This is a genomic window from Mycetocola sp. Y444, assembly GCF_059445295.1.
In genome coordinates, this window is the sequence record NZ_JCAIUB010000002.1 from 953,531 (window position 1) to 1,010,784 (window position 57,254).

54 protein-coding genes (1 of these 54 cut by a window edge) are annotated in these 57,254 nt (G+C 63.9%); 38 read left to right on the forward strand and 16 right to left on the reverse strand.

Annotated features, from left to right (window positions below; translation table 11 throughout):
- The 10 genes from AC1C2M_RS11120 to dapF form a co-directional block, all read left to right on the forward strand.
- On the forward strand, positions 1-586 hold the 3' portion of the coding sequence (locus AC1C2M_RS11120) for an FtsK/SpoIIIE family DNA translocase (RefSeq protein WP_495436428.1). Its footprint begins 2,279 nt before the window's first position; 586 of the gene's 2,865 nt are visible here — the last part of the coding sequence; its start codon lies off the left edge, out of view; it ends in the stop codon at positions 584-586.
- A 3-nt stretch (positions 587-589) separates the two neighbouring features.
- Positions 590-1,195, forward strand: a complete 606-nt coding sequence (gene pgsA / locus AC1C2M_RS11125) for a CDP-diacylglycerol--glycerol-3-phosphate 3-phosphatidyltransferase (RefSeq protein WP_483405816.1) — start codon at positions 590-592, stop codon at positions 1,193-1,195.
- On the forward strand, positions 1,192-1,722 hold the full coding sequence (locus AC1C2M_RS11130; protein WP_495436429.1) for a CinA family protein: 531 nt from the start codon (positions 1,192-1,194) through the stop codon (positions 1,720-1,722). Before pgsA ends, AC1C2M_RS11130 begins: the two co-directional genes overlap by 4 nt.
- A 187-nt stretch (positions 1,723-1,909) precedes the next feature.
- Positions 1,910-2,218 (forward strand): helix-turn-helix domain-containing protein, encoded by a 309-nt coding sequence (locus AC1C2M_RS11135; protein WP_108390619.1) that lies wholly within the window; start codon positions 1,910-1,912, stop codon positions 2,216-2,218.
- 105 nt (positions 2,219-2,323) lie between these two features.
- Complete coding sequence (locus tag AC1C2M_RS11140) at positions 2,324-2,548, forward strand: DUF3046 domain-containing protein (RefSeq protein WP_483405818.1); 225 nt, start codon at positions 2,324-2,326, stop codon at positions 2,546-2,548.
- A gap of 240 nt (positions 2,549-2,788) precedes the next feature.
- Entirely contained in the window at positions 2,789-3,874 is a 1,086-nt protein-coding gene (gene recA, locus AC1C2M_RS11145; protein ID WP_483405819.1) for a recombinase RecA, read from the forward strand.
- A 9-nt stretch (positions 3,875-3,883) separates the two neighbouring features.
- Entirely contained in the window at positions 3,884-4,762 is an 879-nt protein-coding gene (locus tag AC1C2M_RS11150; protein ID WP_483405820.1) for a regulatory protein RecX, read from the forward strand.
- 152 nt (positions 4,763-4,914) lie between these two features.
- Positions 4,915-6,564 carry a tRNA (N6-isopentenyl adenosine(37)-C2)-methylthiotransferase MiaB gene (gene miaB / locus AC1C2M_RS11155; RefSeq protein ID WP_495433026.1) on the forward strand — a complete coding sequence of 550 codons (1,650 nt, stop codon included), beginning with the start codon at positions 4,915-4,917 and terminating at the stop codon, positions 6,562-6,564.
- The gene (gene miaA, locus AC1C2M_RS11160; RefSeq protein ID WP_495436514.1) at positions 6,561-7,514 is read left to right on the forward strand and encodes a tRNA (adenosine(37)-N6)-dimethylallyltransferase MiaA; all 954 of its coding nucleotides are present in this window, start codon (positions 6,561-6,563) and stop codon (positions 7,512-7,514) included. The genes miaB and miaA overlap by 4 nt, the downstream gene beginning before the upstream one ends.
- Positions 7,515-7,530: 16 nt before the next feature.
- Entirely contained in the window at positions 7,531-8,412 is an 882-nt protein-coding gene (gene dapF / locus AC1C2M_RS11165; protein WP_495433027.1) for a diaminopimelate epimerase, read from the forward strand.
- Between the two features lie 22 nt (positions 8,413-8,434).
- On the opposite strand, the gene AC1C2M_RS11170 is transcribed toward dapF, so the two are convergent.
- A complete protein-coding gene (locus AC1C2M_RS11170) occupies positions 8,435-9,052 on the reverse strand; it encodes a class I SAM-dependent methyltransferase (RefSeq protein ID WP_495433028.1) in 618 nt (205 codons plus the stop codon).
- Between the two features lie 36 nt (positions 9,053-9,088).
- On the opposite strand from AC1C2M_RS11170, the gene hflX reads away from it, so the two are divergent.
- Complete coding sequence (gene hflX, locus AC1C2M_RS11175) at positions 9,089-10,639, forward strand: GTPase HflX (RefSeq protein ID WP_483405824.1); 1,551 nt, start codon at positions 9,089-9,091, stop codon at positions 10,637-10,639.
- Positions 10,640-10,748: 109 nt separating this feature from the next.
- Here the strand turns inward: hflX and lexA are convergent, their stop codons facing one another.
- Positions 10,749-11,552 (reverse strand): transcriptional repressor LexA, encoded by an 804-nt coding sequence (lexA, locus tag AC1C2M_RS11180; RefSeq protein WP_495436431.1) that lies wholly within the window; start codon positions 11,550-11,552, stop codon positions 10,749-10,751.
- 234 nt (positions 11,553-11,786) lie between these two features.
- Here lexA and AC1C2M_RS11185 point away from each other — a divergent pair, with 234 nt between their 5' ends.
- From AC1C2M_RS11185 to AC1C2M_RS11210, 6 genes are read left to right on the forward strand one after another with little or no spacing between them, the layout of a single operon-like run.
- Positions 11,787-12,233, forward strand: a complete 447-nt coding sequence (locus AC1C2M_RS11185) for a LysM peptidoglycan-binding domain-containing protein (protein ID WP_495436433.1) — start codon at positions 11,787-11,789, stop codon at positions 12,231-12,233.
- A 40-nt stretch (positions 12,234-12,273) separates the two neighbouring features.
- Positions 12,274-13,356 carry a histidinol-phosphate transaminase gene (locus AC1C2M_RS11190; RefSeq protein WP_495436435.1) on the forward strand — a complete coding sequence of 361 codons (1,083 nt, stop codon included), beginning with the start codon at positions 12,274-12,276 and terminating at the stop codon, positions 13,354-13,356.
- Positions 13,353-13,961 (forward strand): imidazoleglycerol-phosphate dehydratase HisB, encoded by a 609-nt coding sequence (hisB, locus tag AC1C2M_RS11195; RefSeq protein ID WP_495436437.1) that lies wholly within the window; start codon positions 13,353-13,355, stop codon positions 13,959-13,961. The genes AC1C2M_RS11190 and hisB overlap by 4 nt, the downstream gene beginning before the upstream one ends.
- Positions 13,958-14,608, forward strand: coding sequence for an imidazole glycerol phosphate synthase subunit HisH (gene hisH, locus AC1C2M_RS11200; RefSeq protein ID WP_483405829.1), 651 nt, complete (start codon positions 13,958-13,960; stop codon positions 14,606-14,608). Before hisB ends, hisH begins: the two co-directional genes overlap by 4 nt.
- A gap of 58 nt (positions 14,609-14,666) precedes the next feature.
- A complete protein-coding gene (gene priA / locus AC1C2M_RS11205) occupies positions 14,667-15,413 on the forward strand; it encodes a bifunctional 1-(5-phosphoribosyl)-5-((5-phosphoribosylamino)methylideneamino)imidazole-4-carboxamide isomerase/phosphoribosylanthranilate isomerase PriA (RefSeq protein ID WP_483405830.1) in 747 nt (248 codons plus the stop codon).
- Positions 15,397-16,164 (forward strand): SseB family protein, encoded by a 768-nt coding sequence (locus AC1C2M_RS11210; RefSeq protein ID WP_495436439.1) that lies wholly within the window; start codon positions 15,397-15,399, stop codon positions 16,162-16,164. Before priA ends, AC1C2M_RS11210 begins: the two co-directional genes overlap by 17 nt.
- Positions 16,165-16,430: 266 nt before the next feature.
- On the opposite strand, the gene AC1C2M_RS11215 is transcribed toward AC1C2M_RS11210, so the two are convergent.
- Positions 16,431-16,796, reverse strand: coding sequence for a DUF1844 domain-containing protein (locus tag AC1C2M_RS11215; RefSeq protein ID WP_198410458.1), 366 nt, complete (start codon positions 16,794-16,796; stop codon positions 16,431-16,433).
- A gap of 269 nt (positions 16,797-17,065) precedes the next feature.
- Here AC1C2M_RS11215 and infC point away from each other — a divergent pair, with 269 nt between their 5' ends.
- The 10 genes from infC (at position 17,066) to pheT (ending at position 26,298) form a co-directional block, all read left to right on the forward strand.
- On the forward strand, positions 17,066-17,650 hold the full coding sequence (gene infC / locus AC1C2M_RS11220) for a translation initiation factor IF-3 (RefSeq protein ID WP_108390633.1): 585 nt from the start codon (positions 17,066-17,068) through the stop codon (positions 17,648-17,650).
- Positions 17,643-17,837, forward strand: a complete 195-nt coding sequence (gene rpmI / locus AC1C2M_RS11225) for a 50S ribosomal protein L35 (protein ID WP_108390634.1) — start codon at positions 17,643-17,645, stop codon at positions 17,835-17,837. The genes infC and rpmI overlap by 8 nt, the downstream gene beginning before the upstream one ends.
- Positions 17,838-17,865: 28 nt before the next feature.
- A complete protein-coding gene (gene rplT / locus AC1C2M_RS11230; protein ID WP_108390635.1) occupies positions 17,866-18,258 on the forward strand; it encodes a 50S ribosomal protein L20 in 393 nt (130 codons plus the stop codon).
- A gap of 102 nt (positions 18,259-18,360) precedes the next feature.
- Positions 18,361-19,170 (forward strand): TrmH family RNA methyltransferase, encoded by an 810-nt coding sequence (locus AC1C2M_RS11235; RefSeq protein WP_483405832.1) that lies wholly within the window; start codon positions 18,361-18,363, stop codon positions 19,168-19,170.
- Between the two features lie 140 nt (positions 19,171-19,310).
- The gene (locus tag AC1C2M_RS11240; protein ID WP_495436516.1) at positions 19,311-20,066 is read left to right on the forward strand and encodes an amino acid ABC transporter ATP-binding protein; all 756 of its coding nucleotides are present in this window, start codon (positions 19,311-19,313) and stop codon (positions 20,064-20,066) included.
- An 89-nt stretch (positions 20,067-20,155) separates the two neighbouring features.
- On the forward strand, positions 20,156-21,019 hold the full coding sequence (locus AC1C2M_RS11245; protein ID WP_483405833.1) for a glutamate ABC transporter substrate-binding protein: 864 nt from the start codon (positions 20,156-20,158) through the stop codon (positions 21,017-21,019).
- 79 nt (positions 21,020-21,098) lie between these two features.
- Positions 21,099-21,746, forward strand: a complete 648-nt coding sequence (locus AC1C2M_RS11250; protein ID WP_483405834.1) for an amino acid ABC transporter permease — start codon at positions 21,099-21,101, stop codon at positions 21,744-21,746.
- Complete coding sequence (locus tag AC1C2M_RS11255; RefSeq protein ID WP_495436440.1) at positions 21,743-22,684, forward strand: amino acid ABC transporter permease; 942 nt, start codon at positions 21,743-21,745, stop codon at positions 22,682-22,684. The genes AC1C2M_RS11250 and AC1C2M_RS11255 overlap by 4 nt, the downstream gene beginning before the upstream one ends.
- A gap of 46 nt (positions 22,685-22,730) precedes the next feature.
- On the forward strand, positions 22,731-23,771 hold the full coding sequence (gene pheS / locus AC1C2M_RS11260; protein WP_483405836.1) for a phenylalanine--tRNA ligase subunit alpha: 1,041 nt from the start codon (positions 22,731-22,733) through the stop codon (positions 23,769-23,771).
- Position 23,772: 1 nt separating this feature from the next.
- Positions 23,773-26,298, forward strand: coding sequence for a phenylalanine--tRNA ligase subunit beta (pheT, locus tag AC1C2M_RS11265; protein WP_495436442.1), 2,526 nt, complete (start codon positions 23,773-23,775; stop codon positions 26,296-26,298).
- 100 nt (positions 26,299-26,398) lie between these two features.
- On the opposite strand, the gene AC1C2M_RS11270 is transcribed toward pheT, so the two are convergent.
- Positions 26,399-27,733 (reverse strand): MFS transporter, encoded by a 1,335-nt coding sequence (locus tag AC1C2M_RS11270; protein WP_483405841.1) that lies wholly within the window; start codon positions 27,731-27,733, stop codon positions 26,399-26,401.
- A 160-nt stretch (positions 27,734-27,893) separates the two neighbouring features.
- Between AC1C2M_RS11270 and AC1C2M_RS11275 the strand changes: the two genes are divergently transcribed.
- The 4 genes from AC1C2M_RS11275 (at position 27,894) to AC1C2M_RS11290 (ending at position 34,892) form a co-directional block, all read left to right on the forward strand.
- Positions 27,894-30,110, forward strand: a complete 2,217-nt coding sequence (locus AC1C2M_RS11275) for a glycoside hydrolase family 3 C-terminal domain-containing protein (protein WP_495436444.1) — start codon at positions 27,894-27,896, stop codon at positions 30,108-30,110.
- A gap of 174 nt (positions 30,111-30,284) precedes the next feature.
- Positions 30,285-33,272 carry an LAVTG motif-containing sortase-dependent surface protein gene (locus tag AC1C2M_RS11280; RefSeq protein ID WP_495436445.1) on the forward strand — a complete coding sequence of 996 codons (2,988 nt, stop codon included), beginning with the start codon at positions 30,285-30,287 and terminating at the stop codon, positions 33,270-33,272.
- Between the two features lie 112 nt (positions 33,273-33,384).
- Positions 33,385-34,230 (forward strand): alpha/beta fold hydrolase, encoded by an 846-nt coding sequence (locus AC1C2M_RS11285; protein WP_495436446.1) that lies wholly within the window; start codon positions 33,385-33,387, stop codon positions 34,228-34,230.
- A 101-nt stretch (positions 34,231-34,331) separates the two neighbouring features.
- Positions 34,332-34,892: a dihydrofolate reductase family protein gene (locus AC1C2M_RS11290; RefSeq protein ID WP_495436448.1), complete on the forward strand. Its 561-nt coding sequence runs from the start codon at positions 34,332-34,334 to the stop codon at positions 34,890-34,892.
- A 12-nt stretch (positions 34,893-34,904) separates the two neighbouring features.
- On the opposite strand, the gene AC1C2M_RS11295 is transcribed toward AC1C2M_RS11290, so the two are convergent.
- From AC1C2M_RS11295 to AC1C2M_RS11320, 6 genes are all read right to left on the reverse strand, one after another.
- On the reverse strand, positions 34,905-35,231 hold the full coding sequence (locus AC1C2M_RS11295) for a transcriptional regulator (RefSeq protein ID WP_483405846.1): 327 nt from the start codon (positions 35,229-35,231) through the stop codon (positions 34,905-34,907).
- The gene (locus tag AC1C2M_RS11300; protein ID WP_495436449.1) at positions 35,228-35,731 is read right to left on the reverse strand and encodes a hypothetical protein; all 504 of its coding nucleotides are present in this window, start codon (positions 35,729-35,731) and stop codon (positions 35,228-35,230) included. Before AC1C2M_RS11300 ends, AC1C2M_RS11295 begins: the two co-directional genes overlap by 4 nt.
- 195 nt (positions 35,732-35,926) lie before the next feature.
- The gene (locus AC1C2M_RS11305; RefSeq protein WP_495436451.1) at positions 35,927-36,337 is read right to left on the reverse strand and encodes a hypothetical protein; all 411 of its coding nucleotides are present in this window, start codon (positions 36,335-36,337) and stop codon (positions 35,927-35,929) included.
- 101 nt (positions 36,338-36,438) lie between these two features.
- Positions 36,439-37,200, reverse strand: a complete 762-nt coding sequence (locus AC1C2M_RS11310) for an SDR family oxidoreductase (RefSeq protein WP_495436453.1) — start codon at positions 37,198-37,200, stop codon at positions 36,439-36,441.
- 418 nt (positions 37,201-37,618) lie between these two features.
- On the reverse strand, positions 37,619-38,425 hold the full coding sequence (locus tag AC1C2M_RS11315; protein WP_495436454.1) for an alpha/beta fold hydrolase: 807 nt from the start codon (positions 38,423-38,425) through the stop codon (positions 37,619-37,621).
- Between the two features lie 95 nt (positions 38,426-38,520).
- The gene (locus AC1C2M_RS11320; RefSeq protein WP_495436455.1) at positions 38,521-39,015 is read right to left on the reverse strand and encodes a WapI family immunity protein; all 495 of its coding nucleotides are present in this window, start codon (positions 39,013-39,015) and stop codon (positions 38,521-38,523) included.
- 368 nt (positions 39,016-39,383) lie between these two features.
- On the opposite strand from AC1C2M_RS11320, the gene gad reads away from it, so the two are divergent.
- From gad to AC1C2M_RS11335, 3 genes are all read left to right on the forward strand, one after another.
- Positions 39,384-40,760 (forward strand): glutamate decarboxylase, encoded by a 1,377-nt coding sequence (gene gad, locus AC1C2M_RS11325; RefSeq protein ID WP_483405853.1) that lies wholly within the window; start codon positions 39,384-39,386, stop codon positions 40,758-40,760.
- A 9-nt stretch (positions 40,761-40,769) separates the two neighbouring features.
- Complete coding sequence (gene gadC, locus AC1C2M_RS11330) at positions 40,770-42,305, forward strand: glutamate/gamma-aminobutyrate antiporter GadC (protein WP_483405854.1); 1,536 nt, start codon at positions 40,770-40,772, stop codon at positions 42,303-42,305.
- A 434-nt stretch (positions 42,306-42,739) separates the two neighbouring features.
- On the forward strand, positions 42,740-43,246 hold the full coding sequence (locus tag AC1C2M_RS11335; protein WP_495433047.1) for a GNAT family N-acetyltransferase: 507 nt from the start codon (positions 42,740-42,742) through the stop codon (positions 43,244-43,246).
- Between the two features lie 354 nt (positions 43,247-43,600).
- Here the strand turns inward: AC1C2M_RS11335 and AC1C2M_RS11340 are convergent, their stop codons facing one another.
- Complete coding sequence (locus tag AC1C2M_RS11340; RefSeq protein WP_483405856.1) at positions 43,601-44,089, reverse strand: GNAT family N-acetyltransferase; 489 nt, start codon at positions 44,087-44,089, stop codon at positions 43,601-43,603.
- A 238-nt stretch (positions 44,090-44,327) separates the two neighbouring features.
- Between AC1C2M_RS11340 and AC1C2M_RS11345 the strand changes: the two genes are divergently transcribed.
- Complete coding sequence (locus tag AC1C2M_RS11345; RefSeq protein WP_495436456.1) at positions 44,328-44,762, forward strand: hypothetical protein; 435 nt, start codon at positions 44,328-44,330, stop codon at positions 44,760-44,762.
- Positions 44,763-46,130: 1,368 nt separating this feature from the next.
- Here the strand turns inward: AC1C2M_RS11345 and zapE are convergent.
- The 4 genes from zapE to AC1C2M_RS11365 form a co-directional block, all read right to left on the reverse strand.
- The gene (gene zapE, locus AC1C2M_RS11350) at positions 46,131-47,168 is read right to left on the reverse strand and encodes a cell division protein ZapE (RefSeq protein WP_495433050.1); all 1,038 of its coding nucleotides are present in this window, start codon (positions 47,166-47,168) and stop codon (positions 46,131-46,133) included.
- 101 nt (positions 47,169-47,269) lie between these two features.
- Positions 47,270-47,656 (reverse strand): tautomerase family protein, encoded by a 387-nt coding sequence (locus AC1C2M_RS11355; protein ID WP_483405860.1) that lies wholly within the window; start codon positions 47,654-47,656, stop codon positions 47,270-47,272.
- Between the two features lie 295 nt (positions 47,657-47,951).
- Positions 47,952-48,515 (reverse strand): GNAT family N-acetyltransferase, encoded by a 564-nt coding sequence (locus AC1C2M_RS11360; RefSeq protein ID WP_495436457.1) that lies wholly within the window; start codon positions 48,513-48,515, stop codon positions 47,952-47,954.
- Between the two features lie 511 nt (positions 48,516-49,026).
- Positions 49,027-49,599 (reverse strand): hypothetical protein, encoded by a 573-nt coding sequence (locus AC1C2M_RS11365; protein ID WP_495436459.1) that lies wholly within the window; start codon positions 49,597-49,599, stop codon positions 49,027-49,029.
- Between the two features lie 526 nt (positions 49,600-50,125).
- On the opposite strand from AC1C2M_RS11365, the gene AC1C2M_RS11370 reads away from it, so the two are divergent.
- Entirely contained in the window at positions 50,126-51,415 is a 1,290-nt protein-coding gene (locus AC1C2M_RS11370) for a GAF domain-containing protein (RefSeq protein WP_495436460.1), read from the forward strand.
- Between the two features lie 655 nt (positions 51,416-52,070).
- Here AC1C2M_RS11370 and AC1C2M_RS11375 read toward each other — a convergent pair.
- A complete protein-coding gene (locus tag AC1C2M_RS11375) occupies positions 52,071-53,585 on the reverse strand; it encodes an SDR family NAD(P)-dependent oxidoreductase (protein ID WP_495436462.1) in 1,515 nt (504 codons plus the stop codon).
- Between the two features lie 63 nt (positions 53,586-53,648).
- Between AC1C2M_RS11375 and pnuC the strand changes: the two genes are divergently transcribed.
- Both pnuC and AC1C2M_RS11385 read left to right on the forward strand, forming a co-directional pair.
- Entirely contained in the window at positions 53,649-54,338 is a 690-nt protein-coding gene (gene pnuC, locus AC1C2M_RS11380; protein WP_483405863.1) for a nicotinamide riboside transporter PnuC, read from the forward strand.
- A gap of 214 nt (positions 54,339-54,552) precedes the next feature.
- Complete coding sequence (locus AC1C2M_RS11385; RefSeq protein WP_495436463.1) at positions 54,553-57,075, forward strand: DEAD/DEAH box helicase; 2,523 nt, start codon at positions 54,553-54,555, stop codon at positions 57,073-57,075.
- Positions 57,076-57,254 lie beyond the last annotated feature (179 nt).

Sequence of the window (57,254 nt, forward strand, 5' to 3'; positions counted from 1 at the left end):
TCTCGACCAGCCGGGTGCAGACAAGCTCATCGGGCAGGGAGACGGGCTGTTCCTGCCGATGGGCACGAACAAGGCGATCCGTGTGCAGGGCGCATGGGTGTCGGAAGACGAGATCGAGAAGGTCGTCAAACACGTCACCCAGCAGGCACGACCCGAGTACCGCAAGGATGTCGCTGCCGTCGTCGAAAAGAAAGAAGTCGACGCCGATATCGGCGACGACCTCGATCTGCTCCTCGCTGCGGCCGAGCTGGTCGTCGGTACCCAGTTCGGGTCGACGTCGATGCTGCAGCGCAAACTCCGTGTCGGCTTCGCCAAGGCCGGCCGCCTGATGGACCTGATGGAATCGCGTGAGATCGTCGGGCCCTCCGAGGGCTCCAAGGCACGCGACGTCCTCGTGACGGCCGAGCAACTGCCCGGTCTGCTCGCCAAACTCCGTGGGGAGGACGCCCCGATGCCGGCTGCGTCGCCGTCGCTGGCCGACAGCGACCAGTACCAGGGCGACCCGGTCGAGAAGCAGTTCGATGGGTACGATGTGGTTGACGGCGATTCCGATGAAGACGCCTGGGGACTCACAGGCAAGGAGTAGTACATGGCCATTCCGGCCACACCACCGAACGGATCAGCGAGGCCCGCCCGATCGGCGAATCTCAACGTTCCGAACGCAATCACCATCGTCCGGATCCTGGCCGCTCCGGTCTTCATCTGGATGCTGCTTGCCGACGACGGGCAGGACGGCGGCCTCCGCTGGGCCGCAGCGATCCTGTTCATCGTCGCGATCGCCACCGACTGGGTCGACGGCGCCATTGCACGAAAGCACGGTCTGATCACCGACCTCGGTAAGCTCCTTGACCCCATCGCCGACAAGGTCCTCACCGGAGGTGCCCTCGTCGCTCTCTCAATCCTCGGCGAACTGCCCTGGTGGGTCACCATCCTCGTGCTCGTCCGTGAGGTCGGCATCACGGTCCACCGGATGATCGTGGCGACGGACCACGTCGTCGCCGCGGCGTGGATGGGAAAGCTCAAGACCGTCGCGCAGTCCATCGCGATTTCGTTTGCTCTGGTTCCCCTCAACACGGTCGTCGGTGACTGGATCTTCTGGGTGAACGGCGTGCTCATGACCATCGCCGTCCTGCTCACTGTCGCGAGCGGTATCGACTACGTGATCACCGAGTTCAAGGCTCGGCGGGCGCGATGACATCCGAGGCTCCGGCTCCGGCTGACGCGACCGCGGCGCTCATCGCGCGGCTCGCTGAGCGCGGCCTCACGGTGGCCGTTGCCGAGTCGCTGACCGGTGGACTCCTCGTCGCCGAACTCATCAGGCCACCCGGCGCGTCTGCCGTCGTGTTCGGCGGTGTTGTCGCATACGCCACTGAGCTGAAGCGCACCGTCCTCGGAGTGGATGGCGAACTGCTCGCCCAGTTCGGGCCGGTGGATCCGGAGGTTGCCCGCCAGATGGCATCCGGTGTGCGCACCGCGCTCGCGGTCGACGGACGCGTCGCCGACATCGGAATTTCCACCACGGGTGTGGCCGGTCCTGACCCCCAAAGCGGAAAGGCACCCGGAACGGTATACGTGGGGCTGTCGACGAGCGACGGTGCGCGGGCGCTCGAACTGCAGCTCGACGGCGACAGGACCACGATCCGAAGTGCGACGGTTGCTGCCGCGATCGCACTGATCGCGGATTCAGAGAAGAGTACAACGTCACCTGTCGCCGACCTTTGAGAAACTCGCGCGTCGTCGCCCGGGTTTCCGCGGGAATACGTGGTGTTACAACCCAGTTACACACTAGGTATTCACAAGAAAAAATCAGTGAGCGACAGTAAGGTTTTTCAGACGGATGGGTGTAGTAATGTTATCCAACCACGGGCTTACCAGTGGTCAGGCTGATCGGCAGAGAAGGAGGGGTCCCATGATTCTCGTACGTCAGGAAATCGGTGACGTGTTGCGCGACTTCCGGCTGCAAAAGGGGCGGACTCTTCGCCAGGTTGCAAGCAAGGCAAGTGTTGCACTCGGTTATCTCAGTGAGGTTGAGCGCGGCCAGAAGGAAGCATCGAGCGAGATCCTCGCCTCGGTCGCAGACGCACTGGACACCCCGATCTCAGTCATCATGCGCGAAGTCGGTGACCGGCTCGCCGTCATCGAGGGGATCGCGCCCATTCCAGACACGGTTCCCGACGAGTTCGTTGCAGAACTCGACGCGGACCTGGTTGCCCGCTGACGCTGGCACACATAATTTCCGGATGCCCCGGCCCGCGACAGCGAGCCGGGGCATTCCTCGTCCGCTCGCGACCGCGAGCCCTCTATCTACAGTGAGCCGAGACAAGTGAAACTCAGCGAGTTCAGACTGGCCGTCACCACCGAGTTCGGTGGCGCATACGGGCGTGTCCTCACCAGCGACCTGGTGCTGCGCGAACTCGGTGGGCGCACGGCGGATGAAGCGCTGGCAGCGGGGGAGTCTCCGCGTAACGTCTGGATGGCGCTCTGCAAGGAATCAGACGTTCCCCGCGACCGCTGGCACGGCGTCGGGGTTCGGCCGCCTGTCCAGTAGCACCCGGATCTTCCTTCGACACGCCGAAGAATATTTCTCGAACACTCGTTCGGTCTGCGATAGGCTCCTACACAAGGGCCCCTCTGGGGCAGTACGTCCACTGTTTTCCTCCCTCTGACTCAATGTCAGAGGTGCCTCATACAGTCGACACTGTTCACGAAAACGCTCCCAGCCTTGTTGAAGCCGAGTTCCGGCCCGACAGCCTATAGGCGCACCGCTATCGCACAGGAAGAGGCAGACATGCCATCAGTAGCAGACCGCGAGAAGTCCCTTGAAACGGCACTCGCCCAGATCGACCGTCAATTCGGCAAGGGTTCAGTCATGCGCCTCGGCAGCGATGAGCGGGCTCCAGTAGCAGTCATCCCCACCGGCTCAATCGCGCTTGACGTCGCGCTCGGCGTTGGCGGCCTTCCGCGTGGCCGCATCGTTGAGATCTACGGTCCTGAGTCATCGGGTAAGACCACACTCACGCTCCACGCGATTGCGAATGCGCAAAAGGCGGGCGGCATCGCGGCATTCATCGACGCGGAGCACGCACTCGACCCCGAGTACGCCAAGAAGCTCGGTGTCGACATCGACGCCTTGCTCGTCTCCCAGCCAGACACCGGTGAGCAGGCGCTCGAGATCGCCGACATGCTCGTGCGCTCGGGCTCCATCGACCTGATCGTGATCGACTCCGTTGCGGCACTGGTGCCGCGCGCCGAGATCGAGGGCGAGATGGGTGACTCCCACGTGGGTCTCCAGGCCCGACTGATGTCACAGGCGCTCCGCAAGCTCACCGGTGGACTCAGCCAGACCAACACCACAATGATCTTCATCAACCAGCTGCGCGAGAAGATCGGTGTCTTCTTCGGAAGCCCCGAGACCACCGCCGGCGGTAAGGCGCTCAAGTTCTACGCGTCGGTTCGACTCGACATCCGCCGGATTGAGACCCTCAAAGACGGAACGGATGCCGTCGGAAACCGTACGCGTGTGAAGGTCGTCAAGAACAAGATGGCGCCGCCGTTCAAGCAGGCCGAGTTCGACATTCTCTACGGCACAGGGATCTCCCGAGAGGGCAGCCTGATCGACTTCGGTGTCGAGCACCTGATCGTCAAAAAGTCGGGTTCCTGGTACACCTACGACGGTGAGCAGCTGGGTCAGGGTAAGGAAAACTCGCGTAACTTCCTGCTGACGAACCCCGACATCGCCAACGAGATCGAGTCGAAGATCAAGGCCAAGCTCGGAGTCGGTGTTGCCAAGGTCGAGGCGGAGGCACCAGCCGCTGCCACAGGTGCCAAGGTCAAGACCACGGCCGACCAGCTCGCTGCCAAGCGCGGCGCCTAGGCCTCCGTTATGGTTTCGTTTCGCGACCCGGGTCGGCCGGACACCCCGGCCGACCCGGCAGGCGGGAACCCCGCCGACAAGCCCGGCGAGAAGATCGCGCCGGTGACCTACCTGCGCGGTGCCGGGCACACGCCCGAGCCTGCACGCACGGGTACCAGGTCCGACGCCGATTCCTGGTTCGGGTCTGATCCCGAGCCGGCTGCGGAACGAACGACGTCCGGGGCGGGTTCGGAGTCCGAACGCGCTCCCGGAACGCGCTCCTCACCGCGCAAGCGGTCCGGCGGTTCAGCGGCCGGGCACCTTCGGGCGGTCGGTCGCGACGGTGCTGTCAGGGGCGGTGCTGCCATGGACAGTGGCGCCGAGCACGACGAGGACGAACCCGTCGAGCAGGTTGCCGACCCCGAAGCCGTCGAGTCGCTTCTCGTACGGAAGCTCGCCCGGAGGTCGCTCAGTGAGGCTGAGGTCCTCGCGTTTGCCGTTCAGGAGGGGCTGACCGCCGCACAGGCGAACACGATCCTCGACCGGCTTCGTGACCTGGGCTATGTCGATGACCGCGCCCTCGCCGAGCAGCTCAAGCACTCGCTGTCCGAACGCAAAGGACAGAGCAAGGCCGTCGTCGCTCGCGCCATGTCCGGTCGCTCGATCGACCGCGACATCATCACCGAGGTGCTCGATGACATCGAGCAGGATGATGAGCTCGGCGTCGCGACCGAACTCGCCCGCAAGCGCGCCTCGCAGATGTCAGGACTCGACAAGCAGACGCTGGAACGCAGGCTGACCGGTTTCCTCGCGCGACGCGGTTACCCCGGCAACATTGTGCGAGAGGCTATCGCGCCAGTGCTGACCGGCCGCTCGTCGTCACCGAGCTCGACGGTACGGTTCCGGTAGTTCGTTCGCCGTCGGTTGGCGCCCGTCCAGCTCGGGCGTGCGCCGACTGGCGCTCCTGCTGGCAACAACCTGCTCGCCGCTGGCACCGTGGGCATCAGGCAGCCAACGCGCCGCCACCACGCAGCCGCGTGCGAACGTAGACTGGGACAACCATGAGTAGCCTGCTTGAAACGCCCACAGTCATCACGCCGTCGACAGCGGCAATCGACGCGACCGGGCGTGCTCGCACGTATGAAGTGCGCACCTACGGCTGCCAGATGAACGTGCACGACTCCGAGCGGTTGAGCGGCTCGCTCGACGCCGCCGGCTACGTTCCCGCCGAGAGCGGGGCCGAGGCGGATGTTGTGGTCATCAACACCTGCGCCGTTCGCGAGAACGCCGACAACAAGCTCTATGGCAACCTCGGTTACCTCGCGAGCGTCAAGCGCCGCCATGAGGGCATGCAGATCGCCGTTGGCGGCTGTCTCGCGCAGAAAGACAAGAACGTCATCCTCGAGAAGGCGCCGTGGGTCGACGTTGTCTTCGGGACGCACAACATGGGCGCACTGCCGAACCTCCTCGAGCGCGCCCGCCACAACGAAGAGGCGCAGATCGAGATCCTCGAAGCGCTCGAGACCTTCCCATCCACGCTGCCGACCAAGCGGGAATCCAGCTACAGCGGCTGGGTGTCCATCTCCGTCGGATGCAACAACACCTGCACCTTCTGCATCGTCCCGTCCCTGCGCGGAAAAGAGAAAGACCGGCGGCCGGGTGAGATCCTCGCGGAGATCCAGGCGCTCGTCGATGACGGTGCTATCGAGGTGACGCTGCTCGGCCAGAACGTGAACTCCTACGGCGTCGAGTTCGGCGACCGCCAGGCGTTCAGCAAGCTGCTGCGCGCCGCCGGGGCCATTGACGGGCTCGAGAGGATTCGTTTCACGAGCCCCCACCCCGCGGCGTTCACCGACGACGTCATCGACGCGATGGCCGAGACGCCGAGCGTCATGCCTCAGCTGCACATGCCGCTGCAGTCCGGTTCCGACCGGATCCTCAAGGCGATGCGCCGGTCGTATCGCAGCGAAAAGTTCCTCGGCATCCTCGACAGGGTCCGGGCCCGAATGCCGCACGCGGCGATTTCGACAGACATCATCGTTGGCTTCCCCGGCGAAACCGAGGAGGACTTCCTCGAGACCCTCCGTGTGGTGGAGGCGGCGAGGTTCGCTACGGCATTCACCTTCCAGTACTCGATCCGTGAGGGGACCCCGGCCGCGACAATGCCGGACCAGGTTCCGAAGGAGGTCGTCCAGGAGCGCTTTGAGCGGTTGACCGCCCTTCAGGACCGCATCTGCCTCGAGGAGAACCAGAAGGTCGTCGGCCGCGAGATCGAGATCCTCGTCGCGGTCGGCGAAGGTCGCAAGGATTCCGCCAGCCACCGGTTGTCCGGCAGGGCCGAGGACTCCCGCCTCGTGCACTTCGAGGTGCCCGAAGGCTCGGCGATCCCGCGCCCGGGAGACATCGTCACCGCCACAGTGACCCAGGCCGCGCCCTTTTACCTCATCGCTGATGCTCCCGCCGGAAGCGAACTCGTGGTGCGAAGGACCTCCGCCGGCGACGCATGGGACCGCGCGCAGGCAGAGTCGTGCGGCGTTCCCGCGCCCGGCGCCTCACCGAGCAGCCCTGGCCGCGTTTCACTGGGACTGCCAACCCTGCGCGTCGGTCCGCCCACGCCCGTCCACGACGCACCGGTTCGTGCCCACGACGCGCCAGCTCAGGTCCAGGGCGGAATGACACCGATTTACGACGCACTGGACGGCGAACGCTGAACCCGCACAGCGACCCGCAGCTCATCGCGGTAGTTGGTCCGACCGGTACCGGAAAGAGCGAGCTCTCGCTCAATATCGCAGAGGCCCTCGCGCGCACGGGCAGTGGCGCTGAGATCGTCAACGCGGATGCCATGCAGCTGTACCGCGGGATGGACATCGGCACGGCCAAGCTGCCTGAAAACGAGCGCAGGGGCATCCCGCACCACATGCTCGACATCCTCGATGTCGACGAAGAAGCTACTGTCGCCAGGTACCAGCCTCTCGCCAGGGCTGCGGTCACCGACATCCTCTCGCGGGGGAAATCCGCGATCCTCGTCGGTGGGTCCGGCCTGTATGTCTCGAGCGTCCTCTACGACTTCCAGTTCCCCGGCTCTGACCCCGCGATTCGGGCTCGACTCGAGCAGGAAGCAGCCACGCTTGGTCCCGGCATCCTGTACCAGCGACTGGCCGCGCTCGACGCGGGCGTTGCGTCGCGGATCGGGCCGCACAACACGCGGCGAATCGTGCGCGCCCTTGAGGTGGCCGAGATCACCGGTTCTCCCGTGGCGGGGATGCTGCCGGACGAGCCGGTGTACTGGCGCGAGTCGCGCATCATCGGGCTGTCGGCGCCGAGGCCGGAACTGACCGCACGCCTCGACCAGCGGGTGCACGGGATGTGGGCTGCCGGGCTGCTGGACGAGGTGGCGGCGCTGCGGGCGGCGGGGCTCGAGGGCGGTGTTACCGCGTCGCGGGCGATCGGATACGCGCAGGCGCTGAAGCAACTCGCGGGCGCGGCCACCGAGACGGAAGCCATTGAAGAAACGCAGCAGCTGACCCGGCGGTACGCCAGGCGGCAGATGAGCTGGTTCAAGCGCTATGCAGACATCGTCTGGCTGGATTACGACGCGCCTGACCTGGTCGAGAAGGCCATGGCATCCGTCACCGGCGCGACGCCCCAGGTTCCGCGCTGACCCTAGACTTGGGCGCATGGGATTCACTCTGCAGTTCACCAAGGGCCACGGCACTGGCAACGATTTCGTGCTCTACACGGACCCTGAGGGCGACCACCCACTGACCACCGCGCAGATTGTCGCGGTGTGCGACCGGCACTTCGGTGTCGGCGCCGACGGCGTCATCCGCGCGGTCAGGTCGCGCAACATCGACGAGGGCGCGGCAGCCCTGGCCGAAGACGACGGCGCAGAGTGGTTCATGGACTACCACAATGCCGACGGATCCATCGCGGAAATGTGCGGCAACGGCATCCGTGTCTACGCACGGTACCTTATCGAGCAGGGTCTTGTTGAGCTGGAGTCGGGTGACACCCTCGCAATCGGAACCCGCGCCGGCGTCCGTGACGTCCAGCGCGCCACGAACGGTTTCCAGGTCGACCTCGGGCGCTGGAAGCTCGAGGGTGGCGAGCCGCTCGTGCGGGCCAAGGAGCTCAAGGTGGCGCGGCCGGGGCTCGGCATCAACGTCGGAAACCCGCACGTCGTCGTCGCTCTCGCAGACGAGGCAGAGCTTGAGTCGGCTGACCTTCACTACATTCCGCTGATCGAACCGGAACCCATCGATGGGGCCAACGTGGAATTCGTTGTGCCCTATGACCCGCTCATCAAGGACGGCGTTGCCCGCATCTCGATGAGGGTTCACGAGCGGGGGAGCGGTGAGACTCTGTCGTGCGGCACCGGCGTCGCAGCCGCGGCTCTCGCGACGCGGCACTGGGCCGGGTCGGCGGCACCGAACGCGTGGCGCGTCGACGTTCCAGGAGGAACGCTCGGTGTGCGGATGTTCGCGACGCAGGACGGCGAGCACGTCGGACTGTCTGGCCCGGCCGACCTCGTCTACACGGGCACTCTCGAGCTCGGCTAGCGTCCGTCCGTCAGTTCATCCGTCAGTTCGCTTCAGCGCGCAGTGCCCGCAGCACGCGGTACCCCTTGCTGATCGTCTCTTTGGTGAACTCGAAATCGTCGCCCATGCTCTCCTGCAGCCAGCGGTGCAGGCTGTCTGAGCCGAGGTTGCGCTGCACGACGAGCCAGGCGTCTGAACCCGGTTCCAGACGCGGTAGCCAGCGCTCAAGCATGGCGTGAAGCTCGGTCTTGCCGACCCGGATGGGCGGGTTCGACCAGATGGTCTGGAACCGGACGTCGTCGGGAACCTGATCGGGCTGCACTGCAGTGATATTGGTGAGCCCGAGCTTCTCCGCGTTCATCCGCAGCAGGTCGAGCGCGCGCTCGTTGACATCGACCGCCCAGACATGAGCGCCTGGCGCCTCGAGGGCGAGTGTCAGGGAGATCGGTCCCCAGCCGCAGCCCAGGTCGAGAAGGTTGCCGGTTTGGGGCGGAGTCGGGGCGTTCGCTAAGAGCACCTGCGTCCCCGGGTCGATCCGGTCAGGGCTGAAAATCCCGTTCGAGGTGGTGAGTTCGTAGTCCTGGCCTGAGAGCCGAACGGAAACCGTGCGGAGCTTGAGTTCGGTTCCGGGTACGCCCGTAAAATAATGATCGCTGGCCATAGGGGAACGTTACCGCAAAGCAACTAGGCTTAACTGATGAGCAAGTCCACCGAATCAACCCCAGAGAACACCGAAACACCCATCGACGACGATGCAGTATCGCGGGTGTTGCGCAACGCTGAGTCCCGCGCGGGCGGCTATTCGCTCTTCGGTTCGAGTCAGGCCGACGCCCTGCAGGACAGGTCCACGACCGGTGAGTCCGGGCACGATGGATTCGACGGCGAGCAGCAGGATCGGGAAGACCGTCAGGCGCTCCGCCGCGTGGCCAACCTGTCGACAGAGCTCGAGGACGTCACCGAGGTCGAGTACCGACAGCTGCGCATCGAGAACGTCGTTCTCATCGGCGTGTACCCGCAGGGCGCGCAGGAGGATGCAGAGAACTCGATCCGCGAGCTCGCTGCCCTCGCTGAAACCGCCGGCGCTGTCGTCCTCGACGGCATGCTGCAGCGCCGCCCGAATCCCGACCCGAGCACCTACCTCGGCAAGGGAAAGGCCGAGGAATTGCGCGGCATCGTCGCCGCGCTCGGCGCGGACACCGTGATCGCCGACACCGAACTCGCGCCAAGCCAGCGGCGTGCGCTCGAGGACGTCGTGAAGGTCAAGGTCATCGACCGTACCGCCGTCATCCTCGACATCTTCAGCCAGCACGCCAAGAGCCGCGAGGGCAAGGCCCAGGTCGAGCTCGCCCAGCTTGAGTACCTCCTGCCGCGACTCCGCGGTTGGGGTGACTCGATGTCCCGCCAGGCCGGTGGCCAGGTGGGTGGTGCCGGCGCCGGAATGGGTTCACGTGGTCCTGGTGAAACCAAGATCGAACTCGACCGACGCCGCATCCACACCCGGATGGCGAAGCTGCGCAAGCAGATCAAGGGCTTCGGGCCGGCCCGCGAGGCCAAGCGGGCCAACCGTAACCGCTTCGAGGTACCAAGCGTCGCTATTGCCGGGTACACCAACGCCGGCAAGTCGAGTCTGCTCAACCGGATCACGAAGGCCGGCGTGCTGGTCGAGAACGCACTCTTTGCAACGCTCGACGCGACGGTTCGGAAGACCCAGACCGAGGACGGCCGGCTCTACACGCTCTCCGACACCGTCGGATTCGTCCGAAACCTCCCGCACCAGCTCGTCGAGGCGTTCCGCTCCACCCTGGAAGAGGTGGCGGAGTCGGATGTCATCGTGCACGTGGTCGACGCATCGCATCCGGACCCTGCATCCCAGATCAGCACTGTCCGCGACGTGATCGGTGATGTCGGCGCCCGCGATATTCCAGAGATCGTGGTCTTCAACAAGAGCGATCTCGTCAGCGAGGACGACCGGCTCGTGCTCCGCGGACTGGAACCCAAGGCGATCTTCGCTTCGGCGCGCACCGGTGAGGGGATCGACGAGATCCTGGCCCGTATCGCGGAGCTGCTGCCGAGTCCGACAGTCCCGCTTCACCTGCTCGTCCCGTACGACCGGGGAGACATCATTTCGATGCTCCACCGCCGCGGAAAGGTCGAGAAGCTGGACTACGAGGAAGACGGCACCGAGGTGCGCGCACTCGCGTCGGAGGAACTCGCCGCACAGGTGTCCGAGTTCGCGATCGCCGAGTAAACGCGAAGCGGCGACGTCACACGTCTGGTCTGTTAACGAACGGATGCCCCGGGTCTGTACCCGGGGCATCCGACCGTTAAGCGGGCGTCAGGCGCCCCACCGTGAGTGGCTACACCGCGCGGAGGACCGCAACGATCTTGCCGAGCACGTCGGCTTCGTCGCCGAGGATCGGTTCGAAGTTCGTATTGCGGGGGAGCAGCCAGGTGTGGCCATCGCGCTGGCGAAACACCTTGACCGTGGCTTCGCCATCGAGCATGGCAGCGACGATGTCGCCGTTCTCGGCGGTCGGCTGCTGACGGACGACAACCCAGTCGCCGTCGCAGATCGCTGCGTCGATCATCGACTCACCCGAGACCTTGAGCATGAACAGCTCGCCCTTGCCCACGAGCTGACGCGGCAGGGGGAAGACCTCTTCGACCTGCTGGTCAGCGGTAATCGGCACCCCGGCAGCGATGCGTCCGACCAGGGGCACCATCGCGGCGTCGCCGACCGGTGTTGAGCTTTCGAAGTCGGCAACGTTCGAGGGGGAGGGCAGGTCGATCAGGATCTCGAGTGCACGGGGCCGATTGGGGTCCCTGCGCAGGTAACCGCTCAGCTCGAGCTGGTTGAGCTGGTGCGTCACGCTTGAGAGTGACGCGAGTCCGACCGCGTCGCCGATTTCGCGCATGCTCGGCGGGTAGCCGCGGCTCTGCACGGAGCGCTGGATCACGTCGAGGATCGCCAGCTGCTTCTCGCTCAGGCTCTTGCGGCGGCGCGTGGTCGGCTTCTCTGCCGGCACGCGCTTGGCCTTCCGTGCCTTTGGAGCGGCAGATGAAACAGCGGCATCCGGCTCGTTCTCAGCCGTGATATTCGCGTCGTCGAGCGTCATGTCACTCCCGTCTGGCGGGCAGCCCCGGCCAATGTCAGTGGTCACTGGTTGAGTCTCAACCATCAATCGAAACTCTATCCGTCCCGAGGGGCCCCAGCAAAGATTTGTTCGAGTGTGTCGGGCAAATTCTGCAAAAAAGTCCGAAGAAGGACTTGAATCTTCGAACAATCGAATATAGATTCGGAATACAGGTTCGTATTCGGCCCTCCCGGCCGAGGGCCGGATACGAATTCTTCGAATCGCCACACAACAGTTCACAGCACGAACCGGAGGCGCACCATGAGCACCGCAGTCATCACCCCCATTCACTCTCTCTCGCGTCCAGCCGCCCGGCGCCCCGAGGCGCCGCGCCCATCGAACCCGCGTACACAGGCCGCCGGAGGCGACGCGTCAGCGATGATCGCACGCCCCACCGGGCGCATCCGACTCACCCGGCGCGGTCGCGTTGTCCTGACCTCGCTCGCCGCTGCTCCGTTCATCGCTCTCGCGGCCTGGCTCGGACTCAACGCCGGCGCCGCAGCGGCGTCGTCGTCCCCGAGCTCGGCCTCGTTCGAGTACGTCACTGTCGAACACGGTGACTCCCTGTGGTCCCTCGCGGGCACGCTGGCTCCCGAGGCCGACCCTCGTGATGTGATCGCCGACGTGATGGCCCTCAACCAGCTCGAAACGTCCACGGTCGTTCCCGGGCAGAACATCGCCATTCCCGAGCGATACACGGCTCCGTAACGCACACCGAAGCGCAAGGCGCGGCGGGTAAACTTCCGGGGTGAGTTCCCTCGATGCCCTGCCCATCCGCGATGATCTTCGTGGCAAGTCCCCGTACGGCGCACCCCAGAAGGTCGTGCCCGTCGCCCTGAACGTCAACGAGAACACGCATCCGATTCCCGAAGACGTGGCCCACGACATCGTGACCGCCCTCGCCCGCGCTGTGCTCGGCGTGAACCGATACCCCGACCGCGAGTTCACCGAACTACGGATCAGCCTCGCCGGTTACCTCGGGCACGGTCTCACTGCCGATCACATCTGGGCCGCGAACGGCTCGAACGAGGTTCTGCAGCAGGTTCTCCAGGCTTTCGGCGGACCTGGCCGCTCGGTGCTCGGGTTCAGCCCGACCTATTCCATGTACCCGCTGCTGGCCGCAGGCACCGGAACCCGGTGGATTGCCGCCGAGCGTGACGCCGACTACGAGATCTCGCCCGAGACCGCCAGCGCCGCCGTTCGCCGCGAACGCCCCGACGTCGTGATTCTCTGTTCTCCGAACAACCCCACCGGGACCCCGCTTGGGCTCGACACCATCGAGGCCGTCTATGACGCGACCGATGGCATCGTGGTCGTGGACGAGGCGTACTTCGAGTTCGCCCCAGAGGGGACTCCCAGCGCGCTGTCCCTTCTCGACGGGCGCGACCGGTTGCTCGTGTCACGAACCATGAGCAAAGCCTTCGCATTTGCCGGCGCACGGGTGGGCTACCTCGCTGCGGCGCCGGCGGTCACGGACGCGCTTCGCCTGGTGCGTCTTCCGTACCACCTCTCCGCACTCACGCAAGCCGCGGCGATTGCTGCCCTTGCACACAGCGGCGAAATGCTCGCCATGGTCGATGACATCAAGAACCAGCGCGACCGCATCAGCGCTGGCCTCGCCGACCTCGGCTACCGCCCGTACCGGAGCCACAGCAACTTCGTGCTGTTCGGAGGCGTTGACGATCCGGCAGCACTGTTCGAGTCACTGCTCGAGCGCGGAGTGCTCATCCGGGATATCGGCCTCGCCAATCAGATGCGGGTTTCGGCGGGTACCGAGGCGGAGACGACCGCGTTCCTCGAAGCCATTGCGGCGGTAAGCTCGAAGTCATGAGCCAGCCGCAGCGCACCGCCCGGATCCAGCGCGAGACGAGCGAATCGAGCATTGACCTCACGATCAACCTCGATGGGACCGGTGTCAGCGATATTCACACCACCGTGCCCTTTTACGATCACCTCCTGACGGCGTTCGCCAAGCACGCACTGGTCGACCTTACGGTCAGGGCCACCGGCGACATCGAGATCGATGTGCACCACACGGTGGAAGACATTGGCATCGCACTCGGGCAGGCCATCAAGCAGGCGCTCGGCACCAAGGAGGGCATTTCGCGCTTTGGCGACGCTCTCGTTCCCCTCGACGAGGCACTCGTCCAGGCCGTCGTCGACATTTCCGGTCGGCCGTACCTCGTGCACTCCGGCGAGCCCGCGGGGTTCGAGTTCCACCTCATCGGTGGTCACTTCACCGGGTCGATGGTGAGGCACGTGTTCGAAGCCATTGCGTTCAACGCCGCACTCACCGTTCACGTCACCGTGCTCGGCGGGCGCGACCCGCACCACATCGCCGAGGCCGAGTTCAAGGCATTCGCGCGGGCGTTCCGGCAGGCGAAGGCTCTCGATCCTCTCGTGACCGGCATCCCATCGACGAAGGGCGCACTGTGACGGGATCGTCACGGCCAAGCGTTGTTGTTCTCGACTACGGGAGCGGCAACGTCCACTCCGCGGTCAAGGCACTTGAAGCGGCGGGCGCCGACGTCGAGCTGACCGGTGACCGACGCAAGGCACTCGAGGCCGACGGTCTTCTCGTGCCCGGTGTTGGAGCGTTCAGCGCGGTCATGGAACAGCTCTCCACCTCGCGCGGGGGTGAAGTGATCGATCGCCGGCTGGCCGGTGGTCGCAAGGTCATGGGCATCTGTGTCGGGATGCAGATTCTGTTCGAGCGCGGTGTTGAACGCGGCGTCGACACAGAGGGCCTCGGAGAGTGGCCGGGCGTCGTGACGGAACTCGACGCGCCCGTTCTCCCGCACATCGGCTGGAACACGGTCGACGCGCCCGAAGACTCCGTCCTCTTCCGCGGCATCCGCGACGAACGCTTCTATTTCGTGCACTCGTACGCCGCGCAGGACTGGAAGCTCGAGGTGATGCCGCCGTTCCACGAGCCGGCACTGACGTGGGCCGAACACGGAACCCGGTTCCTCGCCGCCGTCGAAAACGGACCGCTGAGCGCGACGCAGTTCCACCCGGAGAAGTCCGGCGATGCCGGCATCCGCTTGCTGGCCAACTGGGTCGGCTCTCTCACATCGGACTGACCCTCCGCATTCTTTCGAATGGCACGCTCGTGCCGCACCACACAACCAAGGACAATTCATGAGTGAGTTCAACACGACCCCGAAGCTTGTGCTGCTTCCGGCCGTCGACGTCGCCGGCGGCAAAGCCGTCCGTCTGACCCAGGGGGAGGCGGGCACGGAGACCAGCTACGGCGATCCGGTCGACGCCGCCGCTGACTGGGCGCGCCAGGGCGCCGAGTGGATCCACCTGGTGGACCTCGATGCCGCATTCGGCCGTGGGAACAACGCGGGCGTGATCCGCAAGGTGATCAAGCAGGTCCGCGGTGTGAACGTCGAACTCTCCGGTGGCATCCGCGACGACGCGTCACTCAAGGCAGCTCTCGCGACCGGAGCCAAGCGAATCAACCTCGGTACGGCGGCGCTGGAGAACCCGGAGTGGGCTGCGAACGTCATAGGCCAGTACGGCGAAGCCGTCGCGGTCGGCCTCGATGTCCGCGGAACCACACTCGCGGCACGGGGCTGGACCCGTGAGGGCGGCGACCTGTGGACGGTCATCGACCGGCTCGAGCGGGCCGGCTGCGCCCGCTATGTCGTCACCGACGTGACGAAGGATGGCACCCTCCAGGGGCCCAACGTCGACCTGCTTCGCCAGGTGATGGAGCGGACCAACCGACCGGTCATCGCGTCCGGTGGAGTGTCGAGCCTCGACGACCTCGTTGCCCTGCGCGAACTCGTGCCGCTCGGTCTCGAGGGTGCGATCGTCGGCAAGGCGCTCTACGCGGGTGCATTCACCCTGGCTGAGGCGCTGGATGTCGCATCCGACTAATCCCGCAGACTCGGCCGGGCAGCCCTGGGAGGGCCGCCAGTTCGGCGAGAACGCTTTTGCCGGCGACGATGGGTCTGCGCCACCTCAGCTGATCGACGCGCTCGCGCGATTCGCGGATGGGCGAGCGGGGGAGGATGCCGTCGTCGACGCGTTCCGCTCGTCGCGGCTGCTCATCCCACTGGTGACCCACGCCGGCGACGTCGGAGTGAACGCGCATGGCCAGAAAGTCGACAAGACCCAGGAGCTGTCCATCGTGACCGTCGCCGGTCCCGACGGCCGTAACGTGCTGCCGGTCTTCTCGTCGGTGGCCGCCATGCAGTCCTGGAACACGATCGCGCGACCGGTGCCGGCAGACGGCATCCGCGTTGCCCTCGCAGCGGCGAGTGAGAACACAGACCTCGTCGTGCTCGACCCGACGAGCGACACCGAGTTCGCCATTCGGCGGCCGGCGCTGTGGGCCATCGCGCAGTCGCTGCCGTGGCAGCCCGCGTACGCGAACCCGGATGTGCTCGACGCATTTCTTACGAGCGCGCGCTCCGAACTGGCGGTGCTCGACGTCAGGCTGGAGTCGGGTGACGCACGGGCGCGGCTGGCCGGCCCTGAACTCATCGCCCACCTCGAACTGATCGACGGCCTCACGCGCAGTGAGCTCGACGCCGTGCTCTCCAGGCTCGCCCAGCGGTGGGCGGCGAGCGACGTGATCGCGACGATGGTCGACTCACTCGCGGTGCGGCTCGAAGCGTCCCGCTGATCCGGGCGGAACGCGCGCGCTCGTGCACACTCGAGCGTTGGTGCGCGTTCAACTGTCGCTAATGCATGGTTCCGCTGCGTTTGCCGTTCATCTGTGACAGATGAACGGCGCGGAACGCGCGCGCTGGTGCACACTCGCGCGTTGGTGCGCGTTCAACCGTCCCTGATGCATGGTTCCGGCGCGTTTGCCATGCATCTGTGACAGATGAGCGGCGCGGGCGCGACGCGTAGCGCCTTCGCCCGCGCCTGTGGGGGGAGCGGGATGACCTAGTTGACCGGGCCGGTCCACTTCTCGCCGGGGCCCTTGCCCACGGGGTCGGGAATGACGGATGCCTCACGGAACGCCAGCTGCAGCGAGCGAAGCCCATCACGAAGGCTGCGCGCGTGCATGTCGCTGATCTCGGGGGCTCCCGCGGTGATCAGGCCAGCGAGGGCGTTGATCAGCTTGCGTGCCTCGTCGAGGTCCTGCTGCGACTCAGGGTCGTCGGCGAGGCCACATTTGACCGCCGCCGCGCTCATGAGGTGGACGGCTGTCGTCGTGATGACTTCGACGGCGCCGACGTCTGCGATGTCGCGGGTTGCGTCGGACGCAGCGTCCTCGACGTTGTCGTATGGGGATTCGTTAGTGCTCAATGCCAACCTCTGCTAGACTCTAAGACGGCTCCGGGACTAAAGTTCCGGTACGAAAGAGGAAAATTCCCACCCGCGCTTGACCGCTTCACTAAGGTTACCGGGTTGTTGTACTCCGCCAGACGCATGGTTTCCATGCTGAGGTAGACAGGGTACGAGCCACTGTGATGGATTTTTTTCCGTCATGGTTGTGGTGTGTGACTTCTCCTCTCTCGCTTGATTCAGGCATCCGTCTGTATTGAAAGTCAGAGATTGAGTTAGAGGAGTAACGCATTAGCGATCCCCGTACAAACGACCGTATCCGAGTCCCCGAGGTCCGCCTCGTGGGTCCCGCCGGAGAACAGGTCGGCGTTGTCAAGATTGAGGTAGCACTGCGCCTGGCGCAGGAAGCTGAGCTCGATCTCGTCGAGGTCGCCCCGAACTCCAAGCCTCCGGTCGCGAAGATCATGGATTACGGCAAGTTCAAGTACGAGGCTGCGCAGAAGGCCAAGGAGGCCAGGCGTAACCAGGCGAACACCATCCTCAAAGAGGTTCGGTTCCGTCTCAAGATCGACAAGCACGACTACGAAACAAAGCGCAAGCGCGCTGAGGGCTTCCTCAAGGCTGGTGACAAGGTCAAAGCAATGATCCTGTTCCGCGGTCGTGAGCAGTCACGACCCGACCAGGGTGTTCGCTTGCTCCAAAAATTTGCCGAAGATGTTTCGGAACTGGGCACTGTTGAGTCCACTCCGACCATCGATGGTCGAAACATGGTCATGGTGATCGGCCCTCTGAAAAACAAGTCAGAGGCCAAGGCCGAAGCCAACGCACAACGTGCTGCCAATAAAGCAGCGAAGCAGGAGGAAGACAATGCCTAAGCAGAAGACCCATTCCGGTGCCAAGAAGCGATTCAAGCTCACCGGTTCCGGCAAGATCAAGAAGCAGCAGTCGGGCATGCGCCACAACCTCGAGGTGAAGTCCGGACAGCGTAAGCGTCGCTTGAACACCGACCAGCTCGTCTCGAAGGCTGACACCAAGAACATCAAGAAGCTTCTCGGTCACTAAGACCTGAACCCGTTAGGAATATATACAAATGGCAAGAGTTAAAAGGGCGGTAAACGCTCACAAGAAGCGTCGGAAGATCCTCGAGCGGGCTGAGGGTTACCGCGGTCAGCGTTCGCGCCTGTACCGGAAGGCCAAGGAGCAGGTCACCCACTCCATGGTTTACGCGTACCGTGACCGCCGCCAGAAGAAGGGTGACTTCCGTCGCCTCTGGATCCAGCGGATCAACGCGGCATCGCGTGCCAACGGCCTCACGTACAACCGCCTCATCCAGGGCCTCGGCCTTGCTGGTATCGAGGTTGACCGTCGTATCCTCGCCGAGCTCGCCGTCAACGAGCCCGCTACGTTTGCGGCCCTCGTCGAGAGCGCGAAGAAGGCCCTCCCGGCCGACACCTCGGCTCCGAAGGTTGACGCAGCAGCGTAAGCAGCTTTCTCCTTTCAACGGGCATCCCGCTTCGGCGGGGTGCCCGTTGTTTCGTTGTGCGCGCCTCCCCACCGCGGACGTGCCTGTCCCTAGACTGGGGGAGTGCTTGATAACCCACGTTCCCCGCGCGTCAGAGCGGTAGCAAAACTTGCCAAACGACCGGCCCGTCTCGAAACCGGCCTCTTTCTTCTCGAGGGGCCGCAGGCGGTCTCAGAGGCGCTGACCTTCCGCCCCGGGCTGATCGTCGAACTCTACGCAACACCCACAGCTCTTGAGCGGTACCCCGACATCGCAGCCATGGCTGACGAGCAGACCGACTTCGACGTCGAGTTCGTCTCCGAGGAAGTCCTCGGTGTGATGAGCGACACAGTGACTCCGCAGGGCTTCATCGCCGTTGCGCACCAGTTCCCGACCTCGATGAAGGACATCTTCAACGGCGAGCCCAAGCTCATTGCCATCCTCGAAGAGGTTCGCGACCCCGGAAACCTGGGAACCATCATCCGTGCCGCCGATTCTGCAGGTGCGGATGCCGTCATCCTCACCGGGCGCAGCGTCGACCTGTACAACCCCAAGGTCGTCCGCTCGACGACGGGGTCCCTGTTCCACCTGCCGATCGCGGTCGGCGCCGAACTCCCGAACGTCATCGAGCGGGCGCACAAGGCCGGACTCCGTGTACTCGCCGCCGACGTGAAGGGCACGAGCCTGCTCGACGCCCGCGTCTCGGGCGAACTCGTCCAGCCGACCGCCTGGCTGTTCGGAAACGAGGCGCACGGCCTGACCGATGAGCAGCTTCCGCTCGCGGATGCCGCGATCACGGTTCCGATTTACGGCCACGCCGAGTCGATGAACCTCGCGACCGCGGCGTCGGTGTGTCTCTACGAGTCCGCGTTCGCGCAGCGCAGCGCCGTCTGACCCACCCCGCCCAGAGGCATCCGATACTGTTCGTAATCTTGGTTACGAATCAGTAACGGATGCCTCTCGTCATACGGGCGAAACACCGTGTCCTTTAGTTTGGACGCATGGAACCAACGCTGATACCGAACACGACGAGCATGCCCATAGCGAAACGTGGTGAGCCCCTGGTGGTCGTCGACTCGGTCAACAAACACTACGGCGATCTCCATGTACTCAAGGACATCAACACCACGGTGACCCGCGGTGAGGTCGTCGTCGTGATCGGTCCAAGCGGTTCGGGCAAATCCACCCTGTGCCGGGCGATCAACCGGCTCGAGACCATCGACTCCGGCACGATCACCATCGATGGAAAGAAGCTCCCGGAAGAGGGCGCGGACCTCGCCCGTCTCCGTGCCGATGTCGGCATGGTTTTCCAGTCCTTCAACCTGTTCGCGCACAAGACGGTGCTCGAGAACATCACGCTCGCACCGATCAAGGTGAAGAAGATGTCGAAGAAGGATGCCACTGAGCGCGCGATGACACTGCTCGAGCGCGTCGGGGTGGCAAACCAGGCGCACAAGATGCCGGCACAGCTCTCCGGCGGTCAGCAGCAGCGTGTTGCGATCGCCCGCTCGCTCGCGATGAGCCCCAAACTGATCCTGATGGACGAGCCGACGAGCGCCCTCGACCCCGAAATGATCAACGAGGTTCTCGACGTCATGGTCGGCCTCGCCAAGGAAGGCATGACCATGATCGTGGTCACCCACGAGATGGGCTTCGCCCGCAAGGCGGCCGACCGGGTGCTGTTCATGGCAGAGGGCGAGATCGTTGAGGAAGCCACTCCCGAGACCTTCTTCAGCCACCCGAAGTCTGAACGCGCACAGGACTTCCTGTCCAAGATCCTCGACCACTGACCGCCGCGCGCCCCTGAGCGCGCGGCTCATCACCCTTGGCCGCTTCGGCAGCCGGGAAAACACAGCACATCACAAGGAATGAGAACGAGATGAAGCGCAAAAAGCTATCACTGATCGCCCTCGGCGGAGCCGCGTTGCTCACGCTTTCCGCCTGTGCGGGAGGCGGCGGAGACACCGCAGCCCCCGAACCGGAAGCAGCCCCCACCTTTGAAGCCGGCACAACGATGGCCGAGCTGGCAGAAGATGGCAAGATCACCATCGGCACGAAGTTCGACCAGCCGCTCTTCGGCCTCGTCGGCCCGAGCGGAGAGCCCGTCGGCTTCGACGTCGAGGTCGGCAAGATCATCGCCGCGAAGCTCGGCATCGCCGAAGAGGACATCGAATGGAAGGAAACGGTCTCCGCGAACCGCGAGCCGTACATCCAGAACGGTGAGGTCGACCTCGTCATCGCCACCTACACGATCAACGACAAGCGCAAGGAAGTCATCGACTTCGCCGGGCCGTACTACATGGCCGGGCAGTCGATCCTGACGCTCGCCGACGACAAGTCCATCAAGAGCGAGAAAGACCTCGTCGGTCAGCCCGTCTGCTCGGTGACCGGTTCGACACCCGCGGCGAAGCTGGCTGAAATCGGCGCAACCCCGGTTCTCACCGACACCTACTCCAACTGCCTCGAGCCGCTGCGCTCGGGCCAGGTCGTCGCCGTGTCGACTGACAACGTGATCCTCGCCGGTCTCGCTGCGCAGAACGAGGGCGAGTTCAAGGTGGTCGGAAAGCCGTTCACCGAGGAGCCTTACGGCATCGGGCTTGCCAAGGACGACATCGAGTTCCGCGACTGGATCAACGATGTCCTCGAGGAATCCTACGAAGACGGTTCGTACGAGGAGGCTTGGGACAGCACCGCTGGAACGGTCCTCGAGTACGTTGAGCCTCCTGCGGTAGACCGCTACTAGAAGTTCCACACACGAACGGGGCGGGGCGTGTCCCCGCCCCGTTCGTGAGCGCCACCCCAACAGAAACGGAAGAGGCCACATGGACGTCATCATCGACAACCTGCCTCGGTACCTCTCAGGCTTCGGCATGACGCTGCAACTCCTCGTTGTCGCTGCGATTGCCGCCCTGATCCTCGGAACCATCATCGCGACCATGCGGATCTCACCGGTCCCCTCACTGCGCGGCTTCGGCGCCGTGTACACCGAGTTGATCAGGAACACTCCGCTCACACTCGTCCTCTTCTTCTGCGCGTTCATCCTGCCGTACCTCGGTGTCCGGTTCGATTACGCGACGTTTGCGATGATCGGCCTCAGCGTGTACACCTCGCCGTTCGTGGCCGAAGCCCTGCGCTCCGGAATCAACGGCGTTCCGATCGGCCAGGCCGAGGCCGCACGTAGCCTTGGGCTCGGCTTCAGCCAGACGGTCGGATACGTCGTGTTCCCCCAGGCGTTCCGGATGGTCATCCCGCCGTTGATCAACGTCATCATCGCCCTGACCAAGAACACCTCGGTCGCCGGTGGTTTCTTCGTGGCCGAGCTCTTCACCATCGGTAAAGAACTCGCGAACGACAACGGAAACGCTGTCATCGCGGTGCTCCTGGGCGTCGCGACCTTCTACCTGCTCATAACTATTCCGCTGGGGCTCTTTGCCGGGCGGCTCGAGAAGAAGTGGGTGGTGGCGCGATGAGCGGTTCCGTTCTGTTCGACGCTCCCGGTCCGAAGGCGAGGCGGCTCTCGCTGATTCTCTCCATCGTGGTCGGCATTCTCATCCTCGGTGGCCTGTACTGGATTTACTCGGTTCTGGCAGCACCACGGCCCAGTTCGGGCGGGATTACCCTTCCCGGCATGTTTGATCCAAGCCGGTGGAATATCTTCGCCGACCCTGAGGTCTGGACGTTCATTGGCAAGGGCGTGCTCAACACTCTGCGCGCCGCCGGAGCAGCAGCGGTCCTCGCGCTCGTTCTCGGCGTGATCTTTGCTCTGCTCCGCACAGCGAAGACGGCCTGGATCCGGGTTCCCATCACCATTGTCCTCGAGTTCGTTCGAGGCATGCCCGTTCTCCTGATGATGCTCTTCATCCTGCTCGGCTTCTCCAGCGGGGCGTACCTCGCTGTTGTGCTCGCTCTCGGCCTGTACAACGGCGCCATCATCGGTGAAGCGCTCAGGGCAGGACTTGCCTCCCTGCCGCGCGGGCAGCGCGAGGCCGGGTTGAGTCTCGGAATGCGCGAACTCCAGACCCGGATGCTCATCGAATTCCCGCAGGCATTCCGCCAGATGCTGCCGGTGATCGTCGCCCAGCTGGTCGTGCTGCTCAAGGACACGTCGCTCGGATTCATCGTCGGTTACCCGGAACTTCTCCGCTCGACGATGAACAACCTGGCGAGCTTCTACGGCAACCGCTACCTGTTCTCGCTCTTCGCCGTGACGTTCGTGATCTACCTGATCATGAACCTCGCACTCTCGTGGGTCGCCCGCTGGCTCTCGAAGCGCACTGACTCAGCGCGCCGTGGAGGCCGGGGACGCAGGGGCAGAAAGCCCGTCGACGTGGACCCCGCCATCGCGATCGCTCAGGCATCGGCAGCGGCTCGGCAGTCGGAATCGACGCAGGGCACCAACCCCGGTTGACGGCAGCGGCGCGGCTGATTCGCATCACTCGGTAGACTTGTGGACCGTGTCCGACTCGCAAGTAATAACCGAATCCGCCGTGAACGCGGCAGTCGAATCAGCCCTCGCCGCAATTGCCGCCGCAGCCGATTCCGCAGCCCTCAAGCACGTACGTACCGAGCACACCGGAGAGGCCTCGCCGCTGGCGAAGCTCAACGGTGAGCTGCGCAACGTCGCTCCCGACCAGAAGGCCCCGCTCGGCAAACTCGTCGGCCAGGCACGAGGTCGCGTGAACGCGGCGTTTGCCGCTCGCGAGCAGGAGATCGTCGAAGCCGAGAACGCGGCTCAGCTCGCCGCAGAGGCCGTTGACGTGACCGCGCTGGCCAGCCGCTACACCGCAGGTGCACGGCATCCGCTCACCCTCCTCCAGGACCGCGTGAGCGAGATCTTCACCGGAATGGGCTGGGAGATCGCCGAAGGCCCGGAGGTCGAGAGCGAGTGGTTCAACTTCGACGCGCTCAACTTCGACGCCGACCACCCAGCGCGCGCGATGCAGGACACGTTTTTCATCGACCCGCCCGAGTCACACCTCGTGCTGCGCACCCACACCTCGCCGGTGCAGGTGCGGTCACTGCTCACTCGTGAGCTTCCCGTCTACGTGCTCGCGCCCGGTCGCGTCTACCGCACCGACGAGTTCGACGCGACTCACCTGCCCGTGTTCATGCAGTTCGAGGGCCTCGCCGTCGACAAGGGTCTGACCATGGCGCACCTCAAGGGCACGCTCGACCACTTCGTGAAGTCGATCTTCGGTGATGAGGCGAAGATCCGCCTGCGCCCGAGCTACTTCCCGTTCACCGAGCCGAGCGCCGAGCTCGACTTCTGGCACCCGACGTTCAAGCACGGCCCTCGCTGGATCGAGTGGGGTGGCTGCGGCATGATCAACCCGAACGTGCTCCGCGCGGCCGGGATCGACCCGGACGAATATTCAGGTTTCGCCTTCGGCATGGGAGTCGAGCGTGGCCTGATGCTGCGCAACGACGTCCAGGACATGCGGGAGATGGTTGAGGGCGATATTCGCTTCTCACAGCAGTTTGGAATGGTGGTTTAGCATGCGGGTGCCCCTCAGTTGGCTCGCTGAATACGTCGATCTCGCACCGGGATCGACCACGGAAGACGTGCACGCTGCACTCGTTAAGGTCGGCCTCGAAGAGGAAGACGTTCACACCTTCGACGTGACGGGACCCGTCGTCGTCGGCGAGGTGCTCGAGTTCGTCGAGGAGCCGCAGAAGAACGGCAAGGTCATCCGCTGGTGCCAGGTGCGCGTTGCGCCCGAGGGCGAGCTCGCCGCCGACGGCGGACCCGACGTGCACGGCATCGTCTGTGGCGCGGGTAACTTCTTCGTCGGTGACAAGGTCGTCGTGACCCTGCCCGGCGCGGTTCTCCCCGGCCCGTTCCCGATCACGCCCCGCAAGACCTACGGCCACGTCTCCGACGGCATGATCGCCTCGACACGTGAGCTCGGCCTCGGTGAGGAGCACGACGGCATCCTGCGCCTGTCGACGCTCGGCGTCGACGCTGAGCCAGGTACGGATGCCATCGCGCTGCTCGGTCTGGACGACGCGGCAGTCGAGATCAACGTCACACCCGACCGCGGGTACGCGTTCTCCATTCGCGGCGTTTCCCGCGAGTACGCTCACGCCACCGGTGCCGCATTCCGCGACCCCGCGCAGCGCGAGGACTTCCGGCCGACCGGCACCGACGGCTTCCCGGTCACGATCGCCGACGACGCACCGATTCACGGCAAGCCCGGTGTGCGCGTGTTCGCCACCCGCATCGTTCGGAACGTGGATGCTTCACGCCCGACGCCGCCGTGGATGGTGTCGCGACTGCGGCTTGCGGGCATCCGTTCGATTTCGCTCCTCGTAGACATCACCAACTACGTGATGCTCGAACTCGGCCAGCCGATTCACGGCTACGACCTCGACGCGCTCACCGACGGCATCACCGTGCGGCGCGCGCAGCCGGGGGAGAAGCTTGTGACCCTCGACGGCCAGGAGCGCACGCTCAGCCCTGAGGACCTGCTCATCACCGACGGTTCGGGGCCGATCGGCCTCGCCGGCGTCATGGGTGGCGCGACCACAGAGATGGGCGAGAGCACTCGCAACGTGCTCATCGAGGCGGCGAACTTCGACCCCGTGTCGATCGCGCGCACGGCACGCAGGCACAAGCTGCCGAGCGAAGCGTCCAAGCGCTTCGAGCGCGGTGTCGACCCCGCGATCGCCGTCGCTGCGGCGTCGCGTGTCGCCGAACTCATGGTCGAACTGGCCGGGGGAGAGGCCGACGCAACCGGTTCGATCGTCGGTGAAGCGGCATCCGCAACACCGATCCTGCTGCCTGACGGCTACATCTCCGGTCTCGTGGGTATCGAGTACACCGCCGATGAGATCCGCGACTCGCTGGTCGAGATCGGAGCGACCGTCGAGGACACCGACGGCGGCCTCCGAGTGACGGCTCCGACCTGGCGCCCCGACATCACCGACAAGAGCGACCTCGCCGAAGAAGTGGCGCGTATCGTCGGCTACGACCGGATTCCGTCGGTGCTGCCGGTCGCTCCTCCGGGACGCGGTCTGACCCGTTCGCAGCGGGTGCGACGTAACGTTGCAGACGTTCTCGCGGCCGCCGGTTCGACGGAGATCCTCGCGTTCCCGTTCCTTTCCGCCGCTGACAACGACAAGTTTGGTTCGCCCGTTGAGGGCAGCGTGCCGGCCATCAAGGTCGCGAACGCACTCGACGCCAGTGCGCCGTACCTGCGCACGAGCCTGCTGCCAGGACTGATCTCGGCGGCGAAGCGCAACCTGTCGCGTGGGTTGACCGACGTGTCGATCTTTGAGCTCGGACTGGTCTTCACCCCTGAGCCCGGTGTGCAGTACGGCCAGGCCGCACTGCCGTCTGGAGTCGTGCGTCCGACCGACGAGCAGCTTGCCGAGCTCAATGCCGGAATCCCGCCGCAGCCGCGTCACGTTGCCGTGCTCATCGTCGGAAACGTCGTTGCGAAGCAGCCGGGAGTCGCTGCTGTCCCGTCCGGAATCGCGGATGCTCTCGCCGCCGTTGCGCAGATCGGTCTTGCGACGGGTGCGACCATCGACGTCGTCCAGGGCAGCCACAAGTCGCTTCACCCGGGCCGCACCGCCGAACTTCGGGTTGGCGACCGTGTGGTCGGTTATGCGGGGGAGTTGCTGCCGCAGCTCGCTCTCGATTCCGACCTGCCGCGGGTCGTCGCCGTCGCCGAGGTCGACCTCGACGCGATCCTCGAATCGACGGATGCCGAGATCGCGGCTGGCGTGATCGGCACGCTTCCCGCAGCCACCCAGGACCTCTCTCTCGTTGTGCCGCGCTCGGTACCCGCTGGCGACGTGCTCGCCGCGGTTCGTGAGGGTGCAGGGGAACTGCTGGAAGACATCCGCCTAGTTGACGACTACCGCGGAAAAGGTGTCGCCGACGACGCGAAGAGCCTCACCTTCGCGCTGCGGTTCCGAGCCCGGGATCGCACGCTGACCGCTGCTGAGGCGTCTGAGGCCAAGCTCGCCGGTTCGGCGCTGGCCACCGAGCGCTTCGGCGCTGTGCTGCGGGAGTAAGTAGACCCAGCTTCACCGAGAACACCCGTTCCGGTCGAGATCACCCGGCACGCCGGATGTTCTCGACCGGAACGGGTGTTTTCGCGTTCGCGGCGAAGCGCTATCTGACTTTCTTTATCGGGAAAATCACGAGAGCACCGATGATCGCGGCGACAGCACAGACGGTGAACCACAACCCGTAGTTGCTGCCGGTTGGATCACCGACGTAAACGAGGATGCCGCCAATCAGCGGGGCAATCGTCTGCGGGAGCGCGTTGGCGATGTTGAACACACCGAGGTCCTTCCCTGAGTCATCAGGGTTGGGTAGCACGTCGACAACCAGTGCGAGGTCGACGCCAACGTACATGCCGTAGGCGACTCCCAGAATGGCCTCGAGAATGAAGAACGTACCGACGTCATCCACGAAGATCAGGGCGAACGTGCCGATGGCGAAGAGCGCCGTTGAGCTCCAGACGAACACCTTGCGTCGGCCGATTTTGTCGGAGAGCCAGCCCGCGAAATAGCTCACAGCGACGAGCGCGACGGTGTAGATGAGCACACTGGTCGAGATCACGGCGGGGACATCTTCTTCCTCGACCCCGATGTGGTTGAGCAGGTAGAAGAACCGGAAGGTAGTGAAGCCGAAGCTCGCGAAGGTGATGAGGAATCGTGACCACCAGGCCAGTCCGTAGTCGGGGTACCTCGCCGGGCTGACCCAGAACGTCTCGGCCCAGTCGCGCAACGATGCGCGCGGTGGGTGAACCGGGAGCACCTTGTCTGGCAGGACGAAAGCGAAGATGACCATCACGATGATCGCCAGAACGGATGGACCCACAAACATGATGATCAGCTGGTCAGCGAACCACTCGGCGACGTAGGTGCCACCCAGGATGCCGACGTTCTGCGCGATGCCCAGCGCCGCGGCGATCTTGCCCCGCTGGAACTTGGGCACCTGGTCGGCAATTGTCGCAATGAACGGTGCCAGCGTCATGTTGGCACCCAGCTGAGCGATCGACCAGCCCACAGTCGCGATGAGCAGGCTGGGTGCCAGCGCCATGATGACGAAGGCCAGGGTCATGATGACGGTGCCGCTGACGACCCAGATTCGACGGCGCCCCAGCTTGCTCGTCGTACGGTCGGACAGGCGTCCGAAGATCACGTTGGCAACGGTGGCGAAGAGCGCTCCGAAGCCACCGAGTACGGCTGCCGCTCCGGTTGCGCCGTTCTCGGGGATTGCGCCCGCCGCCACGAGCGACTGGATTTTGATCCCGATTCCGACGATCGCCGGGCCGAGAAGTGCGATGAAGAAGAACAGCTGCGCGAGGAGCAGCCAGAGCACATAGCTTTTCTTGGCTGGCTCCGTCGGTTCAGGTATCCAGTGGTGCTCCCGTACGACCGTTGTTGCCGTCGTCATGCGCGACGGCATGCCCGCTGCGGACCCGCTCGATGTCGACATACCTGCCCCCTTTGGCCGGTTGGGTGGGGAACCGGTCGCTGGAGGACACGGATCCTTGTCTGTGGAAATGTAGCCCGATAGAGTTGCGAATCGCAAGCACGATCTCCGTGCCGATCCGAACCGGCAGCGTTGCCGGTTCGGCCGACGGAAGGGCTCTTTCATGGACGACCTCTCTGACCTCACCCTCGAGGAGAAGGCATCGCTCACCAGCGGAGCGGACTTCTGGAGAACCAAGGCAGTTGACCGAGCTGGCATCCCCTCGGTCATGCTGACCGACGGCCCGCACGGTCTCCGCAAACAGGCCGGTGACACCGATCACCTGGGGTTGGCGGCGAGCGTACCGGCGACCTGCTTTCCGCCGGCGGTGGGGTTGGGCGCGTCCTGGGACGTCGACGCGGCCGAGCGCGTCGGGGAGGCTCTCGGTGTGGAGTCGGCCATTGAGGACGTCGCGGTTCTTCTCGGCCCTGGCATCAACATCAAACGCTCCCCGTTGTGCGGCCGCAACTTTGAGTATTTTTCGGAAGATCCGATAGTTTCCGGCGTGATGGCATCCGCTCTCGTTCGTGGAATCCAGTCGCAGGGTGTCGGTGCTTCGCTCAAACACTTCGCCGCGAATAACCAGGAGACGGATCGGCTTCGTGTGTCGAGTGACGTCGATCCTCGCCCGTTGCGCGAGATTTACCTGCGTGGTTTCGAGCGGGTGGTGCGCGACGTTCAGCCGTGGACCGTCATGTGCTCGTACAACAGGATCAACGGCGTGTACACCTCGGAAGATCCTTGGCTGCTAACGACTGTGTTGCGCGACGAATGGGGCTTCGAAGGACTCGTCGTGTCTGACTGGGGCGCCGTGAACGACAGGGTCGCGGGTGTCGCGGCGGGTCTGGACCTGGAAATGCCGTCGAGTGGCGGTCGAACCGACGCGCAGGTGGTCGATGCGGTGCAGAACGGCTCGCTCCCGGAGGATGCACTTGATCGGGTTGCCCGTCGGGTCGTGAATCTGGTGCGCAAGGCGCAGGCACGTCCGGCCGCGCCCGGTCCGCTGGACGTCGACGCCCACCACGCGCTCGCACGTGAGGTTGCCGGCAGGTGCCTGGTGCTGCTGAAGAATGACGATGAGGTGCTGCCGCTGGCGCGCGACGCCAGGATCGCGGTGATCGGTGAGTTCGCGAGGACGCCCCGGTATCAGGGCGCGGGATCATCGCAGATCAACCCAACCCGTCTCGACAACGCGCTGGATGCGATCCGCGCCGAAGCGACCGCCGACGTGGTGTTCGCTCCCGGTTTCACGCTCGACGGCAGTGGGGACACCGACGCGCTTCGAACGGATGCCGTCGCGGCGGCATCCGAATGCGACGTCGCCGTCGTCTTCCTCGGGGTTCCGGCCGACGAGGAGTCAGAGGGGTTCGACCGCCAGCACATGGAGCTCCCCGCCGATCAGCTGCGCCTCATCGACGCTGTTGCTGCAGTCAATCGAAACACCGTCGTGGTGCTGTCCAACGGCGGAGCGGTCACGCTGCCGTTCGCCGGATCCGTGTCGGCGATTCTGGAGGGATGGCTGCTCGGCCAGGCCGGTGGATCTGCGACGGCTGATGTCTTATTCGGCACCGTCAATCCCTCCGGCAAACTCACCGAGACGATCCCGCTGCGGCTGGAGGACACCCCCTCCTTCGGCAACTTTCCCGGTGAGCACGGGCACGTGCGCTACGGCGAGGGCCTCCTGGTGGGGTATCGGTGGTACGACGACGCACGAGCAGATGTGGCGTTCCCCTTCGGTCATGGTCTGTCGTACACGCGCTTCGAGTACGGCGATGTGTCCGCGACCGTGGGCGCCGACGGCGACATCGTGGTCACCGTGCCGGTGACGAACACCGGGTCGGTGGCCGGTCGGGAAGTCGTTCAGGTTTACACCTCGCTGCCCTCATCGACGGTCCAGCGGCCGCCCCGCGAGCTGAAGGGCTTTGCTGTGGTGTCCCTTGAGCCGGGGGAGACGGCCGAGGCCGTTGTCGTCGTGCGTCGCGACGAGCTGGCCTACTGGGACGTCCGAATCGACCGCTGGGTTGTCGAGCGCGGTTCGTACGGTATCGAGGTCGGCGCCTCGAGCCGCGATATCCGCACAACTACCGCGCTCGAGCTCGACGGCGACGACGTCGTACTCCCGCTCTCGCTCGAGTCGTCGTTCGAGGAGGTGCTGGCACACCCCGTGGCTGGCCCCATGCTGACGGAAGCGCTTGAGTCTCGTCCGGGTGGGGTCCCGCCCGAGCTGGTCCAGTTGCTGGGCAATTTCCCCGTTGGACGACTCGACGGTTTTCCGCTGCCTCGCCGGGACATGGAGGTCATCATCGACGACGCGGCGTCACGAAAAGAGCACCGCGGTTAAGAGTCTGTTTCGGTCTGATTTCCTGGCCGGTTTCGGCCGATTCGCGCCGATAGGTTTGCAGCGCTCCTTGTTGGACCGACAGTTGTACGTCGAGTGAACGGACCGGCGAGGTGCGCAACCCCGTCCCATTCACACAGGAGCAGCTTGCCCAGATCAGCGCGCCCGTGGAGAAGTGTGGCAATAGCCACCGCTCTCTGCCTTGCAGCAACCCCCGTATTCATTTCCCCACCCGCCTTCGCCGTCACAGCGACATCTCCGGTCATCGCCCAGGGCGACGACTGGTCCGTCACCACGGTTCCCGGCGGCTATCAGGTCGATAAAACTCTGTCAGTACCCCTCGAGATCCGGGCGGATGCCGCCACCCTGTGGGCTGACGGAATCGAACTCGGTATCGCGACCGAGTCGCTCGACGGCCTTACGCTCACCGTCACGACGTCGGACCCGATGGTGACCACCGCCTCTGATATCAGCCAGGGCTGGAGCGGGGCTGGCGACCCGACCGTCGACATCCCCGAGAAGCGCTCACGGCTGCGTGCTGTGGAACCACCGGCCCGCGACGTTGCTGTCCTCGCCGATGACCCAGCGGCAGTCGGCCCGTATGCCGTCGCACGCTACGACTACGACCTCGGAGACGAGGCAGTCGAGATCCGGGACTTTGACCGGAAGGGCGAGATGCGTGCGGCTGTGTTCATGCCGACCGGCGCAACGGGCGAGCGCCCGGTCGTCGTGTTCCTTCATGGGCGCCACACCTCCTGTGCCGGCGGGGCCCGTAACCCGCTTGCGTGGCCCTGCAACCCCGACCAGGTCGATGTCGAAAGCTACCTCGGCTACAACGACGCGGCCGCGATCCTCGCCAGCCAGGGTTACGCCGTCGTCTCGATTTCAGCGAACGCCATCAACGCCCTCGACGGCTCCCTCGCGGATGACACCGGTGCGGCAGCCCGCGGACAGCTGGTCCTCGATCACCTCGCGCTCCTGCGCCAGGCGAATGCGGGCGCAGACGTCGGCCTCAGCGCTGCGCTTGCCGGTCAGCTCGACCTCGACAATGTTGGCCTGATGGGCCACTCCCGCGGTGGTGAGGGCGTGATGCGTGCAGCTGTGCTCAACGCAGAACTCGAGCAGCCGTTCGGCATCACCGGTGTGCTGCCCCTTGCCCCGACGGACTACACCCGGATCACCGTTCCCGGCATCCCGACCGCCACGATCCTGCCCTACTGTGACGGCGACGTCGAAGACCAGATGGGCCAGAAGTACATCGACGACTCTCGTCACGCTTATGGCGATGACGTGCTCCGTTCGTCTGTTCTTGTGATGGGAACGAATCACAACTACTTCAACACGGCATGGACCCCGGGTAAGTACCCCGTCGCGACGAGCGATGACTGGGCGATCATGGACAGGAACCAGACCGACCCGACCTGTGGCGCGAGCGCTCCGACCCGGTTGAACGCCGACGAGCAATACGCATTCGGCAACGCGTACATCGCTGCGTTCTTCCGTCTGACCGGCGGTGGTGACGAGCAGTTCCTCCCGATGTTTGACGGTAGCGACGCGAAGCCGCTGTCGGCAGGCCGTGCCGATGTTCGAGTGAGCGCAACTCTCCCCTCGTCGGCGCGTTTCGACATCAACAACTTCACAGCTCCCGACACAACGGTCCGGGTGACGGGTGCGGGCACGTACGCCGTCTGCGAGAGCCTCAGCCCGGTGGATGTTCCTGGCGTGCTTCCGTACTGCATCACCAGGCTTGAGTTCGCCCAGGCGCCGGACTGGAGCACCACCGGTTCGAACGGCAAGGCCAACTCGGTTCCGTCCACGACGGCGATGCACTTCTCGTACACAGAACCAGTTCGAGAATCGGATGCCGCTGGCGAGCTTCGCGTGCGGGTGCCCGGTGGCTCCGTGAATGCCTCCGCGTACGAAAATCTGTCGTTCCGGGTGAGTCCGGATGACACGGTGACTGGTTCGACGGAGGTCACGGTCACGCTTCTCGATGGTTCCGGAGGCTCCGCGTCGGTGACGGCATCCGAATTCGGAGACGCGCTTACCGTGCTTCCCGGCTCGACAAACCCTCTCCGTAAGGCACTGCTGCAGCAGATCGCGGTTCCGGTGGTGGCATTCGACGGGGTCGATCTCGCTGATGTTCGGGAAGTTCGCTTCACCGGTGCACGGGCCGACGGGGGAGTTCTGCTCTCCGACCTCGCCTTCCTGGCCGCACCCGGCGTTGGAAGCGTTGAACTCTCGACCCGTCCGGTCGCGTCGGTGCCGGAGGTGACCGTTGATGAAGGAAATGGCATCGGATCGGTGAGCGTGCCGGTCGTGTTGTCGAAGCCTGCCGAGACCGCGTCGACGATGTACTTCACGGCGCTGGGCTCGGGTGTCGGACGCGTCGGGACAGCGATGCAAAAAGTGGAGTTCTCGCCCGGCGAGATCTGCAAGGCTGTCACGATCACCATCGAGGGCGACAGCGCGGCGAGCACCGCAGCGAGTGCGTCGTACGTCACCAACGTGTCGAACACGCAGGGTGGTGCGACTATTGGCGATGCTTTCGGTGCCATTGTCCTGCGCGAAGACGACGGCGTCGTCGATCGCAACGGTGTCGCTGGGGCGTCTCTGCCAGAGGTGGGTGTGCAGGGCGATGCCTGTGAAGAGGCACTCGCTGAACTCGGGACTCTCGAGGTTTCGCCCGCTGCCGGTCCCGCTGGCACCACAGTCACGGTAACCGGTGACGGGTTCCGTACCGGGGAGACGGTGGACCTGGTGTTCCACTCGGAACCTGTGACAGTTGGCTCGGTTGTCAGCCCTGACGGTTCAGTGTCGTTCGAGGTCGCGATTCCCGCTGGCGCGGAGGTTGGCGCCCACGAGTTCGTGGCCACCGGTTTCGGCTCGGGCTATTCGCAGGCGGCTGCGTTCGAGGTTCTCGATCCGGCAGCGGTTGTTCCGCCGAGCGGTGAAGAGCCGACCGTCGGCGAACCCGGCGCGGCGGTCCCGGTCGTGGACGGTCCCGTGGTCGAGCAACCGACCGACGAGGCGGGTACCTCTGCAGGCACCGACGACGACCTGGCCCACACCGGCGCGTCGGTTCTGAGCTGGGTGACGGTCGCCGTTGTACTCCTCGGACTCGGTGCAGCACTGATGGTCCGCCGCCGCAGGGTCGCCGAGTAGCGGAACGATGAACGCCGGTGCGCCCAGTGGTGCGCACCGGCGTTCTTTCGCGCTCGGGGTACGAGCGGAACACCCCCTGCATCCGGTGGACGAATTCGGCGAAGATGATGGCATGACCGATCGCAGCACCGCGAAGCGCATCAGCACGTACTCCAGGGACGGCCTCACCTTCGACGTGGCCGACAGTGGCCCGCTGGACGGGTCGACCGTCGTGCTGTTGCACGGGTTCCCAGCCAACCGGCACTCGTTCGACGGCGTCGTGCCGATCCTGAACGCGGCTGGGCTCCGGACGCTGGCCCCGGATCAGCGCGGATATTCCGATGGAGCTCGTCCGCGGCGGCGACGGGACTATCGCGCCGTGGAGCTCCAGCGCGATGCGCTCGCGTTGCTGGACGCCGCTGGAGTCGAGCGCGTCCATCTCGTTGGGCACGACTGGGGTGGTGCGATCGCCTGGCAACTGGGAGCGGCGGCGCCGGAGCGGCTCACCGGCCTCACTGTTCTGTCAACACCGCATCCGGCCGCGCTGGTTCGTTCGCTTGTGACATCCGCCCAGTTGTTACGGTCCTTCTACATTCTCGTATTCCAACTGCCCGTTTTGCCCGAGGCTCTGCTGCGCGGACGCCTTGCCGCGCTGCTGCGACGGATGGGGCTGAACCCCTCTGCCGCGGATGAATATGGAAGGTTCATGTCGAAGCGGGGGCGGCTCACCGGAGGGCTCAACTGGTACCGGGGAATGTGGCTACCGGACCGGGACGCACCCCGCGCCCGGGCAGTGACGGTGCCGACCACGTATGTCTGGGGTAACGGCGATCAGGCCCTTGGACGTCGCGCTGCCGAACTCAGCGGGTCGTTCGTGCGGGTCAGGTACCGGTTTCTGGAGGTGGAGGAGAACCACTGGCTGCCCGAGAACGCGCCGGGGGTCGTTGCCCGCCAGATCATCGCCGACGTGTTGCCGTGATCTGATGCGCCCGGGTCGACCTTCGTCGACAACCCCAGCGCGCCACTAGCCTCGGTTGTCGTTCGTTCTTACGATGGATCCGTTGCCGAGGAGGTCTTCTGATGCGCACTGTGACGTATTCGATGGGGGTGTCGCTCGACGGCTATGTCGTGGACCCGGACGGCGACCTCGACTGGGGCGCTCCCGATGACGAAGTTTTCAGCTTCGTCATCGACGAGATCCGCGGGGTGGACGTTCATCTCCTGGGCCGACGGCTCTACGAGACGATGGTGTACTGGGAGACCGCCGATCAGGACTCCTCGCTCGACGCCGCAAGCCTCACGTGGGCGGCACTGTGGAAGACCCTGCCCAAGGTGGTCTTCTCCACCACCTTGACGGAGGTGCAGGGCAATACCCGGCTGGCGTCTGGCGGGCTGGCCGAGGAGATCGAGCGGCTGCGCGCCGAGGGCGATGGCGAGATTGCGATCGGCGGCCCGACTCTCGCCGCGGCCGCAGCCGAGCTGGGCCTGATCGATGAATATCGCGTCAGGATCTCTCCGGTGTTGCTGGGCGGCGGCATCCCGTTCTTCCCGCACGAGGAGAGGCGCGCGGATCTCGAACTCGTCGAGACGCGGACGTTCTCATCGGGAGTTATCTACGCCCGGTATCGCGTGACGCGATAACCGCGGAGGAGGTCAGTCATCGACGGCGGGTGTACTGTCTGCGATCTGGGCAAGTGCGGCGAGGTGGCCTTCGAGAGCGCCGCGTCCGTTGGCGGTCAGTGACACCCAGGTCAGCCGCCGCGAGTCGGTTCTCTCGGGTGAGCTCTCCTTGCGCACCGAGATGAGTCCCGCTTCGCTGAGCACCTTGAGGTTTTTCGACAGGTTGGCATCGTTCAGTTCGAGTGTGTCGCGGATCACGGCAAACTCCAGCTCGGTGGTGCGCCGCATCAACGCGCAGATGCGCAAACGTACCGGCGAATGGATCACGTCGTTGAAGGCTGGGGGAGTAGGTGCCGTCATGCGTCTCTACTGTCCCTGCCAGCAATCTCGCTGCGGAGCGCATCGTCGTAACGGCGGCCGAGCACGACAGTGGCAACGAAGGCAAGCGCGGCCGGCACCAATACCCACCCTTGGGCGAGCCCGCCAAGCTTGATCATCAACCCGCCGATCATCGCCAGCACGAGAACGCTGAACGTGACGATGAGGAGGCGTTTGCTGCGCGGGCCCGCGGGTTGGCTGAGCGAGACGCCGTAGCGCCGGGTGTATGTCGTGGTGAGCACAGGGAGTGCGACAATTCCGAGCACGACGACGGCGCTCGCCGCTGCTGGCGGAAGCGCCTGCGAGGCGACAAACAGGGCCACGATGCCTCCCAGCACCACGTGGTACCACCACGGAGTCACAACCTGTTGCGCGAGCCGCGAACCATCTGCCTCGAGTGCGGAGAGAACATCGCGCGCTTGTGACGGGGAGGGGGTGGGGACTCGTCCAGCTGAGTCACCGCCCGTGAAGTGATTTTCCATGTGGGCAACTCTATAGGTTACTTGCGAACTTGGAAAGGTACTTGTACTTTTCCGCGCTATCCCGTCACAAGGGGCGTGCCATGACGACGCTGTCGTAGGTCTTCCCTGGCCAATGGATGGTGTCGACCGGCGTGAACCCCCACGAACCATAGAGCCGAACGGGGAGTTCTGCTGAGACAGCGGTACCGACGAGAATCACTCGAGGGTGAGCGTGCGGGTCTCGTCCGAATCCTCGTAGCTGACATCGATTGTGACTGTGGTGCGTGTTACCTCGTCTGGCAGTTCGAACTCATGAGTTGTCGGCGCGATATCAGCGGTGCAGACTTCGTTCGGCGACGGCGCAAACGTTACGGCGATCTGATCCGTGCCCTCAGCGGTAAGGGCGGATGCGGCGGGCGGACACGTTGAACTGCCCCAGGTAACGATGGCAAACGTTTCGCCGCGTTCGAGCCAGGTCGCGGCGATTGTGGTGTCCGTTGGGTCGACGTCGAATCCGTCCGGAACTCCCGGTCGCACGTCCTGTGCGACATCGTTCCCTCCGCAACCGGTCAACAAGCACACGGCGAGTAGGGCTCCCAGGCTGGAGCCAGCGCGCGTATTGATCACAAGTTCATTATCGACGGGGCGGCGGGACCGTCCACTGATCGTTACGTCATCGAAGCCGGGCCTGGCGAGCGTGGGCAGCGCCGCCGGTGGGCGTCGGAACTCTAGCGTCCTCCCGCCACGTCCAGAATGCTCCCCGTGGTGTAGCTGGCATCGTCACTGAGCAGCCAAACGATCGCCGCTGCGACTTCCACCGGATCGCCGGGTCGCTGCATCGGGATGGTGTGAGCCAGGTCCTTTGCCCGATCAGGACGACCGTTTCGACCGTGCAACTCCGTGTCGATGACTCCAGGTCGAACGACGTTCACGCGGATGCCTTCAGCGGCAACTTCACGCGCCAGGCCGACGCCGAGAGTGTCGATCGCGCCCTTTGATGCGGCGTAATCCACGTACTCGCCTGGCGCCCCGAGCCGACTCGCCGCTGAAGAGACCAGAACGATGCCTCCACCCGCGCCCCCGCGGAGTGTGGACATCCGTCGCACCGCATGTCCACAAGCAAGCAGAGGCCCCGCCACGTTGACCGCGAGTATTTCTGCGACGCGTGAAGCGGTGAGCTCATCCACTCTCGACTGAGTGGCGGCGATTCCGGCGTTAGCGACGAACGCCGTAACGGTGCCGAGCTTGTCTGCGGCCTCGAAGATCGCCGCTATGTCATTTTCGTCCGCCATGTCTGCGCGGATGGAGGATGCGAGCCCGCCTGCGGTTCGAATCGTCTCGACAACTTTGCCCGCTGCTTGCTCATCACTCTGATAAGTGACGAGCACTGACCAGCCGGCGCGTGCCGCGGCGATCGCGGTGGCGGATCCGATTCCACGGCTCCCGCCAGTAATGACTGCGACGCCGCGTGACCCTGGTTCTGTGTGCATCCCGCAAGTATGCACCGAAGCCGAAGGTCACCCGCCCAGAAACGCTTGCGTCTCCACCAGCGGACAGCAGCTCACCGCCCAGCGCGAGGAGTCGACTGTGCGAAGTAGCAGCGTCAGAGCTTTCCGTAGAAGCGTCCCTGGTCGATGTCTCGTTGAGCGTCGCGGAGCGCCTGAGCGATTTCGGGATCGCTTCCCTGTAGGTCTCTCACCTTGCGATCAATCGAAGCACGACGTGACACTGCGCCCGTCGCTAGTCCGACTATCGCAAGGCCCACGATTGCGACCCACAACATGACGTCCCCAATTTCAGTCACACCGGTTCAACCAAAGTTCCTGAGCAGTACAGCTAGCGCAGCCTAACGGTGCACGTCGTCCGGCGACAAGCATTCATGGGGTTCGCCCAGACTAGGTCTGAATCTCAGAGCGCAATTCCTTCTTCAACTGTTCGCGCCAGCTCGTGCGGGGCGGTCACATGCGCGATGTGATCGTGCCCCTTCAAGATCACGACAGACTGGAGTCCCAGAGCCTCTTGATAGAAGTCAACGCCAGGCCCATAAGGGTGGCGATGTCTGCTGGTTTCGCCCGCAATCAGCGTTGTCGGCACCGTCCAGCCGGCGAGAGATGTGAATTCATGTCTCGTGATCGCGTCTAACTCGGCCCAGGCTGGCGCGGCAAGTTCTCTCAGCCGCGGCCATGCAGGGCCGGACCGCAACGACGCGACGTGCTCTCGGCTGTAGCCGGAGAGATCGACATTGATGATCTCAACGGCGGCATCAAAATCACCAGCGGTAATGGCCGAAGACAGGAGTGAGAGAACGTCGGCGCCAAAGGGGCGAACCACTGGCTCATACAGCACGAGGGAGCGAACATCGGCGCCTCGCCGCACCGCTTCGACCGCGATGAGGCCGCCGAAGCTGTGGCCGATCACGTCGACCGGGCCGTCAAGTGTTGAGAGCCACAGAAGCAAGTCCTCGACCTCCCTCTCGACGCCATAGTCCGGGGCAAGTGGGGCGCTGGGTGTGCGTCCGCGCCGGTTGACTATCAGGGCAGGGCGCCCGGGTGCGATCCGTTCAACGACCGGCATCCATGCAGCAGCGTCTGCCATAACGCCGTGGACGAGAACAATCGGGATGCCGTTTCCTCGTCGAGCAACTGCGGTAAGAACTCCGTGGCCAGAGTCGACAGTCACTTCGGTGAGTTCGTGGAGTGTGTCGGTCTCATTCATCGGTTCTCCTCGTTGGCGTCGTCGGCGAAATTGGCGCTGCGTTTGTTGATGGGCCAACAGCCACAAGGCACGTACTGAGCCGGGCGCCTGGACTCTCATCGCCGCGGCAAGAATGCATACTCTTCCCTCCAGGTCGCAGCCGCCCTGGCAGCGTCTGTAAGAAGGATCTTCATTTCGACCCACGACGTGAGCTCTGCGCTGTAGTCGGCTGCCGGTCTGCGTTGATCCGGAGGCAATGCCTCCAGTGCGAAATGAATTCGAACGACGACCGTGTCCTCGCCGTAGCTTTGGACGCTGAAGGCGAGGTTCGGCTCTGTGAAAGCAAGGGACGGGTCAATGCCGCCGTCCTTGCGTAAAGCGGTGGGCGTTTCAAGCCGATTCGCCACCCGCTCAAACCACTCGGCGATCTCTGTTGCTTCATCGACAACCAAGGAGGGATGCCGAAAGAACCACTTCTGTTCATCGGCGGTAACCTCACCGGCGATGACAAGCCAGTTGTCATCCCAAGCATCTCCCGTCGCCGATGCGAACTCGTAATCCACCGGACGAAGCACGACACGCGGTACGCCAGAAAGGTCCTTGAGTTCCATTTCACGATCATCCCATTGCGCTCGGGACCAGGCGCACGACCCTGTAGCCGCAACGGTCGAGCTGTAACCAGTCCTTGTTCGGCGAAAGGATTGTCCGGACTCGGGCAGGGCCCGATCGCGGACGAACTCGTGACCCGATCAGCACGGTGAGCACTTCGCGCCCCACAGGGCTTTAGTCAAGGAGTAGAACCCGCGGCTGGGGGAGGCCGGCTACTCGCTCGTGAGCTAATTGCCGACGAGAGGGGGGCGAATGGCACTGTTTGGGTTTCCTATGGCAAGAAAGGATTTCTCCATCGGATTCGATGCGCACAACCGCATGTCAGCGATCCATCTGGACCGCTGCAACACAAGGAAATGGAGCCGGACCAATGAGCACATCCCAGGCTGACGACAATCTGATCCCTCAATTCGCCCGACCGGGCGAAGCCACAATTGCCGCCCGACACGTTATCCCGCAGCAGGAATCTCTGCCCGGAACAGCGAAACAAATCGTCGACGACGAAACAATGCTCGACGGAAACTCCCGATTGAATCTCGCCACATTCGTCAGCACCTGGATGGATGACGACGCCAAGCAGGTCTACGAAGCATCCTTCGATAAGAACATGATCGACAAGGACGAGTACCCGCAGACGGCGGCGATCGAGGATAACTGCTGGCACATGATCGCCAACCTGTGGAACGCGCCTGACGCGTCCCAGAGTATTGGCACCTCCACCATCGGATCGTCAGAGGCATGCATGCTCGGGGGTCTCGCCTTCAAACGACGCTGGCAGCAGGCACGGCGCGCAGCGGGTAAAGACACCGCGAAGCCGAATCTCGTCATGTCCTCCGCGGTACAGGTCTGTTGGGAGAAGTTCTGCAACTACTTCGACGTCGAACCCCGATTTGTGCCCATCACCGAGGAGCACAAGACACTCGACGGGCATGACCTTGAAAAATACATCGACGAGAACACCATCGGAGTCGTCGCCATCATGGGTGTCACCTACACCGGTATGTACGAGCCGGTCGCCGAGATCGCCAAGGCGCTCGACGACATTCAGGCCAAAACCGGGCTCGACGTCCCGATCCACGTCGACGGCGCTTCCGGAGCCATGATCGCACCGTTCCTTCAGCCGGACCTCCTCTGGGACTTCCGACTCGAGCGGGTGCACTCGATCAGCACGTCAGGCCACAAATACGGACTGGTCTTCCCAGGTCTGGGCTGGGTGGTGTGGCGCGAGTCAAAGTGGCTCCCAGAGGACCTCATCTTCCAGGTGAGCTATTTGGGTGGCAAGATGCCAACGTTTGCGCTCAACTTCTCGCGCCCCGGCGCCCAGGTTCTCCTGCAGTACTACATGTTCCTCCGGCTCGGGTTCGAAGGATACCGCGCCGTTCAGCAGGCATCGCAAAACGTCGCGAAGTTCCTTTCGGCGGGTATCGCGAAACTGGACGCTTTCGAACTGTGGAATGACGGCAGCGACATCCCGGTCTTCGCGTGGCGATTGAAAGAGGGACATACCTCGAACTGGAATCTCTACCACCTTCAGGACAGGCTGCGCATGAAGGGCTGGCTGGTTCCCGCTTATCCCATGCCAGACGATCTGACCGACCTCGTCGTGCAGCGCATCGTGGTGCGCAACGGGCTCAGCATGGATCTGGCCGAAGAGTTGCTTGAAGGCATCGAAACCGAGACCGCTTACCTCGACGCACTCGAGTCGCCGATGCCCGTTGAGGGCCCGCGTCCCGCGTTCCACCACTAGGAGCCGAACATGTCAACCAACGCGTCTGCACAAACGCCGGATGCCGCGGCCCACGCCGCATCCAACCATCCACTCACCTCACGGAAGGCCGTGACGACCTTCCTCGGCGTCGGCCAGCTCGCAATGCTCACGGTCGTTGTGGTGGCGAGCCTGCGCTCGCTGCCCGCGATGGCGGTCTACGGGCTCGGCAGCGTCACGCTCTACATCATCCCGGCGATCTTCTTCCTCATCCCGACCGCACTGGTGGCAGCGGAGCTCGCGACAGGATGGAAGGGCGGCGTCTTCGTCTGGGTGCGAGAGGCTTTCGGAGATCGGTGGGGGTTCACCGCCGTCTGGCTGCAATGGATCCAGAACGTGGTGTGGTACCCAACACAGATCGCGTTTATCGCGGCGGCCCTCGCATTCGTCTTCTTCGACCCGACGCTGTCCAGCTCAGGTTTGTACACCGCGATCGTGATCCTCGTGCTGTATTGGGGTTCAACACTGATCACCCTGCGCGGTGGAAACCTGTTCGCCAAACTGGGTTCGTGGGGAGGAATCCTCGGCACGCTGCTCCCGGCCGCACTGCTCATCGTGTTCGGGTTCATCTGGTTGGGAACCGGGGAGAAAAGCGAGGTCCCGCTTGACGCGTCGGCGATCATCCCGCCGTTCACCGGTATCGCGTCCATCGTGCTGATCGTGTCGAACATCCTCGCCTACGCCGGCATGGAGGTCAATGCGGTGCACGTGAACCAGATGAAGGACCCCGGGAAGGGATACCCCAAATCGATCCTGCTGGCATCCATCCTGATCCTGCTGGTATTCATCCTTCCGACGCTCGCAATCTCGATCGCGGTACCGGAGAAGGAACTGGGCCTCACCAATGGCATCATGCTGGCCTTCCAGGAGTACTTCGATCACTGGGGAGTGAGCTGGGCGACGGCCATCGTGTCGGCGCTCATCGCTGCCGGTGCGCTGGCGTCGGTGATCACCTGGATCGCCGGCCCGTCGAAGGGCCTCCTCATCGCTGCCCAGTCCGGTCTTCTGCCTCCGGCGCTGCAGAAGCGGAACAAGGCTGGCGTCCAGTCGGGCATCCTGATGCTCCAAGGCACCATCGTCACGATCCTCGCGGCGATCTTCGTTGTCGTACCCAACGTGAGTTCGGCATTCGTCGCGCTCGTAGACATGGCAGCGGCGCTGTACCTGATCATGTACATGCTGATGTTCGCCGCGGCGATCGTCCTTCGGCGTAAACGACCGAACGTCAAGCGCACCTACCGGGTACCGGCGATGAACCTCATCGCCGGGGTGGGATTCGTCGGGTGCCTCCTGGCATTCATCCTGGCGTTCATCCCCCCGTCAGGATTCAACGCTTTCCCTGCTGCGTCGTATCCATGGATCGTCGGGCTGGTCATCGTACTCCTCGGTGCACCCCCACTCGTCTTCTATGCTCTTCGGAAGCCGAAGTGGGATCAGCGGACCGAGGCAGAGAAGGCCGCGAGTGGAGCGCACGAGGAGGATGACAACGATGCTCCCGCGCCACAGGCGGGAGCCACCACCACCTGACGTCATCGAGACCGCTCGAGGAAGGCCCTCGGCGTGCAGAGCTCTCTGCACGCCGAGGGCCTTCTGTGGCTCACAGCGCCGGACTGGGCGCATCTCGCATTGTCAGACCTTCGCATCCTCGTAGCTGTTCTCCTCGGATTATTGCTGAGTCAGCGCAAACGTCACGCCGCTCGTCGCCCCTAGAACGAGTTGCCCATCATTTCGGTACACACAGTGACGACTCCATGACGTGCTCGCCCGAACCTTTCTCGTGCTGCGCCCTTTCAAACCTCATGGGTTTCGAGGCAGTTAGGTTACGAGACACAGGGACTTCGTGACGGTTCCCTCGAAGTGGCGGTTCAGCACAGCTGTCTATAACGGGGCGGCGGGTCCCGGAAGCGGAACCTCGAACGGCGTTCGGTGAGGTCGCCTCGAGCATGTGAAACGATTGAGGGATGACCGGCAGCAGCTCGATGGATCAGTCCCTCGCACACACGCTCCGCATCGGTCCTGAGCAGCACGGCCATGATGCAGCGCTCGCGGCCGCGGGTATCTGGGCCCGCGCTATAGCACGCCGTGATCAACTCCCCGTCACTCCTTCCGCTGATGACAAACTGCCCGGCGTTGAGGGCGCACTGTCACAGGAAGGAGCACAGCTCCTTGTCGCCCGCAACGAGGAGGCGCCGATCGCGTTCGCAATCCTCATCCCACGCGTCGGGGTAGTGGAACTCATTTATCTGGCCGTGGATCCTCAAGCTTGGGGGCAGGGTGTCGCCGGACAGCTGCTCGACTTCATCCGGCGGCGAAGCGAGACAGCCGGGACACCACTCGAACTCTGGGTTATCGCTGACAACGATCGGGCCATCAGCTCCTACGAGCGGGCGGGGTGGACCAGAACGGCGAACGTGGAGGTGCGCAATTCCTCGGGACGACCCGAGCGGCGATACACACTGGGTCACTAGCCGGACTGAGACATTTCCCCCGCGCGGCGGATGCACTTCTCGATCCATAAGCTTTCCCGAATACTCAGTCCTTCCGGAGGTTAGAGCCGGGTTTGCTCATTACGGTCTGGAGTTCCGTCCGTGACCGCGTTGGTCGGCATCCGCAATAGACGGACCTCCACCCAGACTCGCCAGAACCGGTGTCTCAAAAGTGTGGGTCCAACGCCGTTGTCTTTAGCGGCACGGCGACGCTGCGGGTCCCTTAGACAGAACCCTCAGTGCGAAACCCGTCCGACCTTTGCGCTCAAGGTGCCACGAGCGTTACCGCGCCGGCGCCTGTTTGACGCTCAATCATCGGGCACTATTGGCTGAAATCTAACGAAGCTCCATGCAGAGGAGCCGGGGCCTGTCTTCCCAGGACTCGACCGGGATAAAGCCGCGGGTGCGGTAGAGCCTCACTGCATCGTCTCGCCAATCCCAGACGGTTAGCCGGAGAGGACGAGTTTGCTGGTTGAGAACGGCATCGATCAAGGCTGAGCCAACCCTCAGGCCGCGCGCGCTTGGATCGACCCAAACGCGCTTGATCTCGGATGTTGTCATGTTCTGCTGGAGGACGACGACTCCCACCAGCGAACCCAACTCCGCGACGTAGACGACGGCGTTCTCGTACGCGCGCGCAGGATCGTCGACTTCGGCTCGGTACCGATCGGGAAGGCCTGCACCAACGTGGGCTTCGCCCAAATACAAGACTTTCTCGATTTCGGTCTGCCTCAAGTACGCCTCAACGAGGCGACTCACCGCGTCGTTGTCAGGCCCGGTGAGGTCGGCCGGACGGATGTTGATCGAATCCAGTTCGGTTTGCACCGCTTCATTCTCCTATTGAGAACCCGAGATGCCCGGATACCCCGCCCGCTGAAGATGCTCGCAGGGGTGTCATCTCTGCAAGACAGTCAGGTGTTCCGCGAACCTCCTAGGCGGGATCTTCGGTGGGACGCAAGTCGCTGCGAGGGATCACATCGGCGGCTTCGCCCAGAGGCCCGGTATGTTGACTCAGGGAGGCGAAAGCCCGCTCCAATGCGGACTCTCAGAAAGATGACCCAACGTGCCCTGGAATCCTTCGTTGCCCGAGAATCGCATGTATCCGTCGCATCTTGCGGTGTTCGACAACACTGTCGGGCGTCTTTGGCGCGACGGAACACCGGTGGGCTATGTGTCGTTCTCGTTGGAGCAGGCTGTTACGCAGACGGGTGGAGCGCTTTGGTGGCGTAGGTACTCCGATCCGTACGACATTGTCTGGTACTTGGAATGGCTTTACCCCGACACTCCCGAAGAGCGGGTAGATGAGGGGCCGCTCAGCGCACCGACCGCAGAGGATGCGCACCCAGAGAAATGGCCGGTGAGTCCCTGGCGTTTGAACACCGATCCTCGCGCATCAGAAGAGTCCTTCGATAAAGCGCCTGTCATTTTGAGGGTCGAGTTTCTCACCGGCGATGAACGCGACATGGCATGGGAGCGTTACGGGCAGGGCGACGAGTGAAGGCTCAGACAGCCGTCATCCCAGAACGCATCATTTCACGACGCCCTGACGCCGGACCGATAGCTGCAGCCTTCGGCTGCGGGGCGTAGCGAGGAGCGTCAAACTCCAAGCGCAAGCGAACTCGCGTCTCTGCCGCTGGGAGGAAGCCGCCGAGAACCATGCACAATGGGCCCCGCAGGACGGACACCTCCAACGGGTACTCGCGCGGAGGCTGGATGTTCCGCCACTCCCCAGTTGTGACGGTACCCGTTTGGCTGTCCCGACATTCAGCCCGATGACGGGGTCACGCGCACGAGCTCGAGCTCGTCGTCTCCTGTCTCGGAACCCTAGTGTTTGACCCGTGGTCTCATATCCATGGCGGAGCTTCCGAGCGACGTGACCTGGCTTGGGAACGTCGAATCCGGCGGCGGCCCGAGCCGAGCAGAAAGCCAAGGCGGCGTCGATGCGGGGGAGAAGTGTGACGCTGCTCGATGCCTCATCGGCACGCACCCACACCTGCACCGAGGCCCAACGATGAAGGATGGTGCCCGGTTCCGGCTCCTGACGCGTGATGATGAAGATGCTCGGCCACGCCAAAGCACCGATCGGGAGGCCGTCGAGGTCGGGGTTCGCCAGCGTGACGCCGGCTTCGGTCGCCAAAGCCCGACCGATACTGAAAATCGTGCCGACCACGTCGGGGACGACAACGCGATCCGCAGATCGGTCCGAGTCAACTCCCATCGGCTTCTCTCGCTTGACAGTGCACCAGGTGATCATCGCGCCAACGCATCTACGCCGCAAGGAGTGTCGCGCAACGCGAACGTTCGAAGGATCGAAGCCGGGAGGCAGATTAGTAGTAGCGGAGCTCAACCGTGTGCGCCAACGACAAATTCATGCCCACAATTATGACGATGAAGAGAGCCACGAATCCCAACACGATGCTGGAGACGCGCACTCTAGGGGTATGACTCTTGCTCGCGAAAAAGAGCACCAGCACGCACGCGATCAGCCCGACACCGGTTGCGGCAAGGCCGCTTCCCACGACCTCTACTACCGGGCATTGCAGCGGATACGACTCCATACAGGCACCGCCGCCGAGGGGCGGTGCCACCAGAACGAAAGCAACGAACGCGGCTGCTATTCCGACACCGACAAATCCTGGCCAGAAGCGGCGGGGGCTAGCGAGTATCGCCACACCCGATAGTCCCAGCACTCAGTCCGCCGCGCAAGAACCGGGGACCTGCCACATGTCGCACATGCATAGAGGATCCGAGACGTCTCGCTCTGTTTTCTGCATGTCTCGATGCCTGGCACACGTCTCGTATCCCATGGGTTTCGAGACAGTCAGGAACCCTGATCGAGAGGCATTCTGAACAGAATGCCTCTCGATCACAAATCGTCGGAGTCGCGGAGGAGTTGCAGCCGGCTCGCCATGCGGAAAGCGTCAGGGCGACGCGACGCGATGCTGAGAAACGAGCTGAGGCTGTGGGAGGAGACAAATGTGGCGCACACGTCAGCATCCACGAGAATATCGATCAGGTTGATAAATCTCTGTTGCGCCTCTGGATCGGCATCTTCGAAGTTTGGGACGTCGTTGACGACCCATCGAGGGAATGATCGCGCCCATGCGAGATACTCGATCGTGGATGTGGGCGATCCACAGAGCTGGGCGAACGTCGCTCGCAGTTCGCCGGGCCGTGCCGCTAATACCGGAAATTGGCGGCCTCGCACAGCAACGCTCGTTGCCTCCTCCGGACGCGGTTCAGGCGTCGGCGATTCGCGCGCCCAAACGCCGGCCGCGAACCCGGTGGAGTGATCCTCGCGAGTGGTTCGATAGTCGGTGGCACCGCCGAGTTTGTAGACCTCCATGTTGTTCTTGATGAGGTCGATACCCGGTTCGAAGATGTGGTGCCAAATGGGGTTGGGGAGCAGATCGTCGGGGGCATAGTTCGATGTCGCAAGAACTGTGAGCTTGCGGCGGAACACGTGCTCAAGTAGCCGTGTAAGTAGACGGGCATCGCCTGAGTCGTGGACATGCAGCTCGTCAAAGAAAAGCAGTTGATTATTGCCGGTCAGATCGTCGATGGCGCGCTCTACGGCGTCGCGCTCCGAGCGGTGGTCCTCGATGCTCCGATGAAGATCATCGAAGAACCTGTGGAAGTGAACCCGGGTCTTGCGAACAGTCGGGAGGGCGACGAAGAATGCGTCGGCCAGCCAAGACTTACCGCGGCCGGCTGGTCCATGGATGTAGAGGCTCTGCGTCGTTGACCGGCGCAAGTTTCGGCGTTCAATATCGGCGCTGAGGACTGCGAGCCGGTCGACGAGAAGCAATTGTGCAGGGTCGAGAGCGATGCCAGCGCGGATTGCTGCGGCATCCAGCGCAGCGGACAGTCGTTGCCCTTCTTTCACGATCCCAACACTGGCCACAGGTCGAACTCTAGGGGATAAGGAGTGGCGGAAGCGTCCTATCGACTACCCCCCCCAGACCGGACGTTCAACGGACTCGTCTCCGCGTTCGCCCTGCGTGCTCAGACTTCCACGGAGTAGTTGAGCTGCAATTCGTCAGCGGGCACTCCCCGGATTCCCCAGTTCGCACGAGGCGTCTCGGTGATGGTGATCTCAAGGTCGTTGGGGGTGACGCCGACCGCCGCAATATTTTTGATGAGTTCGCGGAGGAAGTCCTTCTTTGTGTCCGTCGAGCGACCCTCGAACATGCTCACCTCGACGATGGTGTAGTCGATCGAACGATCTGTAGGCGTTATGAATTGTTCGGGGTCCAGAGTGATGAAGCGGTGGAATCGCTTCTCGACCGGCAGTTGGAGCGCCGATACCGCCGCTGTGTGGATCGCGTCGGACAGCGAAGAGATGCGAGGGGCAAGCGCCGCTTTATGTCCGTAGACAATGATTTGAGCCATGCTCTAGTTTCGTAGCCCACGCGATACGCGTCGCCCGGGCCTGAATCTGAATCTCGAAAGACGGACGTTCAACGGACTCTTCCCAACAGTTCACTGACACGACGAAGGTTCCAGGCCGCAAGTGGCGCAAGCCCCGCCCATGTGAGATTTCCCGCTCAGGAATCTCCTAAGTGACAACATCGCCGACCGATGATCAATACCATCGCGATACGAGCTACCTCGGATGGCTCGAGAAGCGATCCCTATGTCTCGTATCCCATGGGTCTCAAGACACTCAGGATGCGAGACGCTTGGTTTACGGGTGCATGTCACGCCATTCGTGGTCCAGGAGCGCGTACTGGTAGCCGTCGACCCAGCCCAGCTCGGCATGCCAGGAGTCTTGGACCCCGTGCTGCTCCCGTCGCATGCCGACCTTTTCGAGCACGCGGGCTGAAGCGACGTTGTCGGCATTGCAGCTCGCCATGACGCGCCGTAGTTCGAGCGAGTCGAATGCTGCGGACAGAAGACCACGGGCCAGGTCGGTCCCGAGCCCCCTCCCGGCGAGGTCGAGTTCGAGCATGTAACCCATGACGCCCTGCGTGCGTTCAGGCATCCCGGGCTGGCCCATGCCGTCGATAACGTCGAGGAAGCCCAGACCAGCGATCTCTCCATCGAGCTGGGCAACGCAGGAATAGTCCGTTTCGCTGTCCGGGATCGCCATCCACTCTCGACACCACGCCTCGGGGTCGACGTGGGTGCGCAGCATGAAGTGATTCACGGAAGGGTTGTTCCGCAGTGCGACCAACTGTGGCAGATCGTCGGGTCGCATGTCTCGGAGGAGCAGGGCCCCGCTGCGCGCAGGCCATGGAGAGGTGGGCACTCTTTTATCTTGTCAGAGGAGTGCGGCCGAGGCGCCCGGAAACGACCTCGCCACGAAAGTCGCGCGCATCTCCGCAGTTAGGCGGGGGGTCGGCGTGCTGCTTCGCCGATAGTCCGGGGCAGGAGGGGAATCATCGTCCGTCACGAGATCAGTCAACCATCGCTGCTGCTGCCGTGTATCAGCGGCTGTTCAGGCGGTTTGAATGCCTCGAAACCCATGGGTTTTGAGACAGTCAGGTTATGAGACAGTTCGTTCTTGGCTGTCACCTATAGCTCGCTGGGGTCACGGCTGGCCAGCCGGGCGAGCCTCGTGCTCTGCGGGGCCCGCACCTCGACGTAGATAACGAAGTCGCTTGCCGCGGCGATATCGTCAGCCCAGTCCACGGCATGTGTACGGATGCGACATTAGCGAGCTGCCACTCTTCCGATGCGCCGCTCATCTCGAAGAAATCGCACGGTAGGTGGACTTGGGAGCGTGGTCCCTCTGCACCAGCCAAATCGATAGCGGTTCCTCAGCGAAGCAAATGGGCGAGGACCTGATCGACGATCGTGAGTTGAGTTTCCGCTGTCTCGCGCCACGGCTTCGACTTCAGTTCGAGGCTGTGATTGGCTGCTTCGACGTTAACAAGGCGGGCGGATGTGGTGCCGATTAGGTCAGGGCGCCAAGAGGGGTCGGCCGTACCTCCGATAGCGAGGTGCCGTCCGGGATTTACTCGAGCCAAAGCATCGGCGACGACAGGATCGGTGAGGATCGGTGTAAGCCATACGGCGCGTACATCCTGCTGCGCGAAGTGGGGAAGCGCAAAGGTTCCTAACGACTTTGCGACCACCAATTCGGGTGGTGCGGGTAGTGCCTCCTCCGCGTTGGCCAACGCTGATTCGACAAAGCCCTGCATGTTTTGGCGCGCCGCCTCGTCGATGTCCGCGTGCCAGTCGACGCTCCACACATCCCAGCCGGCTTCAGCGAGAGCCAATATTGGCCAGTAGAGCAAAGGGGCTTGCGCGGTGTATCCGGCGCCCGGGAGTATCAAGGCGACGCGAGTGTCACCGTTGCTGTTGCTGCTTTCACGCCGGATGTTGACCATGGTTCGAGGCTAGTGGTCCCCACCAAACCAGGAGTTCATTTCAACTCGCCCACAGCCGGTCCACCAGCGGCTCTCCGACCCGTCAGAGCTTCCGCAGCTCGTCGCCGCCAAGGGGTCCGCTTTGCTCGCCCAGGAAAGTCCCGCCGGGGTGCCTTCCTGTTTTATATCCCTAGTGATATGAGCCGTCTCACCCGTCGCCTCTCGCGATCAGTACCGATCGCACCGTCTCGTATCCCATGGCTTTTGAGACACGAAGGTTACGAGACACTTCAGGATCGCCGGTTCCCGAGCGACCGGCGTGTTCTGCCCCCGCTGGTACGTGTTGATTCATGGAAGCCCGAAGATGGTTGACCGGCTGAGCCGGGATGTGAGCCTCTATCATTTCAACGGCAACACCTCTACCCTCAAGCGGCACACCGCTACCCACAGCAATAGGCAAGCAGGGGGATTAAACCACCCTCACCGGGAGTTATTTGTGGGTTCGGGTCTAGTTAGGTAGAAGCACGAGGCTCAGCAGGGGGGCAAATTGACGGACGGCATACTTCCAGCGTCGAAGGTCACGTTCAAAAATCTTCAAATGGCGGAGCGCGAGCTCCAAGGCCAGATCGCGCAGGAAAGGAGTGAGCAGCGCAAGCTACGCACCCTGTCGGAGATCGGGCTGGCAGCCGCGGGCGATCGGACGATTGACCAGGTTCTCCAGCGACTTGTTGACTCTTCGGTGGATCTTTTTGGTGCGCGTTACGCTGTTCTCGGTCTGATCCAGCCCGACGGACAAATCGAGCGTCTGGTGCAGAGCGGACTACCCTCCGATGCGGGTTCGCCCCGCGAGCAGCAGCCGCATCCGAATCAACTGCTCAGGGCTGTGATGGAAAGCGGCGGGCCCGTCCGGGTTGGTCACCGAGCTGAAGCCCCGAAGGCTTCCGGATCTAACGCGCGTCCCTCGGGGATGCAGAGCGATCTCGGGGTGCCCATCAGGTTGCGCGGTGAGGAATGGGCAGCTCTTTATGTCGCCCGCAGCCCTGGCGACCCATTCAGCCCTTTTGACGAGGATCTCGCCTCGCAGTTCGCTGCCCTCGCTGGAGCGGCGATTGATAACGCACGACGCTTCGAGGAAGCCGAGCGTCGACAGCGGCTGGGCGCGGTGACATCCGGAATGCGTATTCATTTCTTAGCGTTCGACGAGGATGAGGCCCTCAGGACGGCGATATCGGGACTCCCATCAGTGTTCCCCGCTGCGATAGTCGCTGTCGCTGCGCCCGTGCCGAGTGAGAAACGAATGAGAATCGAAGCTGCCTTGGGTAGACATGCTCAAGCGGTTGAGGGCGAGTGGGAGCTCAGCTCGATTGCAGCCCAGGCAGCACACGAGAAAACGGTCGTTGCATCCGATAAACCCCGCACCGTACTACGGCCGGAAGGGCCGTGGGACATTGTTGGACCGCACATCGCGGCGCCTCTGGCCCTGCCTGGCGGAGCACACTACGCGCTCTGCGCCGCGCGTGAACCGGGCGAGGCGGGCTTTACTCGTTCAGAAAGAGCGACCCTCGCGGACTTCGCCTTCGAAGCAGGGGAAGCGATCACAACAGCAACAGCCGCAGTTGTCCGACACCGCCGAGACATCACAGAAGACCACGACCGAATTGCCCGCGACCTGCATGACAACGTCATACAGCAGCTCTACGCCACCGGGCTCGGGCTACAAATGCTTGCCGCCGAAAACCCGCAGCACGCACCAACAATAGACCGCCACACGACTGAAATAGACACTGCCATTTCCCGCATCAGAGATGTATTTGCTGCAAAGGGCCACGCCGAGTGAGGTCCGACGGGTATGAAGTCCCGCCGCCGGCTCGAAGCGCGCGAGCCACACGCGCCAGCGGGCAGCCAGCCTGTTCTGGGGGCTGAAGGATGAGGGCCAAGTCAAAAGGGTCCAACGTGCTGGATGAGATTGAGTTATTGCGCCCCGAAGCGAAGGCATTGCACCTACTTCGCACAGCTGAGCGCTTGGAGGAGACCGCCAGAACGCTTCACACCACGCGGTGAATACGCCACTCAAGTTGCCGAAGCGCTTTGTTTTTGCTCCGAGAAGGAGAAGAGGACCGCCGTCACGGCCCACTGGTCGTCCGCGAGCAGGACGTTCTACGGACGCTTCCCGGCGTTCACTCCCGCGATGAAGTTACCGGGCGGCCACGTCCCGCAAGCCCCGCCCGTTAAGGATTCCCGCTCGGGCGCGTCTTACGTGACGCCGCCGTCGCCACACGTCTCATATCCCTAGGGAAACGAGACATCTCACGACTCGTGACCCGTGTTTCCGGCGTTCGGCGGAATCTCGAAACCCGTCGAGTCTCATAACTACGTCGCATAACCTTCTGGTTGTATGGCGTTACTCGTCGTTAGTTATGAGACACCGGAAATCGGTCCGGAAGCACATTGCTCGACTGCCGACCAACTGAAGCGGTTGGTGCGGGTGTCGTTTACCAGGCGCCGGGCTTGTAGTCCTTGAGGAAGCATCCGTAAAGGTCTTCGCCGGCCTCGCCACGCACGATCGGGTCGTAGACGCGCGCAGCACCGTCGACGAGGTCGAGCGGAGCGTGGAAGCCCTCCTCCGCGAGGCGGACCTTCGTCGGGTGCGGCCGCTCGTCGGTGATCCAACCGGTGTCGACGGCGGTCATGAGGATGCCGTCGGTCTCAAGCATCTCGCCCGCGCTGGTGCGGGTGAGCATGTTAAGCGCTGCCTTCGCCATGTTCGTGTGCGGATGGCCCGGCCCCTTATAGCGACGGGAGAACTGACCCTCCATCGCGGAGACATTCACCACGTACTTGCGGCGCGCAGGAGACGCAGCCATCGCGGGCCGGAGCCTGCTGATGAGCAGGAACGGCGCCGTGGTGTTGCAGAGCTGCACCTCGAGCATCTCGAGCGGGTCGACGTGCTCAACGTTCTGCACCCAGCTGTTGGTGGTCTGCAGGTCGGGCACGAGCCCACCGGCGTCGATGGCGGTGCCGTCCGCGTGCTTCTGGAGCGACGACGATCCCGGCGCCATGGCCAGGTTCGCAAGGTCAGCCGCGGTCAGTGCGGGTGCGCCCGCTTCGGCCACTGTCCCGGCCAGCGACGCGACCGACAGCAGCGGATGCGCTGAAACGGATGCCTGCAGCGCTTCGGGGTGCTGATCGGCGGTGTGCCCGAACGTCTCCATCTCAGGAAGAGGGCCATCGGGGAGCGGCTGCAGCTCGGCATCCGCCAGCAGCGAATAGGAGCCGGGGGAGCGGCGCACGGTCTGCGCCGCATTGTTGATGAGGATGTCGAGTGGACCCTGCGCTGCGACAGAATCGGCGAGGCTGATCACCTGGGCCGGGTCACGCAGGTCGATGCCGACCACGCGGAGACGGTGCAGCCAATCGGCGGAGTCGGGCAGCGACGCAAAGCGACGGACGGCATCCCGCGGGAACCGCGTCGTGATCGTCGTGTGCGCGCCATCGCGCAGAAGACGAAGGGCGATGTACATGCCGATTTTTGCGCGGCCACCGGTGAGCAGCGCACGCTTGCCTGTCAGGTCGGTGCGGGCGTCGCGCTTGCCGTGGCTGAACCGGGCGCAGTCGGGGCAGAGCTGGTGATAGAACGCGTCGACGAGCGTGTATGGCTGCTTGCAGATGTAGCAGTTGCGCGGCTTCAGCAGTTCTCCGGCGGTGGGCGCCTCAATCGTGGTCGAGAGGGGGATGCCGCGCGTCTCGTCATCGATGCGATCGGATGCCCCGGTCGCGGTGGCCGCGATGACCGCCTTGTCGGCGTTGGCGATGGTGTCGCGCAGTTCACGGCGACGGTTGCGTTTGACGGCTTTGAACATCGCCGCGGTTGCCCGGCGTACGGTGATGTAGTCAGGGTGTTCCTCGTCGAGAGTGTTCATCGAGGCGAGGACTCGGAGCGTTGTCTCGAGTTCAGTGGGGTCAATTCCGGCGCCGGAGATGTCGGATTCACGGATGGCGTCGGTCATTTGGGCAAGTTTACCTGAGGTCATCTGCGAGAACGCCGCGCTCCCGAGTGGAAGGATGGCACTATGAACCCGATCGAGTGGCTGTTTGATGCCCAGCTGGTAATCGGCGACCAGACCATCCTCTGGCGCGAGGTCATCGGCAACCTGTTTGGCATGCTCAGCGCAGTCGGCGGTATGCGCCGCAAGGTGTGGGCGTGGCCGGTCGGTATCGTCGGCAACCTGCTGTTGTTCACGGTGTTCCTCGGCGCGGTCTTCGGGACCCCCAACCCGGTGAATCTGCTCGGCCAGGCTGGCCGCCAGGTCATGTTCATCATCGTTTCCATTTATGGCTGGGTGCAGTGGCGCAACAGCCGCAACTCGGGCGAGCAGACCGCGGTCACCCCGCACTGGGCGTCGAACAAGGTTCGGGTGTTCCTCATCCTCGGCCTGGTCGGCGGAACCCTCGTGCTGACCCCGATCTTCCGCGCGCTCGGCTCGTACGAACCGGTCTGGGCAGACGCCTGGATCTTCATGGGCTCACTCCTCGCCACCTACGGCATGGCCAAGGGCTGGGTCGAGTTCTGGCTGATCTGGGTCGCCGTCGACATCGTCGGCGTTCCGCTCCTGGTCAGCGCCGGGTACTACGCCTCAGCGGTCCTCTACCTCTTCTATGGTGGCTTCACCCTCGTCGGCTTCTTCATCTGGATGCGCGTGCAGAAGAAGAACTCACTGACGATCGAGACGGCGTTCCCCGACCCGACGGTGAAGCGGTAGCGGGCGCTCGCCGAGGCCACGTCGACGCGAGAACACCACTTCCGGTCGAGAGCATCCGGCGGAACTGATGTTCTCGACCGGAGCGGATGCTTTCGGCACGGAGACCACGGCGACCACGGAGACCACGGAGACCACGGCGACCGCGGAGATCGCGAAGGGCACAGCGAGCGCAGATCGCGGGCTTGCCAGCCGAGTAGGGCATGATCGAAGCACAATGACTTCTCTGCTGCTCGACCCGCGCGCCCTTTCGACAACACAGGGCGAGGCGATCGATCCGGATGCCGTCTACGAGGCATTCAGCGACTGGGTCACCGCCACCGGCATCCGTCTGTATCCGGCACAGGACGAAGCGATCATCGAGATCGTCTCCGGGCAGAACCTCATCCTCAGCACCCCAACGGGCACCGGCAAGTCGCTCGTCGCGGTCGGCGCGCACTACGCGGCACTCGTCGCGGGCAAGCGCAGCTTCTACACGGCCCCGATCAAGGCACTCGTGAGCGAGAAGTTCTTCTCCCTCGTCGCGATCTTCGGCGCCGAGAACGTCGGCATGATGACCGGCGACTCCTCGGTCAACGCCGACGCCCCGATCATCTGCTGCACCGCAGAGATCCTCGCCAACCTCGCCCTCCGCCACGGTGAAGACACCGAGGTCGACCAGGTCGTCATGGACGAGTTCCACTTCTACGCTGACCCCGACCGCGGCTGGGCGTGGCAGGTGCCGCTGCTGTCACTGCCGCGCGCCCAGTTCATCCTGCTGTCGGCAACCTTGGGCGACGTCACGGAGATCGCCGAAGACCTCACCCGCCGTACCGGGCGCGAGACCGCCCGCGTCACCGGTGTCGAGCGCCCCGTGCCGCTGCACTTCTATTACGAGACCACGCCGATTCACGAGACCGTCGATGAGCTGCTCACGACGGGCCAGGCCCCGATCTACGTCGTGCACTTCTCGCAGGCCGCCGCGATGGAGCGCGCCCAGTCGATGTCGAGCATGAAGGTCGCGACCAGGGAACAACGGGATGCCATCGCCGAGGCGATCGGCGGCTTCCGGTTCACCACCAGCTTCGGCAAAACCCTCTCCCGGCTGCTTCGTGCCGGCATCGGTGTGCACCACGCGGGCATGCTGCCGAAGTACCGCCGTCTCGTCGAGCAGCTCGCGCAGCAGGGTATGCTGCGCGTGATCTGCGGCACCGACACTCTCGGCGTCGGCATCAACGTTCCCATTCGCACCGTGCTGTTCACCGCGCTGACCAAATACGACGGCGTGAAGATGCGCCAGCTCAAGGCGCGCGAGTTCCACCAGATCGCCGGTCGCGCCGGGCGTGCGGGCTACGACACGGCCGGAACCGTCGTCGTGCAGGCGCCTGAGCACGAAACCGAGAACCTCAACGCCATCAAGAAGGCCGGCGACGACCCGAAGAAGAAGCGCAAGATCATCCGCAAGAAGGCACCGGACGGATTCGTCTCCTGGGGAGAGCCGTCCTTCCAGCGCCTCGTCGCCGCTGAACCGGAGACGCTCACGTCGAGCATGCAGATCACCTCGGCGATGCTCATCAACGTCATCGGCCGCGGGGGAGATGTCTATAAGCACGTCCACGACCTCGTCTTCGACAACCACGAACCGTTCAAACGCCAGCTCGAGCTCGCCCGACGCGCCCTCGGCATCTACCGCACGCTCCGCGACTCGGGCATCGTCGAGCAGTCGGCAGACGGAACGATCCGGCTCACCGTCGACCTGCAGCCCAACTTCGCGCTCAACCAGCCGTTGTCGCCATTCGCGCTCGCCGCATTCGAACTGCTCGACCCCGAAGACCCGAGCTATGCGCTCGACATGATCTCCATCGTCGAGGCGACCCTCGATAACCCGCGTGCCGTGCTCAGCCAGCAGCAGTTCCTCGCCCGGGGCGAGGCTGTCGCCGCGATGAAGTCAGAGGGCATCGAGTACGACGAGCGGATGGAGCTGCTCGAGGAGGTCAGCTACCCGAAGCCGCTCAACGAACTGCTGACGATCACCTTCGAGACCTACAGCGCCTCCCAACCGTGGATCCGCGACTTCGAGCTCAGCCCGAAGTCCGTGGTGCGCGACATGTACGAGCGCGCGATGTCGTTCGGTGAGTTCATCGCGTTCTACAAGCTCGCCCGCAGCGAGGGTGTCGTGCTGCGCTACCTGTCCGACGCGTACCGCGCCGCCCGCCAGACCATCCCCGACGAGGCCAAGAACGAAGACCTGCTCGACCTGATCGAGTGGCTCGGCGAGCTCGTGCGCCAGGTCGACTCGAGCCTGCTCGACGAATGGGAAGAACTCACCCACCCCGACCCGGAGAAGCACGCCGAGCACGCGGGCGAGATTGTTCCGCCAGCACCGCAGCGCCTCAGCTCCAACGTTCGGGCGTTCCGCATCCTCGTGCGGAACGAGCTCTTCCGCCGGGTGCAACTGGCCGCGCTGGAAGACTACGACGCCCTCGGGGAGCTGGACGCGGCATCCGGATTCGACGCCGACCGCTGGGCCAACTCGCTCGACGGTTACTACGAACTGCACGACCAGATCCTCACCGGACCAGACGCGCGCAGCTCGAAGCTCCTCATCCTCGATGAGTCGGGGCCCGTCTGGACCGCCCGGCAAATCTTCGATGACCCGGCCGGCGACCACGACTGGGGGATCAGCGCGACGGTCGACCTCGCTGAGTCCGACGAGCAGGGGTTCGCCGTTGTCACCGTCACCGCGGTGGATTCCCTCTAGGTTCGGTTCGGAGCACGCCGTCGATTGGCGGATGCCGCTCGGAACCCGCTAAAGTCGAGGAATGGCCATCTTCGACAGCAGTGTTTCAGCCCAGGGCTTCGCCCCGAGCGCACTTCGTCGACGCCGTAACACCTCAGAGCGACGATAGGCGACGCTGGGCGAACGGTGCATGGCACGGT

What these genes read in the sequence shown, in the direction of transcription:
- pgsA (WP_483405816.1), top strand. Translation starts at nt 590, where the DNA reads ATGGCCATTCCGGCCACACCACCGAACGGATCAGCGAGGCCCGCCCGA.
- AC1C2M_RS11130 (WP_495436429.1), top strand. Translation starts at nt 1,192, where the DNA reads ATGACATCCGAGGCTCCGGCTCCGGCTGACGCGACCGCGGCGCTCATC.
- AC1C2M_RS11135 (WP_108390619.1), top strand. Translation starts at nt 1,910, where the DNA reads ATGATTCTCGTACGTCAGGAAATCGGTGACGTGTTGCGCGACTTCCGG.
- recA (WP_483405819.1), top strand. Translation starts at nt 2,789, where the DNA reads ATGCCATCAGTAGCAGACCGCGAGAAGTCCCTTGAAACGGCACTCGCC.
- AC1C2M_RS11150 (WP_483405820.1), top strand. Translation starts at nt 3,884, where the DNA reads ATGGTTTCGTTTCGCGACCCGGGTCGGCCGGACACCCCGGCCGACCCG.
- miaB (WP_495433026.1), top strand. Translation starts at nt 4,915, where the DNA reads ATGAGTAGCCTGCTTGAAACGCCCACAGTCATCACGCCGTCGACAGCG.
- dapF (WP_495433027.1), top strand. Translation starts at nt 7,531, where the DNA reads ATGGGATTCACTCTGCAGTTCACCAAGGGCCACGGCACTGGCAACGAT.
- AC1C2M_RS11170 (WP_495433028.1), bottom strand. Translation starts at nt 9,052, where the DNA reads ATGGCCAGCGATCATTATTTTACGGGCGTACCCGGAACCGAACTCAAG.
- hflX (WP_483405824.1), top strand. Translation starts at nt 9,089, where the DNA reads ATGAGCAAGTCCACCGAATCAACCCCAGAGAACACCGAAACACCCATC.
- AC1C2M_RS11185 (WP_495436433.1), top strand. Translation starts at nt 11,787, where the DNA reads ATGAGCACCGCAGTCATCACCCCCATTCACTCTCTCTCGCGTCCAGCC.
- hisB (WP_495436437.1), top strand. Translation starts at nt 13,353, where the DNA reads ATGAGCCAGCCGCAGCGCACCGCCCGGATCCAGCGCGAGACGAGCGAA.
- priA (WP_483405830.1), top strand. Translation starts at nt 14,667, where the DNA reads ATGAGTGAGTTCAACACGACCCCGAAGCTTGTGCTGCTTCCGGCCGTC.
- AC1C2M_RS11210 (WP_495436439.1), top strand. Translation starts at nt 15,397, where the DNA reads ATGTCGCATCCGACTAATCCCGCAGACTCGGCCGGGCAGCCCTGGGAG.
- rpmI (WP_108390634.1), top strand. Translation starts at nt 17,643, where the DNA reads ATGCCTAAGCAGAAGACCCATTCCGGTGCCAAGAAGCGATTCAAGCTC.
- rplT (WP_108390635.1), top strand. Translation starts at nt 17,866, where the DNA reads ATGGCAAGAGTTAAAAGGGCGGTAAACGCTCACAAGAAGCGTCGGAAG.
- AC1C2M_RS11240 (WP_495436516.1), top strand. Translation starts at nt 19,311, where the DNA reads ATGCCCATAGCGAAACGTGGTGAGCCCCTGGTGGTCGTCGACTCGGTC.
- AC1C2M_RS11245 (WP_483405833.1), top strand. Translation starts at nt 20,156, where the DNA reads ATGAAGCGCAAAAAGCTATCACTGATCGCCCTCGGCGGAGCCGCGTTG.
- AC1C2M_RS11250 (WP_483405834.1), top strand. Translation starts at nt 21,099, where the DNA reads ATGGACGTCATCATCGACAACCTGCCTCGGTACCTCTCAGGCTTCGGC.
- AC1C2M_RS11255 (WP_495436440.1), top strand. Translation starts at nt 21,743, where the DNA reads ATGAGCGGTTCCGTTCTGTTCGACGCTCCCGGTCCGAAGGCGAGGCGG.
- pheT (WP_495436442.1), top strand. Translation starts at nt 23,773, where the DNA reads ATGCGGGTGCCCCTCAGTTGGCTCGCTGAATACGTCGATCTCGCACCG.
- AC1C2M_RS11270 (WP_483405841.1), bottom strand. Translation starts at nt 27,733, where the DNA reads ATGTCGACATCGAGCGGGTCCGCAGCGGGCATGCCGTCGCGCATGACG.
- AC1C2M_RS11275 (WP_495436444.1), top strand. Translation starts at nt 27,894, where the DNA reads ATGGACGACCTCTCTGACCTCACCCTCGAGGAGAAGGCATCGCTCACC.
- AC1C2M_RS11285 (WP_495436446.1), top strand. Translation starts at nt 33,385, where the DNA reads ATGACCGATCGCAGCACCGCGAAGCGCATCAGCACGTACTCCAGGGAC.
- AC1C2M_RS11290 (WP_495436448.1), top strand. Translation starts at nt 34,332, where the DNA reads ATGCGCACTGTGACGTATTCGATGGGGGTGTCGCTCGACGGCTATGTC.
- AC1C2M_RS11295 (WP_483405846.1), bottom strand. Translation starts at nt 35,231, where the DNA reads ATGACGGCACCTACTCCCCCAGCCTTCAACGACGTGATCCATTCGCCG.
- AC1C2M_RS11300 (WP_495436449.1), bottom strand. Translation starts at nt 35,731, where the DNA reads ATGGAAAATCACTTCACGGGCGGTGACTCAGCTGGACGAGTCCCCACC.
- AC1C2M_RS11310 (WP_495436453.1), bottom strand. Translation starts at nt 37,200, where the DNA reads ATGCACACAGAACCAGGGTCACGCGGCGTCGCAGTCATTACTGGCGGG.
- AC1C2M_RS11315 (WP_495436454.1), bottom strand. Translation starts at nt 38,425, where the DNA reads ATGAATGAGACCGACACACTCCACGAACTCACCGAAGTGACTGTCGAC.
- AC1C2M_RS11320 (WP_495436455.1), bottom strand. Translation starts at nt 39,015, where the DNA reads ATGGAACTCAAGGACCTTTCTGGCGTACCGCGTGTCGTGCTTCGTCCG.
- gad (WP_483405853.1), top strand. Translation starts at nt 39,384, where the DNA reads ATGAGCACATCCCAGGCTGACGACAATCTGATCCCTCAATTCGCCCGA.
- gadC (WP_483405854.1), top strand. Translation starts at nt 40,770, where the DNA reads ATGTCAACCAACGCGTCTGCACAAACGCCGGATGCCGCGGCCCACGCC.
- AC1C2M_RS11335 (WP_495433047.1), top strand. Translation starts at nt 42,740, where the DNA reads ATGACCGGCAGCAGCTCGATGGATCAGTCCCTCGCACACACGCTCCGC.
- AC1C2M_RS11355 (WP_483405860.1), bottom strand. Translation starts at nt 47,656, where the DNA reads ATGGCTCAAATCATTGTCTACGGACATAAAGCGGCGCTTGCCCCTCGC.
- AC1C2M_RS11365 (WP_495436459.1), bottom strand. Translation starts at nt 49,599, where the DNA reads ATGGTCAACATCCGGCGTGAAAGCAGCAACAGCAACGGTGACACTCGC.
- AC1C2M_RS11375 (WP_495436462.1), bottom strand. Translation starts at nt 53,585, where the DNA reads ATGACCGACGCCATCCGTGAATCCGACATCTCCGGCGCCGGAATTGAC.
- pnuC (WP_483405863.1), top strand. Translation starts at nt 53,649, where the DNA reads ATGAACCCGATCGAGTGGCTGTTTGATGCCCAGCTGGTAATCGGCGAC.
- AC1C2M_RS11385 (WP_495436463.1), top strand. Translation starts at nt 54,553, where the DNA reads ATGACTTCTCTGCTGCTCGACCCGCGCGCCCTTTCGACAACACAGGGC.